General features: G+C 44.0%; 54 protein-coding genes (2 of these 54 running past the window's edge). 16 read left to right on the forward strand and 38 right to left on the reverse strand.

The features are described 5' to 3' along the window. Together RS891_RS18375 and RS891_RS18380 are read right to left on the reverse strand one after the other, a co-directional pair. Positions 1 to 160: the 5' end (the start) of a HAMP domain-containing sensor histidine kinase gene (locus RS891_RS18375; RefSeq protein ID WP_315792804.1), read on the reverse strand. The gene continues 1,580 nt to the left of window position 1, outside the view; only the first 160 of its 1,740 coding nucleotides appear in the window; the start codon lies at positions 158 to 160; the stop codon falls past the left edge of the window. Beyond that, entirely contained in the window at positions 157 to 891 is a 735-nt protein-coding gene (locus RS891_RS18380; RefSeq protein ID WP_315792805.1) for a response regulator transcription factor, read from the reverse strand. The genes RS891_RS18375 and RS891_RS18380 overlap by 4 nt, the downstream gene beginning before the upstream one ends. Positions 892 to 1,062: 171 nt before the next feature. Between RS891_RS18380 and RS891_RS18385 the strand changes: the two genes are divergently transcribed. Beyond that, on the forward strand, positions 1,063 to 1,374 hold the full coding sequence (locus tag RS891_RS18385; RefSeq protein WP_113054418.1) for a YbjQ family protein: 312 nt from the start codon (positions 1,063 to 1,065) through the stop codon (positions 1,372 to 1,374). Between the two features lie 9 nt (positions 1,375 to 1,383). Here the strand turns inward: RS891_RS18385 and RS891_RS18390 are convergent, their stop codons facing one another. Then, positions 1,384 to 1,773 (reverse strand): MepB family protein, encoded by a 390-nt coding sequence (locus tag RS891_RS18390; RefSeq protein ID WP_315792806.1) that lies wholly within the window; start codon positions 1,771 to 1,773, stop codon positions 1,384 to 1,386. A gap of 266 nt (positions 1,774 to 2,039) precedes the next feature. Here RS891_RS18390 and RS891_RS18395 point away from each other — a divergent pair, with 266 nt between their 5' ends. Further along, on the forward strand, positions 2,040 to 2,984 hold the full coding sequence (locus RS891_RS18395) for a DMT family transporter (protein ID WP_258530716.1): 945 nt from the start codon (positions 2,040 to 2,042) through the stop codon (positions 2,982 to 2,984). Positions 2,985 to 3,108: 124 nt separating this feature from the next. On the opposite strand, the gene RS891_RS18400 is transcribed toward RS891_RS18395, so the two are convergent. The 4 genes from RS891_RS18400 to RS891_RS18415 form a co-directional block, all read right to left on the reverse strand. Continuing rightward, positions 3,109 to 4,242 (reverse strand): serine hydrolase domain-containing protein, encoded by a 1,134-nt coding sequence (locus RS891_RS18400; protein WP_113054420.1) that lies wholly within the window; start codon positions 4,240 to 4,242, stop codon positions 3,109 to 3,111. A 164-nt stretch (positions 4,243 to 4,406) separates the two neighbouring features. Continuing rightward, a complete protein-coding gene (locus RS891_RS18405) occupies positions 4,407 to 4,925 on the reverse strand; it encodes a spermidine/spermine N(1)-acetyltransferase (protein WP_315792807.1) in 519 nt (172 codons plus the stop codon). Positions 4,926 to 5,121: 196 nt separating this feature from the next. Next, complete coding sequence (locus tag RS891_RS18410) at positions 5,122 to 6,630, reverse strand: response regulator transcription factor (protein WP_315792808.1); 1,509 nt, start codon at positions 6,628 to 6,630, stop codon at positions 5,122 to 5,124. A gap of 18 nt (positions 6,631 to 6,648) precedes the next feature. After that, positions 6,649 to 8,412, reverse strand: a complete 1,764-nt coding sequence (locus RS891_RS18415) for a cache domain-containing sensor histidine kinase (RefSeq protein ID WP_315792809.1) — start codon at positions 8,410 to 8,412, stop codon at positions 6,649 to 6,651. A 212-nt stretch (positions 8,413 to 8,624) separates the two neighbouring features. Here RS891_RS18415 and RS891_RS18420 point away from each other — a divergent pair, with 212 nt between their 5' ends. The 7 genes from RS891_RS18420 (at position 8,625) to RS891_RS18450 (ending at position 14,285) form a co-directional block, all read left to right on the forward strand. Beyond that, the gene (locus RS891_RS18420; RefSeq protein WP_315792810.1) at positions 8,625 to 9,932 is read left to right on the forward strand and encodes an ABC transporter substrate-binding protein; all 1,308 of its coding nucleotides are present in this window, start codon (positions 8,625 to 8,627) and stop codon (positions 9,930 to 9,932) included. A 68-nt stretch (positions 9,933 to 10,000) separates the two neighbouring features. After that, positions 10,001 to 10,873, forward strand: coding sequence for a carbohydrate ABC transporter permease (locus RS891_RS18425; RefSeq protein WP_024633185.1), 873 nt, complete (start codon positions 10,001 to 10,003; stop codon positions 10,871 to 10,873). Position 10,874: 1 nt separating this feature from the next. Next, entirely contained in the window at positions 10,875 to 11,705 is an 831-nt protein-coding gene (locus RS891_RS18430; RefSeq protein ID WP_113054424.1) for a carbohydrate ABC transporter permease, read from the forward strand. Between the two features lie 284 nt (positions 11,706 to 11,989). Further along, the gene (locus tag RS891_RS18435; protein WP_315792811.1) at positions 11,990 to 12,721 is read left to right on the forward strand and encodes a dihydrofolate reductase family protein; all 732 of its coding nucleotides are present in this window, start codon (positions 11,990 to 11,992) and stop codon (positions 12,719 to 12,721) included. A gap of 36 nt (positions 12,722 to 12,757) precedes the next feature. Next, on the forward strand, positions 12,758 to 13,075 hold the full coding sequence (locus RS891_RS18440) for a carboxymuconolactone decarboxylase family protein (RefSeq protein ID WP_113054426.1): 318 nt from the start codon (positions 12,758 to 12,760) through the stop codon (positions 13,073 to 13,075). A gap of 25 nt (positions 13,076 to 13,100) precedes the next feature. Then, positions 13,101 to 13,496 (forward strand): cupin domain-containing protein, encoded by a 396-nt coding sequence (locus RS891_RS18445; protein WP_315792812.1) that lies wholly within the window; start codon positions 13,101 to 13,103, stop codon positions 13,494 to 13,496. A 42-nt stretch (positions 13,497 to 13,538) separates the two neighbouring features. Further along, positions 13,539 to 14,285 carry an SDR family oxidoreductase gene (locus tag RS891_RS18450; protein ID WP_113054428.1) on the forward strand — a complete coding sequence of 249 codons (747 nt, stop codon included), beginning with the start codon at positions 13,539 to 13,541 and terminating at the stop codon, positions 14,283 to 14,285. Between the two features lie 147 nt (positions 14,286 to 14,432). On the opposite strand, the gene RS891_RS18455 is transcribed toward RS891_RS18450, so the two are convergent. Next, positions 14,433 to 15,473, reverse strand: a complete 1,041-nt coding sequence (locus RS891_RS18455) for an NAD(P)-dependent alcohol dehydrogenase (protein ID WP_315796367.1) — start codon at positions 15,471 to 15,473, stop codon at positions 14,433 to 14,435. Between the two features lie 182 nt (positions 15,474 to 15,655). On the opposite strand from RS891_RS18455, the gene RS891_RS18460 reads away from it, so the two are divergent. Further along, positions 15,656 to 16,069, forward strand: coding sequence for a MerR family transcriptional regulator (locus tag RS891_RS18460; RefSeq protein ID WP_076289189.1), 414 nt, complete (start codon positions 15,656 to 15,658; stop codon positions 16,067 to 16,069). A gap of 92 nt (positions 16,070 to 16,161) precedes the next feature. Here RS891_RS18460 and RS891_RS18465 read toward each other — a convergent pair whose 3' ends face one another. From RS891_RS18465 to RS891_RS18495, 7 genes are all read right to left on the reverse strand, one after another. After that, positions 16,162 to 16,641, reverse strand: a complete 480-nt coding sequence (locus tag RS891_RS18465; RefSeq protein ID WP_113054430.1) for a DUF6530 family protein — start codon at positions 16,639 to 16,641, stop codon at positions 16,162 to 16,164. Positions 16,642 to 16,744: 103 nt separating this feature from the next. Next, entirely contained in the window at positions 16,745 to 17,104 is a 360-nt protein-coding gene (locus tag RS891_RS18470; RefSeq protein ID WP_113054431.1) for a GIY-YIG nuclease family protein, read from the reverse strand. Between the two features lie 40 nt (positions 17,105 to 17,144). Next, a complete protein-coding gene (locus tag RS891_RS18475; RefSeq protein ID WP_315792813.1) occupies positions 17,145 to 18,068 on the reverse strand; it encodes a vWA domain-containing protein in 924 nt (307 codons plus the stop codon). A gap of 170 nt (positions 18,069 to 18,238) precedes the next feature. Further along, complete coding sequence (locus RS891_RS18480; RefSeq protein ID WP_113054556.1) at positions 18,239 to 19,369, reverse strand: AAA family ATPase; 1,131 nt, start codon at positions 19,367 to 19,369, stop codon at positions 18,239 to 18,241. A 20-nt stretch (positions 19,370 to 19,389) separates the two neighbouring features. Further along, positions 19,390 to 20,595 (reverse strand): MFS transporter, encoded by a 1,206-nt coding sequence (locus tag RS891_RS18485; RefSeq protein ID WP_315792814.1) that lies wholly within the window; start codon positions 20,593 to 20,595, stop codon positions 19,390 to 19,392. Between the two features lies 1 nt (position 20,596). Further along, positions 20,597 to 21,076: a DUF6530 family protein gene (locus RS891_RS18490; RefSeq protein ID WP_315792815.1), complete on the reverse strand. Its 480-nt coding sequence runs from the start codon at positions 21,074 to 21,076 to the stop codon at positions 20,597 to 20,599. A gap of 350 nt (positions 21,077 to 21,426) precedes the next feature. After that, a complete protein-coding gene (locus tag RS891_RS18495; protein ID WP_113054435.1) occupies positions 21,427 to 22,647 on the reverse strand; it encodes an MFS transporter in 1,221 nt (406 codons plus the stop codon). A 233-nt stretch (positions 22,648 to 22,880) separates the two neighbouring features. Between RS891_RS18495 and RS891_RS18500 the strand changes: the two genes are divergently transcribed. Further along, complete coding sequence (locus RS891_RS18500) at positions 22,881 to 23,744, forward strand: AraC family transcriptional regulator (protein WP_315792816.1); 864 nt, start codon at positions 22,881 to 22,883, stop codon at positions 23,742 to 23,744. Positions 23,745 to 23,842: 98 nt separating this feature from the next. Here RS891_RS18500 and RS891_RS18505 read toward each other — a convergent pair whose 3' ends face one another. Continuing rightward, positions 23,843 to 24,739 (reverse strand): cation diffusion facilitator family transporter, encoded by an 897-nt coding sequence (locus RS891_RS18505; RefSeq protein ID WP_113054437.1) that lies wholly within the window; start codon positions 24,737 to 24,739, stop codon positions 23,843 to 23,845. A 313-nt stretch (positions 24,740 to 25,052) separates the two neighbouring features. On the opposite strand from RS891_RS18505, the gene RS891_RS18510 reads away from it, so the two are divergent. Together RS891_RS18510 and RS891_RS18515 are read left to right on the forward strand one after the other, a co-directional pair. Beyond that, entirely contained in the window at positions 25,053 to 25,592 is a 540-nt protein-coding gene (locus RS891_RS18510; RefSeq protein WP_113054438.1) for a GNAT family N-acetyltransferase, read from the forward strand. A 22-nt stretch (positions 25,593 to 25,614) separates the two neighbouring features. Beyond that, a complete protein-coding gene (locus RS891_RS18515) occupies positions 25,615 to 26,433 on the forward strand; it encodes a MerR family transcriptional regulator (RefSeq protein WP_315792817.1) in 819 nt (272 codons plus the stop codon). Between the two features lie 143 nt (positions 26,434 to 26,576). Here the strand turns inward: RS891_RS18515 and RS891_RS18520 are convergent, their stop codons facing one another. From RS891_RS18520 to RS891_RS18570, 11 genes are all read right to left on the reverse strand, one after another. After that, complete coding sequence (locus RS891_RS18520) at positions 26,577 to 27,449, reverse strand: YitT family protein (protein WP_076289180.1); 873 nt, start codon at positions 27,447 to 27,449, stop codon at positions 26,577 to 26,579. A gap of 199 nt (positions 27,450 to 27,648) precedes the next feature. Next, the gene (locus RS891_RS18525) at positions 27,649 to 28,563 is read right to left on the reverse strand and encodes an ROK family protein (protein WP_113054440.1); all 915 of its coding nucleotides are present in this window, start codon (positions 28,561 to 28,563) and stop codon (positions 27,649 to 27,651) included. After that, positions 28,563 to 29,282: an N-acetylmannosamine-6-phosphate 2-epimerase gene (locus RS891_RS18530; RefSeq protein ID WP_113054441.1), complete on the reverse strand. Its 720-nt coding sequence runs from the start codon at positions 29,280 to 29,282 to the stop codon at positions 28,563 to 28,565. Before RS891_RS18530 ends, RS891_RS18525 begins: the two co-directional genes overlap by 1 nt. 17 nt (positions 29,283 to 29,299) lie before the next feature. Next, a complete protein-coding gene (locus RS891_RS18535) occupies positions 29,300 to 30,142 on the reverse strand; it encodes a carbohydrate ABC transporter permease (protein WP_315792818.1) in 843 nt (280 codons plus the stop codon). Positions 30,143 to 30,152: 10 nt separating this feature from the next. Beyond that, positions 30,153 to 31,025 (reverse strand): carbohydrate ABC transporter permease, encoded by an 873-nt coding sequence (locus tag RS891_RS18540; RefSeq protein ID WP_315792819.1) that lies wholly within the window; start codon positions 31,023 to 31,025, stop codon positions 30,153 to 30,155. Positions 31,026 to 31,119: 94 nt separating this feature from the next. Then, positions 31,120 to 32,529, reverse strand: coding sequence for an ABC transporter substrate-binding protein (locus RS891_RS18545; protein ID WP_315792820.1), 1,410 nt, complete (start codon positions 32,527 to 32,529; stop codon positions 31,120 to 31,122). Positions 32,530 to 32,541: 12 nt separating this feature from the next. Beyond that, a complete protein-coding gene (locus RS891_RS18550; protein ID WP_315792821.1) occupies positions 32,542 to 33,480 on the reverse strand; it encodes a dihydrodipicolinate synthase family protein in 939 nt (312 codons plus the stop codon). Between the two features lie 81 nt (positions 33,481 to 33,561). Further along, positions 33,562 to 35,763: a LamG-like jellyroll fold domain-containing protein gene (locus RS891_RS18555; RefSeq protein WP_315792822.1), complete on the reverse strand. Its 2,202-nt coding sequence runs from the start codon at positions 35,761 to 35,763 to the stop codon at positions 33,562 to 33,564. A 189-nt stretch (positions 35,764 to 35,952) separates the two neighbouring features. Continuing rightward, the gene (locus tag RS891_RS18560) at positions 35,953 to 36,843 is read right to left on the reverse strand and encodes a carbohydrate ABC transporter permease (RefSeq protein ID WP_315792823.1); all 891 of its coding nucleotides are present in this window, start codon (positions 36,841 to 36,843) and stop codon (positions 35,953 to 35,955) included. Positions 36,844 to 36,855: 12 nt separating this feature from the next. After that, positions 36,856 to 37,752 (reverse strand): carbohydrate ABC transporter permease, encoded by an 897-nt coding sequence (locus tag RS891_RS18565; RefSeq protein ID WP_113054447.1) that lies wholly within the window; start codon positions 37,750 to 37,752, stop codon positions 36,856 to 36,858. Positions 37,753 to 37,829: 77 nt separating this feature from the next. After that, complete coding sequence (locus RS891_RS18570; protein ID WP_315792824.1) at positions 37,830 to 39,227, reverse strand: ABC transporter substrate-binding protein; 1,398 nt, start codon at positions 39,225 to 39,227, stop codon at positions 37,830 to 37,832. A gap of 233 nt (positions 39,228 to 39,460) precedes the next feature. On the opposite strand from RS891_RS18570, the gene RS891_RS18575 reads away from it, so the two are divergent. Next, positions 39,461 to 41,092, forward strand: coding sequence for a response regulator transcription factor (locus tag RS891_RS18575; RefSeq protein WP_315792825.1), 1,632 nt, complete (start codon positions 39,461 to 39,463; stop codon positions 41,090 to 41,092). Positions 41,093 to 41,097: 5 nt separating this feature from the next. Then, positions 41,098 to 42,906 carry a cache domain-containing sensor histidine kinase gene (locus tag RS891_RS18580; protein WP_315792826.1) on the forward strand — a complete coding sequence of 603 codons (1,809 nt, stop codon included), beginning with the start codon at positions 41,098 to 41,100 and terminating at the stop codon, positions 42,904 to 42,906. A gap of 122 nt (positions 42,907 to 43,028) precedes the next feature. On the opposite strand, the gene RS891_RS18585 is transcribed toward RS891_RS18580, so the two are convergent. The 10 genes from RS891_RS18585 to RS891_RS18630 all read right to left on the reverse strand — a co-directional run bounded on the left by RS891_RS18585 (position 43,029) and on the right by RS891_RS18630 (position 54,701). Beyond that, a complete protein-coding gene (locus tag RS891_RS18585; RefSeq protein ID WP_315792827.1) occupies positions 43,029 to 44,381 on the reverse strand; it encodes an aminotransferase in 1,353 nt (450 codons plus the stop codon). 23 nt (positions 44,382 to 44,404) lie between these two features. Further along, entirely contained in the window at positions 44,405 to 45,541 is a 1,137-nt protein-coding gene (ald, locus tag RS891_RS18590; RefSeq protein WP_315792828.1) for an alanine dehydrogenase, read from the reverse strand. A 29-nt stretch (positions 45,542 to 45,570) separates the two neighbouring features. Further along, entirely contained in the window at positions 45,571 to 46,332 is a 762-nt protein-coding gene (locus RS891_RS18595; protein WP_315792829.1) for a sulfite exporter TauE/SafE family protein, read from the reverse strand. Positions 46,333 to 46,363: 31 nt separating this feature from the next. After that, positions 46,364 to 47,782 carry an aldehyde dehydrogenase family protein gene (locus tag RS891_RS18600; protein WP_315792830.1) on the reverse strand — a complete coding sequence of 473 codons (1,419 nt, stop codon included), beginning with the start codon at positions 47,780 to 47,782 and terminating at the stop codon, positions 46,364 to 46,366. A gap of 157 nt (positions 47,783 to 47,939) precedes the next feature. Further along, positions 47,940 to 48,719: a GntR family transcriptional regulator gene (locus tag RS891_RS18605; protein WP_315792831.1), complete on the reverse strand. Its 780-nt coding sequence runs from the start codon at positions 48,717 to 48,719 to the stop codon at positions 47,940 to 47,942. Then, a complete protein-coding gene (locus tag RS891_RS18610) occupies positions 48,716 to 49,978 on the reverse strand; it encodes an MFS transporter (protein ID WP_315792832.1) in 1,263 nt (420 codons plus the stop codon). The genes RS891_RS18605 and RS891_RS18610 overlap by 4 nt, the downstream gene beginning before the upstream one ends. Positions 49,979 to 50,025: 47 nt before the next feature. Further along, on the reverse strand, positions 50,026 to 51,675 hold the full coding sequence (locus tag RS891_RS18615; RefSeq protein ID WP_315792833.1) for an amidohydrolase: 1,650 nt from the start codon (positions 51,673 to 51,675) through the stop codon (positions 50,026 to 50,028). Positions 51,676 to 51,784: 109 nt separating this feature from the next. Beyond that, a complete protein-coding gene (locus RS891_RS18620; protein ID WP_315792834.1) occupies positions 51,785 to 52,084 on the reverse strand; it encodes a MerR family transcriptional regulator in 300 nt (99 codons plus the stop codon). Between the two features lie 249 nt (positions 52,085 to 52,333). Beyond that, positions 52,334 to 53,461 (reverse strand): carboxynorspermidine decarboxylase, encoded by a 1,128-nt coding sequence (nspC, locus tag RS891_RS18625; RefSeq protein ID WP_315792835.1) that lies wholly within the window; start codon positions 53,459 to 53,461, stop codon positions 52,334 to 52,336. A 1-nt stretch (position 53,462) separates the two neighbouring features. Continuing rightward, positions 53,463 to 54,701 carry a saccharopine dehydrogenase family protein gene (locus tag RS891_RS18630; protein ID WP_091001908.1) on the reverse strand — a complete coding sequence of 413 codons (1,239 nt, stop codon included), beginning with the start codon at positions 54,699 to 54,701 and terminating at the stop codon, positions 53,463 to 53,465. An 891-nt stretch (positions 54,702 to 55,592) separates the two neighbouring features. Here RS891_RS18630 and RS891_RS18635 point away from each other — a divergent pair. After that, positions 55,593 to 56,072, forward strand: coding sequence for an immunoglobulin domain-containing protein (locus RS891_RS18635; protein WP_113054460.1), 480 nt, complete (start codon positions 55,593 to 55,595; stop codon positions 56,070 to 56,072). A 192-nt stretch (positions 56,073 to 56,264) separates the two neighbouring features. Here RS891_RS18635 and cydC read toward each other — a convergent pair whose 3' ends face one another. Continuing rightward, positions 56,265 to 57,671: the 3' portion of a thiol reductant ABC exporter subunit CydC gene (gene cydC, locus RS891_RS18640; RefSeq protein WP_315792836.1), read on the reverse strand. Its footprint extends 327 nt past the window's final position; the window shows 1,407 of its 1,734 coding nt (coding positions 328-1,734); the start codon falls outside the window, past its right edge; the stop codon is at positions 56,265 to 56,267.

The raw sequence follows: 57,671 nt of genomic DNA on the forward strand, positions 1-57,671 counted from the left end.
TCAGTTGTAAGGCACCTACTGGAAAGTTCCGGCGCAACTCACTATTGGTCGTGTTTTGAAAGTATATAATGCAAGCAATGAGAGTAATGGCCAGAATGATCAGGGCATAAAAGATCAATTGATACGTGAAGTGGAATGTCATGCGCTGTTGTATCTTCATTGCTCCTGAAGCTCCTTCGACAGCTTGTAGCCGAGCCCGCGTACAGTGAGCAGCAATCTTGGATTTCCTGGATCGCTCTCGATCTTCTCTCGTATGCGCCGAATATGTACCATTACCGTGGAGTCATCTCCCTGTCCGTTGATCCCCCACACCTGATCGTAGAGCTGTGTTTTGGAAAATACGACCCCTGGAAACTTGCAGAAATGCAGCAGTAGATGGAAAACCTGTGCAGGACAAGGGACAGGCTGTCCCTCCACGATTAACTCACCTTCCGCCTCATTCACGGTGAAGCGGCCGAATCGGTAAACCCCTGGTTCAGGACGCTTCACCTGACTCACAGTTGGAGTTTCAGGCTCCAAACGGCGTATGCGCGCCTGAATTCTTGCAGCTACCTCCAAAGGATTGAAGGGCTTGGTAATATAATCGTCCCCGCCCATGGCGAATCCCCTCAGCACATCGAGATCGGATGCCTTAGCCGTCAGAAATAAAATATGCGGATTTCCGTATTCACGAAGCTTGGAGCAGAGCTCCAGACCACTCCCGTCCGGGAGCGTGATGTCGAGCAGGACGATATCCGGGGAAACCCGCTTCACCAGATCGAGAGCTTCCGCACAGGTGGAGGCATCGTACAGCTGATGAAACCCTGCCCTGCGAAGCACCATTTGCAGCATGGTGACTATCGAGGGTTCGTCGTCGACAATTGCGATTTTAATATCCGTTTGATTAGTCATCGTTTTCACCCATTTCATAGTAGCATACTCACATTAACAGAACCTAAACGGCTTGGGCAAACTTAAACGATTGTTCAGCAACTCGTTTAGGCTCTGTTTCAATAACGCTGTTAGCATAGGAAATGAGATTCTGATTCGCAACAAATCTACTTTATTTTAGGAGGAAAACATTTGCTAATTACAACAACACCAATAATTGAAGGTTCCCCAGTCAGACAGTATATCGGCGTTGCAACAGGTGAAGTCATCATCGCTGCCAATGTCGGTAGAGACTTTCTCGCTTCATTTAGAGATCTTGTAGGCGGCCGTTCTCGTACCTATGAGAACAAGCTAAGGGAAGCAAGAGACGCTGCCTTTGAAGAAATAACCGAGCAAGCCGCACAGATGGGAGCCAATGCCGTAATCGGTGTGGATCTGAATTACGAGGTTGTCCGTCAAGGTATGCTCATGGTTGCTGTAAGCGGAACGGCAGTTATTATTTAGGCATTCAAACTAACCAAAATATAAGTCTATTAATTTTTGGTCATCTATTTCATCCGATAAATCAATAAAGTATTGTTGTTGCCACTTTTGTGTTTGCACAGCTGATTTATTTAACTCTTTTTCCCAAGAAGGGTAAACTCTAATAGCCATCTTCCCTTTAGTGTCATTGTTTTTCAAAATTCCTTTTTCGAGTAATTTAGATTTTGGAAAAACGAACTGTCCCTTCATATTTCCATTTATAATTGAGATTATTAGTTTGTCTGGACTTTCGAAAAAGGAGTACGGTTGATTTTGATTGTTTTCGTCTTTTTCCCAAAATACAACAAAAAAACCTTTTTTCTTTGGAGTTAATTTGGCGAGGCGACTTCGATATTTATAATCTCCAATATAGATAATCATTCCTTCATATTCTCTATTATGTTTTCTTCAATAATGCAGGTAATCTCTATATTTTCAAAGTTAGCAAGTATGCTATCTATTAGCTCTTTAGATTTAAACATGCTATCATCCCCTCAATCATTTTTCACAACGTTAATTATAGCCTCTTAGCTTTGTATGAAACGGAAATTCATTTTTTTGTTACAGCTACTCGCAGTTTGTGATATGGTCAGTGAGGTGCGATCAGACCGTACACATTTACATATCATGCGAGGAGAAGATTGAAAGTGAATGAAATAAAAGCAATGGAGAACCCGAATAAGTTTAGCGATCCTCTATTTGTAACGTTAGTTGCAAGTATTTGCTGCTTGTTATGGGGAAGTGCCTACCCGTTTATTAAGCTTGGATATAGTGCTTTTGACATCCTGGCAGAAGATATTCCATCCAAATTTGTATTTGCGGGTTATCGATTTATTTTGGCAGGATTACTGCTTCTTTTCCTGTTTCGTGTCATTAGTAAACGGAAATTTGAACTGTCTGGACGGCAATTTTCAAGCTTAATATTGCTTGGCTTGTTCCAAACAGGTCTGCAGTATCTGTTTTTTTATGTGGGTGTAGCCAATACGACAGGAGTCAAAGGTTCGATTATGAATGCGACAACGACCTTTTTCAGTGTTGTTCTAGCTCACTTTTTATATAAAAATGATAAACTGAGCAAAAATAAAATAGCCGGCTGTCTGCTTGGATTTATTGGCGTAATCATTGTTAATTTCCACTCCAACCTGCTGGAATTCTCCTTCTCTCTCACAGGTGAAGGTTTCGTTATTATTGCGGCTCTTATTTTTTCTATTACGGCCATCTATGCAAAGCACTTAACTGGCTCCATCGACGTCCTCGTTATTACCGGAGTTAGCCTGTTTGTCGGCGGACTGGGACTCACCATACTGGGATTACTGCTTGGCGGCCGGGTTACCCATTTTACACTTGAATCAACGGGTATCTTGATTTACTTAGTTTTACTTTCATCAGCTGCATTTTGCTTGTGGAATCTACTTCTGAAATACAACAAAGTGGGGAAAGTATCAGTGTATAACTTCCTTATCCCTGTCTTTGGTGCATTGCTATCGGCGTTGTTTTTGGGAGAAACGATTTTGGAATTCAAGAACCTAGTCGCATTGCTCTTTGTATCCATCGGTATTTATATGGTCAATAGAGTCACCTCATCAAAATAATATTTTTCTTTCCAAACGAATGGGGACCACCCACCTAAGACTTGGTACAAGAACGAAATCTTTAAATACAAAAAGGTCGCTAATTAGCGACCTTTTCTTGTATTTAAAGCCTCACCTTTTCGCATTACAAACAGGAATAAACAACATTACGCAAGCGCCGATGAACATAAGGCTCCTGATTGTTCAGCAGATGCTGCGCATACATGACCGTAAGTTCAGAGTCTGGATCAATGATGGCCATACAGCCCGCAGCACCACTCCATCCAAATTCACCTAGTGGACTTAACGAACCGCTGCCAGCTTTGGAGATATGCGTACGTACACCCAGCCCATAACCATACCCTCCCATATGATCCCAGGAGTAATCACCACGGGTCAGATCGTTCAGATGGTCTGTGCGCATCAGCTCAATTGAAGCCTGTGACAGAATGCGAACGCCTTTCGGACTTGTTCCTTTTCCCGTCAGCGCGCTAAGAAACAGTGCATAGTCGCTAACGGTGGACAATAGTCCGGCACCACCGCTCTCCAAATCCGTGCCTACCCGGAATCCGTTTCCGTCCATTCGGATGGCTTTTTCAAGCTCATCATTGTAAGCATACTGCGGAATCAGGCGGGTCTTTTGTTCATCGTTCAGATCGAACGCCGTATCGTTCATACCCAGCGGCCCGATAATTTCTTCTTGCAGATACATACCAAAACGTCTGCCACTTACAACCTCGACCAAGGCTCCCAGCACGTCGTGACACATACTATAGTTCCAATGCGTACCTGGCTCAAACAGAAGCGGTTCCTTGGCGAGCGCTTTCGCGAAGTCTCTTGTCGATAATGTTCCGTTGGTGTTCTGCACAGCTTCCTGAATGCTTGGCGAGCCAACATCATAGGAGAACCCGGCAGTCATCGTAAACAAGTCGCGTACTGTAATTGCCTTTGTCGCTTTTTCCAATCTGACCTCGCCGCTCGATAATGTTTTCTTCACCGTCATCTCGGCGTATTCCGGCAGATAGTCGGATACCGGATCGCTCAGCAGCATCTGCCCTCTCTCGACAAGTTGAAGCGCTGCCACACAGGTCATAATTTTCGTCATGGAGTAAAGATTAAAGATCGCCCCATCGCCGATGGGCGTTTGCTCCTCCAGATTGGCGTAACCATTCCGGTAACGGAAAACGGTATCATTTTGATGCATCACAAGGACCTCTGCCCACGGAATTCTCCATGATGTGATGCGATCAATAAATGACGCTAGCGGTTTAAAGTCCATATTTCCCCGTCCTTCTATGTAGAATCGTTTATCAATGCACATCGTGGATCTATGTTCATACACATGACCCACATAGTATTAATATACGACCATTCACATGCATTGACCATATCTAATGAAAAGCAACTTTAAACATTCTGCACCACTTTTTAGGATCGGTACAATTACTGGAGTGTCTTGACCATGATAAAATCGATTTGTTCCTCATCCCCCATATAAAAAGAGTGTGAGCTGGTTTGGACAAACCCCCTCTTCTTGTAAAAAGCAATGGCATTGCCATTCTTTTCCCATACACCAAGCCAGATTTCTTTCTTTTTGTATTTCACTGCGGTCTCCAGAGATTTATTTAGCAGATATTTACCTAGTCCATGCTTTTGATATTTTTTCCTAATATATATTCTCTCGATTTCAAGTGAATCATCACTCATTTGTTCAGACTGGCCACTATCTCTGTTCAATTTTAGATATCCGGCAAGTTCATCATTGTAGTAAACGAAAAAGATGTCTGAACAGCTATTGGATAATTCGGCTTCCAACTGTTTAGCGTTAAATGCTCTCTCCAGATAGGCTCTCATATTGTCAGGGGAATTCTGATCTTTAAATGTATCGTTGAATGTTTCTATACTTATTTCTTGTAGTTTTAGTAAATCCTCGTGACTGCATGCTCTTATTTCTACTGTCATTGTGATGTATCGCTCCTTCTATGAATCAATTATCTATTTAAAAACAGGTCGGTTTTTTTGTTGTAAATACAACATTATTTATATTCTTAATTTACTTCTAATTTGTATAGTTTGCAACATAAATTAGCAAGAAGAAGCAAAATTGATATACTTAGCAAACGTTTTCGGAATTTTTAATAAGGTTTCCCCGATCAGATTATTTAAGTAGTTTTTCTTTATATTCTGTGGGACTTAGTCCTGTGTATTCCTTAAACACCTTGGAGAAATAATGCTGATCACTGAACGATAACAGATCCGATAACTCCTTAAATTTCATCTCCGGTTGACATTCCATGAGTCTGCATGCTTCCTTCATTCGAAGCTTTGTATAATACTGAACAAACGTGACTTGTGTTACGCTTTTAATCACTCTGCTAACATAAGAGGGGCTGACGTGAAACTTCATTGCAATGTCATTGATGGATATTTGGGTATACTTGTTCCGTTTGATGTACTCATCCATTTGCACAAACAGATCTTCTCTGCTTTTGCGTCCATGGGATTGAAGCATATCAAAACATTGTCCAATCCATTCCGTTAACTCAACGCAGAAATCACCATATGCTTCTTCATCAAATAACTTTTTTGCTCTAAGTTCCAAACCAAGCCTAATTCCCGTACCTTGCTCTTCAACCAAATGTGCGAATGTATCCACCACTAAGTTGATAAAACGTTCCAATTCTTTTACATGTACGTTTTCTTCTGTCCATCGATTCATTAACTCGGATAGCTTAAGGGCAAACTGTTCCTTTTGACGAGCTTGTATCATCTGGACAAACGAAAATTCCAGTGTGGAATCCAGACAACCTGCTTCAGTTCTTACTATGGAGACGGGATTCCCGCTATCCAGCACCAATCCATTGTTCAATCGCTGATGCATTGATAAAATGGACGATATTTGGTGATAAAGTTCAGACAAAATAACGGATTCCGACCATAGCAGCTGCCCACCGATTGTTGTGTCCATACCTTGCGAAACCAAATGGCGGCGCAGCGATTCCAGACATTCATGTACAGAGGAATACAAATCAAGAATTCCTTTATTTACAAAAACGATGAATTGCTGCGGAGTTTGACTTAGAAACACTTTACATGGACGAGGAGCAAAAAAATCTTCTAAAGAAGCCTGTAACGTCTTTTGTCCCCATCGTTCCCGTTCCGGGGTGAAAGGCTGCCTACGTAGAACAATCATTATTTGGGACAAAAAAACAGCATGTTCCCCCGGCTTAAGTTCAGCATAACTATGGGGATCAACGATCTCCTGCAGCTCATGAAAGTTCCTGGATCTCGATTGATCGAGCTGTTTAATAACTCTGCGCATGACTTCCTCCAGCGCCTCAGGCTCGACGGGCTTCAGCAAATAGTCGAACACCTGTAAATTCAATGCTTTTCGTGTATATTCAAAATCGCTATACCCGCTAATTAGAATAACCTTTAACTCAGGCTGAGCAAGCTTGGCGTGCTCAATTAGTGATAAGCCATCCATCTTGGGCATCCGTATGTCTGTCAACAGAAGATCGATTGGCTGCTTCTGAAGTGCTGCCAGCGCCTCTTCCCCATTCGTGGCCGTAACTGCCACGTGAATGGGAAAATCCAGCGTGTCCAGCAGCATTTTAATATTGCGCAATATAGGTTTGCTATCCTCAACGATCATGATATTGTACATTGTCTATGCCTCCTGTGCTCAGTAAAAATCCCTCGTCATCGAGCCGATGATTTGAATAGTTGCTCCTTTTCCCTCGTCAGAATGATTGTTGTAGATGTTAAAAAACAGCCGATTGCTATACATCAGTTTCAGCCGATTGACACTATTGACGATTCCCATGTTGCCAAGAGCTGTCTGACGATCAGGGTTTTGACTCATTCCGGAGCCAGACTTCTGAATATTGGACAAAATCTCTTCTATTTTGTTTGGCGGGAAGCCCTCTCCGTTGTCTTTAATCTCCAATGCCCATAATCCGTTATACTGCTTCACGGTAATTTGGATACACCAGGGAGGTGTGGTATTGAAGAAAGCATGCTCAATACAGTTTTCAACGAAAGGCTGAATGACCAGCCGCGGCAGGCGAATTTCACTCGTCAGTTCATCAGCATCAATGTTCCACTCTAGATCTTCTTCATACTTTTGCTGTACCAACGACAAATAATGTCTCGTATGCTCAAGCTCTTCCGTCATCGTCACATGTGCATAAGGGGATGAAACTATATATCGTAAACTGTCTGACAGATGTTTGCACATATCGGACACGACCCGGGTTCTTCCCTCTTGAGCAGCAATGCTGATCAAATAAAGGACGTTATGAAGGAAATGGGGAGCGATCTGAGCTTGCAATGCGGAATTCCGCGCGGTGACTTCTTCATGTAACGCCTTCTTCTCACGGTCAATAGACTCCTGTAATCTCTCCATCAAGTCCTGAAAAGCTTCATTCAACAGCAAGAGATCATTATTTTTAGGCCGATCATCGACTTTCAGCTTCATATTGCTGTAGTTGATGCGCCAAATCTGGCTGCGAAGCTTGCGAATGGGAAGCAACAGATTGCGTGTGGAGAAGAAAATGTATACGAAAGAAATGAGCATTAAGGCTGTAATCAGCAAAATGGACATGCTTTGCACGGAGCGGATTGAGCCTAAAACCGAGTCTTTCGGCGTTGTTATAAAAGTAATCCAACCCGTCTGGTGAGATGTAGAATGCGTAACGTAATTATTTTGTTCATCAACTGCCAGTCCTTCGTCGGATAGTGGCTCTTTCCACACCAATGCGTTCTTTCTCACTTCCGAGCCAGTCATTTGCTCACCTTGCTTGTTCATAATGAATACATCTCCTGCTGTAATTCCTTCCGTAAGGTTTTGAATGTAAGCTTGATCCATTTGAATACTAAGATATCCGTATAGCCTGCCATTCTGATCGTTGACCGTACGGACAAAGGAAATCGTGTCTGCATCTCGAAGCAGAATAAATCCGTTCCCTGTCCACTCTCGTCCACTTCTACTTTTTTCCGTTAAGGCACTTAGGATTGTTGGAGGATGTCCTGAACCCAGATACGATGTGAGCAGCACACCCTGTTTATCATAAATGGACATGTCCTTGATGTTCATACTGGGGCCAATCGCCTGAAACATGATATCTTTCAGTTTCCGAATCTGCTTCAGTCTTTCATAATTGCTTGGGGCTGAAGAACTCTTGTCCATCGTTGCGAAGATGTCCTTATTCGACAATATGCGCTGGGACATCTGGTTTTGCTGCTCTACGTATAGGTCAACCTGTTCTCGTACCTTAGTGGCAGTGACTAGCATATCCTCCTCCGTTTTTTGTGTAAGCGGGCGGATAACGACAAGGTTCACATAAACGATAAAACATCCCAGCACGAACAAAAGAAGCGCCAGAAATGTCAAAAATACTTTTGTCTGCAAGCTGAATTGTGTGGCTCTATGTAGAAGTTTAGCCATGCTTCGCGAAGCCTCCTGTCCTATCATGCTGTGAAATTCGTCTGGATCATGTCTTAATGTAGCATGGGTTTGAATGAAATGATAGCGATTTCAAGTTCAGTATTTTACACATAAATATTCAAGCACAGACATGTACCGAAGTAAGAGAGGATTCTATAATTGGATTTGTAAACGGATTCATCACATGTTTCAGAGGGGGATTTACGTTGAACATGCATAAAAGAAAAAAAGCAGCATCCATTGTATTGGCAAGCTTGTTGTCCATTTCACTGACCGCTTGCGGATCAGGTGACACTGATTCTGGCACATCTGCAAGCAATGGCAATAAAAACAGCAAGGTCACACTGGAACTGGCCATTTCCAAGAGCTCACAGGATTCCGCCTTTATCCAGCAGGATATTCTCGATGAGTTTGAAAAACAGACCCATATCTCTGTAAATTTGCAGCTCATCCCGGCTGAGCAAACAACAACCGTACTGCAAACCAAGCTGGCTGTAGACGAAACGCCCGACATCATCCAGTACAATTTGGCCAGCGCCATTACGGATTTGAATCTTGAACGCAATTTCGAAATTCTGGATAACGAGTCCTGGGCCAACAGAATTGTAAACAAAGATGTACTCTCTGCTGCCGGCCATATCTACAGCTTCCATGTCAGTCAGGACACGGGCATGCAAGGCGTCGTGTACAACAAACAGATTTTTGCTGACCTGGGTCTGTCCATCCCTACAAGTTACGAACAATTTTTGGCGATCTGTGAAAAAATTAAAGCTAGCGGTATTACTCCAGTATTCATGCCCTATAAAGATGCATGGGCTGCGAACATTTGGCCTGCGGCAGCATTTGCCGATTTTGTAGCCAAAAATGACCCTACTTTTTTCGATGAACTCAATAGCAACAAGAAAAAATGGTCCGATATTCCCGAGTTTAAAACGTTTTTGGAGCAGCAATACGAAGTGTACACCAAGGGGTATACCAATACGGATGTGCTGAGCGACAGCTATGACATGGCGGTTGGCAAATTCCTGAACAAGGAAGTCGCCATGATGTTTATGGGAGATTGGTTAATCGAAGGCGTAGCAGAGCAGGATCCAAGCATGGAACTCGGTGTATTCCCAATTCCTTCTTCTGATGATGCCAAATTGGGTGCAAGTCCGCTTGGAGGACAGCTGTTCATTCCGAAAAAGGCTAAGCATTTGGACGAAGCCAAACAGTTCCTGGACTTTATCGCCTCCAAGGAAATTGCCCAACAGATCGTCGACTCCAAAGGCTATGTATCCAATTTTAGCGATGTTACTACGCCAGAGTTGCCTGCTTACAAACAGGATATCGTTGACAATTACATCCTGCCCAAGAAAACTGTGTTGACCACGGATGCTTACATGCTGGTAGATCGCAGTGAGTTATACAGACTGTTACAAGATCAATTCGCTGGCGGTTTGACACCGGAGGAAGTATTGAAATCCTGGGATGAGAAGTTCAGTCAACTAATGCAGGATAAAGGCGTTTCCGGTTTCTAAGAATTGAAATACAGGGCAGCATGTCATTCCTGAATGATGTGCTGCCTAGCTATAACGGAGTGTGAGACATGAAAAGGGCGAAAAATTTATATTCGTATTACATGGTATTTCCGGCACTACTCATCTACTCTATCTTTTTTGTTATTCCAGCTATTGCTGCTTTCTATTACTCTTTTACGGATTGGCGGCTGGATCGAATTGATCTGAAGTTTATCGGATGGGACAATTTCGAGAAAATTTTCTCAGACAAAACACTTATTTTGGCGCTTAAAAATACGGCGATTTTTGCCGTTGTTACGGTTGCTGGCAAAAATATTATTGGTCTGCTATTAGCCGTGGCCCTAAATATGAGATTAAAAACGAAGAACCTGCTGCGCGCAATATTCTACTCACCTTCCATACTGAGCATTCTGGTCATCAGCATCTTGTTCACACCAATGCTGCGTACAGAAGGTACGATCAATCGTGTATTGGAAGCAGTCGGATTACATTCATTGAGCCAGGCTTGGTTGACCAATCCTTCCCTTGTCATCTGGACGATTGCCATCGTATCCATCTGGCAAAGCGCCGGATTCCAAATGGCCATCTATCTGGCTGGTTTACAATCCATTTCTCAAGAATATTATGAAGCCGCTACGATTGACGGAGCAAGCTCATGGAAAAGTTTTTTCAAAATTACTCTGCCACTTTTGCTGCCAGCCATCAATATTAATCTGATGTTGACACTGATTGGCGGGCTTAAAGTATTCTCGGAAGTGTATGTCATGACTGGCGGAGGTCCAGGCAACGCTTCACAAGTTGTGGGAACAATCATTCTCCGCTCCTTCGGCGAAGGAAACTGGGGACTTGGTACCGCAGTCAACACACTTCTGTTTGTGGTGGTCACGATTATTGCTATACCGCTGTTGATTTTCATGCGGCGCAAGGAGGTTACGGAATAACATGGGATATACACGCAAACTCGCTATTCGCAACTATGTTGTTGAAGGATTTCTGCTCCTCGCCTCTCTGCTCATTCTGTTGCCTCTGGTGGTTCTAATTCTGGGTTCGTTCAAAACGAGCGCTGAAGTGCTCAGCTTTTCCTTAAGTCTGCCGGATCAATGGCAATTTTCAAACTATGTCCGGGTATTTGAAGAAGGCGGTCTGTCCCGAGCATTCCTGAACAGCATCTGGATTACGGGGATATCGTCCATCATCAACATTGTGGCTTCCTCAGCGGCTTCCTTCATTCTGGCACGCCGGGACACCAAACTTTCAAACACAATATATATGTATTTTTTCATGGGACTGATTGCACCGATGTCGATTATTACGACGATCCGGGTCGTGCAAGGTTTGGGGTTTTATGGAAGTATATCAAGCGTCATCCTGATCTATGCAGCGCTTAATACCGCCTTTAGCGTATTTTTGTACAGCGGATTTATCAAAACCATTCCGAAAGCACTGGACGAGGTTGCGTTTTTGGAAGGTGCCAGCGTGTTCGGCGTGTTTTTCCGTATCGTTACACCACTCATCCTGCCCGTCAACGCAACGGTAGCGATCATGGTTTTTATGTCGGTATGGAATGATATTACGATTCCGGTGTACTTCCTTACGAATAGTTCAACGTGGACGATGCCGCTCTCGATCTATAATTTTTACGGCAAATACAGCCGTGACTGGAACTTGATTTTTGCTAATCTTGTACTGACTTCACTTCCTGTGTTTATCCTCTACTTGTTTGGACAGAAATATATCGTTAGCGGACTTACTGCGGGAGCGGTCAAAGGGTGATCATTGGTATTTATATAGACATAAACTTAGGACGCTTTTGGGAAATCAACTCCCAAAAGCGTTTTTTTGTTCATGCTATCCTGACGTTTATTTACAATATACACTTCTATGTTTATTTCTGAACAAATTCAATGAATCCAACAATTGATTATACAATTCTCCCTTATATAATAATAGATAGATGTTCATTATTGTATGAATGTAAATTCAAATCACACATCAGTGTTACTACAGTAATGGATGACATTCACTTTATCCCATTCATGTCGAAAGGAGATGCTGCGATGGACAGACCCTATATGATTTGTCATATGCTTAGTTCGTTGGATGGCAAAATTATCGGCGATTTTCTGGAAGATGATCGGTCAGCCTACTTCATTCATGAGTATGAACGTATCCATGACCGCTACGAGTGTAATGCCTGGATGTGCGGACGAATCACGATGCAAGAGCATTTTGCACATGAATATATTCCTCCATTCAATCAAGACAAGCTGTCCCCCATTCCTCGAACGGACTATATTGCGCAGCGAGACATTGAAACTTATGCCATCGCTGTAGATCCACACGGCAAATTGGCTTGGAACCACAACTATATACCCGAAGAGAATGGCAACAGAACAACGGATCACATCATTGAAGTCCTGACTGAAGAAGTTCCCGATGCTTATCTCGCATATCTGCAAGAATTGGGCATCTCTTATATCTTTGGTGGAACGAAAGAGCTGAACGTTGTGACGGTTGTAAAAAAATTGAAAGCATTGTTCTCCATTGATCGAGTACTGCTTGAAGGCGGCGGTGTCTTAAATGGTTCTTTTCTGAATGAAGGTTTGATTGATGAGTTGAGTCTCGTATTCGTTCCTTTTGCAGAGGCAAGCTCTCCGGCTTTGACCATGTTTGAGAAGGGTTCGAGTTGCAAAGAAACCTCCCCCGTTCATTTTGAATTGATAAGAGTTGAACAAATGGAACATAACGGATTGTGGATGACTTATCGAGTAGAAGGAAATTCTAAATAATTCTTAAATGTACAAGGAATGGAGGATCACTTAGCCATGGAAAAAAAACAAACGGCTGGACGAGATATATTGGGTGAGTTCGCCCCCAAATTTGCAGAATTGAATGACGATATTCTGTTTGGCGAGGTATGGTCAAGAGTAGAAGAATTATCCAGTCATGATCGCAGTATGATAACAGTCTCTGCACTTATTGCCGGTGGGAATTTCGAACAATTAACCCCACACCTTCATAAAGCAAAGGAAAATGGAGTAACTCGTAATGAAGTGTCTGAAATCATTACTCACCTTTCCTTCTATGTGGGCTGGCCTAAGGCATGGTCTGCGTTCAATATTGCAAAAGATATTTATAAATAGAATAGAAAGAAAGCAGGGAATCATCATGACAAACGAGCATTTGAGTAACAGCATCATCTTCCCACTGGGAAACAAAGTAGAAGCCAATTTTATTGGAGATGCTTATCTGGAGATGGTCTTTACAGATGAAACTCCACTTAACACTAGCATTGGAAATGTTACTTTCGCGCCAGGAGCACGCAATAATTGGCATTCGCACGCTGTAGGTCAAGTTTTACTCGTTACAGGTGGTGAAGGCTGGTACCAGGAAGAAGGTAAACCCGCACAATTGCTTAAAACCGGTGATGTTATTAATATTGCTCCCAACGTTAAGCACTGGCATGGGGCAACAGCCGATAGTTGGTTTGTGCATCTGGCCATGACTCCTGGACAAACCGAATGGTTAGAACCTGTGAATGATCAGTGTTACAACGCGCTCTAAGGCGAAAGAATCTGTATCTATATGAAAGGAATGAAATCGAATATGTCTAATATTGCGGGTAAAGTTGTAATTCTTACGGGAGCATCCAGTGGGATTGGAGAAGCTACCGCGAAAGTTCTTGCTTCGAAAGGAGCCAAGCTGGTATTGGCAGCTCGTCGGGAAGAACGTTTAGTACAATTGCAAAGAGAAATTCAGAACAATGGCGGTCACGCTATTATCAAACCAACAGATGTGACTTCGCATACTCAAATGGAAGATTTGGCTGAATATGCACTAAGCGAATTTGGGAAAATTGATGTTCTAATCAACAATGCAGGCATCATGCCTCAAGCCTTTCTTTTCAAGAAAAAAGTTGATGAATGGGACAATATGATCGATGTAAACATTAAGGGTGTCCTTTATGCTATTGCAGCAGTTCTTCCGTCCATGAGAGAACAGAAATCAGGTCATATTTTGAACCTTTCCTCTGTTGCCGGACATAACATATATCCAGGTGGAACCGTATACTGTGGAACGAAGCATGCCGTTACAGCCATCTCCGAAGGTCTGCGCCAGGAAGAAGCTATGAGTGGAACCAATATCAGAGTCACCAATATTTCTCCAGGTGCTGTCAGCAGCGAGTTACTGGAAACGACAAGTGATCCTGAGTCCAAAGCAGGCCTAGATGAGTTCTACAAATCCGCTATTGATGCAGATCACATCGCACGTGCCATCGCATTTGCAATTGAGCAACCATCGGATGTAGCGATTAACGAAATGATTATTCGTCCCACAGTTCAAGTGGGTTAATGGTATGATTCTCGAAATTTTGATGAATTCGTCGTATCAGATTAATACAACAGAAAATCCAATCGCAATGTTATGAGCGATTGGATTTTCTGTTTTTATAGTTGCAGTTCAAATGGTAAAGGCCCATACAATCTATTATAAAACAACTTAAATTGTGCTAGTGTCAATTACGAATCTGTACTTCACATCTGAAGCTAATACACGTTGGTAGGCCTCGTCAATTTGGTCAGCTGAAATAACTTCGATCATAGGGACGATACTATGTTCTGCACAGAAATCAAGCATTTCCTGAGTCTCACGAATGCCACCGATCATTGAACCTGCAAATGAACGACGGTGACCGATGAGGGACATCACGTTTACTGCCAAAGGCTCCCCAGGAGCACCCACATTAACCAATGTGCCATCCAGAGTGAGCAGTGAGAAGTAAGCATTAATGTCGATATTCGCACTTACCGTGTTAATAATCAGATCAAACGACCCGGCGAGTTTTGCGAACGTATCTGGTTCACTTGTGGCATAGTAATGATCTGCCCCGAATTGCAAACCATCCTCTTTTTTCTTCAATGATTGTGACAGAACAGTTACTTCTGCGCCCATGGCATGTGCAATTTTGACAGCCATATGACCCAGTCCACCCAGACCTACAACCGCTACTTTTTTACCTGGTCCAGCTCCCCAATGATTTAGCGGCGAGTATGTTGTAATACCTGCACAAAGTAAAGGTGCAGCGACATCCAGCTCGATGTTGTCTGGAATCCGAACGATGAACTCCTCGGTTACGACGATGTGAGTGGAGTATCCACCTAGTGTAGGCTCGCCGTATTTATCAACACCTGCGTAGGTGGGAACATTTCCTTTGAGACAGTACTGCTCTTCTCCTTGGCGGCAGTTCTCACATTCGCCACAGGAGTCAACCATACATCCAACCCCCACTCGGTCACCAACTTTGTACCTTGAAACCTCGGCTCCTACATCGGTGACAATTCCTGCGATCTCATGTCCAGGTACGAGCGGGTAGTTTACGGGACCCCATTCACCGTGAGCAGTGTGGATATCAGAGTGGCATATGCCAGCATATTTAATTTCGATCAGGACATCGTGCAAGTCCAGATCGCGTCGTTTAATCTCGGCTGCCCGGAACGATTGGTCCGGACCATCAACAGCTCGTGCTTTAGCAGTTATCATCATAAAACCTCCTAAGATTGTCATTCTTCCTTTTCTCTTGCAAAACGATCTTAATCCCTCTAGTTAACTCTAGGTCAACTCTCTTTAGAAACTTTGACATCTTGCAACCTGCGTGGTAGAATCCCAAAAGACAATCCTAGAGTTAGCTCGAAGTCTATATGAGTAAGAAAAGAGGAAAATAAATGACGTATTCAATTAGCGAGGTCGCTAAAGAATTGAATCTAACCGTATATACTTTGCGTTACTACGATAAGGAAGGACTCATGCCTTTTGTTGAACGTACCCCTGGCGGAGCACGAAATTTTAAAGAATCAGACATCGATTTTTTAAAGATCATTCAATGTCTGAAATCTACCGGGATGCCGATCAAGGATATCAAAGATTTTATTGCATGGTGTTCCGAGGGGGACTCCACCTTGCAAGAGCGATATGACATGTTCACGGAACGCAAGGCGAGTGTAGAGGCGCAAATGGAAGAACTTAGAAAGACTATGGAAGTTATTGAACATAAACGTGCTTATTACAGGACTGCTCTCGATGCTGGAACGGAAGAGATTCATAAAAGCAATCGAATGGGGAATTTCATTGCTAACTAAGTATGTTATATTCAACTCACATCAAAGAGCCTAAACATCTATAGATGTTTAGGCTCTTTTTGCTCAATCCCTTTATAAATGACGTTTTCCTGTTAATAACCCATATCCTTTAATATTTTGGACAATGTACGCAAACGCTCGCCGATCATTTCATCGTCATCACTCAGAGCTTGGCTGAACAGCTTAATATCTTCATTTATTCTCTCATTGTCCGTACAAATCTCCACGGACATTGCATCCCCTTGCAGTCCAACACGATCGATGACAGGCTGCTCCGGGTCATATAAATGCTCATATCTATAGGCCTCGCGAAAATGTTCCAAAGACCGACAGATCAGAATGGACAAATCCAACACGCGATGGAGAGGCAGTTCTTCGGATTGTCTGGACCACTTTTCTCCGGTATATCTCCATACTTTGGCTGAAATATCAACCTTTCCTCTATCGTTCCACTGGGCCAATCCCAGGGAAAGACCTTTTGCGTCCGTGTTCCCGGCCATTCGGCCATCAACCTTTTCATAATTATCCGATACGACAACAGGTTTATGTTTTAACGTTGTAGGTATTTTCAATTTCATTCCCTCATTCCGTTTACCTTTTTACTAATTTACTAAACGACGGTTTCATCTTATCTTGATTTTAACCGTTAGTCAAATCAGTCTCCTGTTACAAGATCTAATTCTTTGGAGGTCTATTATAGCCTTTTTCTCCATAGGGCTGTAACTTCTGAAGCCACGGCTTCAGGATTTGTTTTTGTTCCCAACGCACATCCGTCACCTTATCGATGTCCTTCTGTTCCAGTACCTCATAAGTGAATGCCTCTTCTCCGAATTCTTTCCATTCTTTTTGTAACTCGGCATTCGCAAATCTTCCTTGATCCAGTTGCATCTGTAGAGTAAACCATTTGTTTTTCAAGTTGGGATAGCTGTCGATATAGATTTTTCCGTTAACTTTGTTTTTAATTTGGGCTACACCCATATACGTCTTGATCTGCTTATATTCCTCCAGCAGCTCCCTGCGCTTATTCATATCCATCTCTCTCTCTCCTTATCTTAGTTAATATACATTGGTAAAATTATAAATACCGAGCGATAATCCGAACTAATTTTGCAGGAAATTCACGTAAATTGGTAATATCCAAAAATCGTTCATGACCATAAATCTCGCTAATGACATCTTTGTCTTGACCAATTGCAGATGCAAGGAAAGTAACTCCTTTCCGTTCATATGCCTCTATGGTTTGCTGCATGTCTCTGATGGCATAGCTTCCAGTGTAATTTTCCATTGCTTTGGGCTGTCCATCACTGATACTAATTAGCAACTTGGTCTGCTGCGGTGCAAGCACTAATCGTTCTGCCATAATTCTAAGAGCCATTCCATCACGATTGTTACTTCTGGCCTGAATTCCCATGAGTCTGAATCGATCGTTAATATTCGGTTGATCGAGATCAGTATAAGCAAAGATCGACATCTGCTCCATTCTGGAAACATCCGCGGTATCACCGTAGATTAATACTGGAATATTGCTGATTTGACAAAATTCATATACCGCGATGACTGCACGCTTAGCTGCTTCTAATCTCCCAAACGCTGACATCGATGCTGATTCATCCACTCTTAGACCTACTACAAGGGATGGCAATTCCGTCGGAGGGCTTTTTTTTGCAAAATGCCTGTAATCCTTATATACGACGCTGTCTGCATGAAACTTGCTGCCATAGTACTTATTCTTCTCAAATTCAGATGAAGACTCATGTTCCAACAGCGGGAGTGTCTTTCTCGCAATCTCCTGTACTACGGGTATAAGCTTTCTGCTTAGATTGTAATATTCCTCTTGGAAGTCATAATCGTAAGCCGGGCGGTGAACGATGAGTTTTACTTTTTCATGAATCGAATCCGCCACGCTCTCTCTTGTGACTTGATTAAGCTTTTTACGGAAATCGCGCTCTTTTTGTTTTTCTTCCTCTGACTTGGATTCGGGATTGGTCTGATGATACATTGGAGAAGCGTCTTCTCCCGTATCCTCCCTTCCCATATCCGCAGAGTTAACGGATACACAAGCAGCAGACTCTTCACTATCCGCAGATTTCTTTAGTGTGATCCCCTCTTCATCTTCAATACTCTCATGCTCAACGGCAATGTCATCACTGTCTCCCCATATCTTGATCTCTATGGCAGAGTCATCGTTGGATTCCCGTTTTTTTTTACTTCATTCGTGATGCTCTCTACATGGGTAATCAGATCATGCTTGTGGAGTGCTTCTTCCAGGATTTTAATTTCCTCTGAATCGGTCGTTATTTTGTAGATAACCTTGTGATAAAGAGATTCTTTAGCCGAGGCTCCTCCCGCAACTGCATCAGTCCAATAGAAAAAAGAACGCATTCCAGCCACACCTTTGATGGCATTGGCTCGGGCTGTAGTGTCCAAAATCATAATCGTATCCGCTAACACACTTAATACCTGCTCATCCTCATAACCAGTTTTGACTTTGGCACGTTCCATCATGATTTCTTTGCTCGGAAGATCCATCTTCTCCGAGTGTTGAACCCTGTCCCGAAGCGCTTCATTTAAATGCCTCGACCCTACATAACTGCGATTGGTTGTAATGACCGCAATGAAGTCCGGATGTCTGTGTATGATTTCAGTAGGTAGATTAATACTACCGTCCAGTTCCAAAGCAGAATTTAACGCCATCAACACTGCTGCATCCCGAATGACATTCGGCTCCTGTATTTCCAGAAGATAACCCTTTTGATAGGCTCTAACGATCTCCGAGGGATAAAATCTGTACTCAACGGCTTCTCCGTCCGTCTGATCTACAACCAGCTTCAGCAATTGTTTCATCTTGTTCGCTGCTTGTTCTTTTGAAATATCCAATGCACTCATTATTATTTGCGTTGTGCTTTGAAAATGATCGCTTTCATACAATGCTTTCAAAGCGGTTTGCTCCGAGGGTTCCAATGTCTCTAATCGTTCAGGAGAAATCACCGGCAAAATAGCACCAATAATATCCGATTTGTCCATATCTGCAAAACAGGTCACTTTCGTATAAGGCAATCCGAAATTAGCGGATAATGCTTTTGCCAATTGTGTTTTGCCAGAACCGGCATCTCCTTCTAGGAGAATATTGGAAATCTTCATTTCCCCACGATGCCAGTTTCGTTTTACTTCTTTAGTAATACGTCGTTCTTCTTCGCTCGACATATGAGACAATGGCTTCTTCCACACCAGCTTTTCTTCTGCATCTGTTAATGCTCTCTGAGGTGATAAGAAATATTCTTCATGTTGATGTTCCTGCATTGTTTTCTCCTCCCTGTCCGTCATGATGTAGTTTCCTCGGCTTTATTTCTTCTTTCAATGACGATAGGAAGCAATAATAACGCACCGATTATCACAAAAACACCACTCCCTATAAATACACTAAGCAGGGAAAACGTATCTTTGAGATATCCAGAGGTAAGCATGCCAATCACCATCATTCCCATAAAAATCGGCATAATTGCTCCGGATACCCGGCCAATAAATGCTCCTTCCGTATTCCGCACAAGAAGCGTCTGAATTCCACCTTGAATACACGGGAAGAACAAACCACTAATTACGAGCAGAATAATGGTTAACCAAATTTGTGTTGATGCGCCCATGCCAACCGTACAGATTGCATTAACAAGTAAACCAACTAGAAGCAATAACTGTGGCTTCACCTTTTTAGCGATTGCGATGATCACTGCACCTCCGACCAACATGGCCGCCCCATTCGCCATCACCAGCCATTGCAAGAACTCTTTATCCTGACCCAAATTTTCAATGACAAGAAAGAGCTGAAGCGGCTGAGTCAGTCCTGATGCCAAACCAACTGCCGAGAATGTTAATCCAAGTGTTCTCAAGGATTTATTCGCCCCGATATACCGCAGGCCATCTGTCAGCTCTCTAACGAAGCCGCCAGTATTCCCTGAGTTCTCCTCCTCTACATCCTGAGGAAGTAATGATAATACAAGCGAAGAACCCACAAACATAGCCGCAGTCAGGATGAGGGATACGCTAATGCCAAACTTTATGAAAATAAAAGTGCCAATGACCGGCCCCAAAACCATAAAGACAGCAACAAGCGTTTGGGACATAGCCATTACGCCCTGCAATTGTTCGGCTGGTACATGCCTTTTGTACAGTTTCATCGCTGAAGGCTGAGAAAACTGTGACAAACTGGCAGAAACGAAAGATCCAATTAGAAGTGCAATCCATCCACCGTTCATGACCGTAAGCAATACAACACCAACGGCCAAACCTGATAATAAATCACTCCATACCATTGTTTTTTTCGGTCGCCAGCGATCGGCAAAAGTACCACCAATCAGACCAAATATAAAGATTGGTGAAAATTCCGCTACCGAAATCAGTGATATATCAACCGGATTATTATGCGTCAATTCGGAGACATAAAGAAGAACGGCATAATTTCTGATCCAAATTCCGAGCTGCAAGAGCACCCGGGAAAAAATAATAGTTCGAACATATGGATTGGCAAACATTTCAATACCCCATATCCTTTAAGATTTTTGCTAACGCGCGCAGCCGTTCACTATTCATTTCATCATTATCTTGAAGAGCCTGGCTGAATAACTGAATGTTCTCATTGATGCTCTCATCGTCTATACAAACTCCCACTGTCATGGCACTACCTTGAAGAGCAATGCGATCGATGACAGGCTCCTGTGGATCATAAAGATGTTCATGTCGATAGGCCTCTTGAAAATACTCGAGGGATCTACAGATCAGAATCGACAAATCAAGTACGCGATGGAGAGGCAGCTCTTCTGATTGCATTGAGCATTTTTCTCCCGTATTTTCCCACGCCTTAGCCGATATATTAACCTTTCCCCAATCGCCCCACTGGGTCAAGCCCAGTGAAAGGCCTTTTGCGTCCAGGTTGCTGGCCAGTCGTCCATCCACCTTTTCATAGTGCTCCGCTACGACAACAGGTTTGTGCTCTGGAGCAACTGCTTCTTTCATTTTTATTCCTCCTATTCTCTAAATTTTTTTATTCAGTAATTTAGTAAATTACTAATTTACTAAATTACTGAATTACGGCTTCATTCTATACAGGATATCTTCCTTCGTCAACCGTTTTTTTGAATGCTTCCTTTCCACTTTTGTTTTGAACAAAAAAGTGATCCATGGGAAAAAGATGCTGTTCAGCTTAATTTCACAATAATTTTTTTCTAGAAATGTATCCGAAAAAACAAAAAAAGCCGCTAAATTAGCGGCTTTCCGTGCTCGTACATGTATGGAAATTTCGTTTCAATTTGCTTGCTCAATGAAACGTCACAATTGTGGACTAGAGAAGCAGACTTCAGGAGCCACTAATTGGTACTTGGAATCGAGTAGTCTACTTTTGGAGCAGTGACACCTTCCGGCTTCAATTGAATGGAACGCTGGCAGATCGCTGTGATCACAAAAGCCATCAAAGCTAATATCACAGCTACTGGTGGCACCCACTTCACACCACCTAAATTGACAGCAAGCCCGCCAACTCCGGAGCCGAGGGCTATCCCCACGTTTGCCGCCACGGGCAGCAACGTGGATGCGAACGGTCTGGAATTCGGCGCGATTGCTCCAGAGACGTCGAACAGATAGAGCTGGGAGGCGGCGCTCATGGATGATGACAGGCAACCGATCAGGAACAAAAACGCCAAGCCCAGCCACAGGTGAGACACAGTGAAGCTGAGTCCCATAAAGATGGCAGCTTGAATGACGAAAAGCCATTTAAGCTTAGGTAAGAAATCTCCTTTAGCTATTTTGGCACCGATCCAGTTGCTCAGTATGCTGCAGGCACCGTAGATGAGGAGTACAGCGCTAATCCAACGCGCAGGTACACCCATGGAATTCCCCAGCAAAGGAGTAATATAAGTGAAAACCACAAAAATACAACTGTTTCCAAGAACCGGAATCAAGCAGGCCAGCAATATGCGCGGCTTCATAAATAGCGTCATCTGATCGCTGAATGAACCGGCAATGGTCGTTGTTTGTCGCGGAAGAATTCGGAACATGAATATGAATGGCACGACCCCGATGCATGCTGTAACAACAAACGTCATGGACCAGTTCAGATGCTGTCCGATGAACGTGCCGAGAGGAACGCCTAGCACATTGGCTATGGAAAATCCGCCCAGTATCCAGGCGATTGCTTCCCCTCTACGCTCCGGGTTAACAGCGTCGCTTGCAATCGAGATCGAAAGCGATATCGTAAGTCCGCATGCTACTGCTGAAACGATCCGAATAACCATCAAGGAATAGAACGTCGTTGAGAAAATGGTAAGTACGTTCAAGGCAAGCACGACTGCAAACCCGATTAAAATGGAGTTTCTTCGGGGAATTTTGGCTAAGAAAGCAACGGCAAACGGTGTTCCGATTGCATAGGCAATGGCGAAGCCGGATACGAGCGCGCCTGCGGCAGCCAGCGATACTTTCATATAGGTTTCGATTTCCTTCAATACGCCCACAATTACGTATTCGGTTGTTCCCAATACAAAGCTAACCAATGTAAGTGTTAAAATAAGTAAATTTTCTCTTTTTCTAGTCAATAATAAGCCCTCACAATTCTCTCTAATGTTGCAAGCGTTTCATTTTCTTAAATGAATTCCATTCTTAACAAATTATGCTTTCACATCCCTTCCATTCGATATATAGTACATATTATTGAATAGTGAAATTGTACTGTCAGACATGCTAAGCGACAATCAAGGTTGTTGTGATCTTCATCCAAAACATTATGTATGTTGTCATTTCACCACAGAATCTTGAAGGGAAGACATTAATGAATACACGCCATGAACCCGACCGACTACATGAAGATCAAGATTGCATTATTATTTATGTAGGGAAGTTGGCAGATAATCCTCATTGGAGTTTTCCCACCCACAAGCATGACGATTTGCATGAGATTATTTATGTTAATGAGGGTCAGGGCTCGTTCACGATTGATGGGACAAAGCACTCGGCTCAAAAGGGAGATGTTCTTGTATATAACAAAGGCACGCTTCACGAGGAAAGATCGGACCCGGAATTCCCTTTATCCACCTTTTATTGCGGCTTTCGTTTCAAAGCGGGCACCCGCACCAACAATGATTGGGTTATTCCTCCTGGCAGCGATCCAGTCGTTCGTGCCAATCGTTATTCGGAAGAGATTCGGTCATTAATGCAGACCATGTTTAATGAATTTTCGATCCGGGAAGAAGGTTATAACTCTATTTCCCATCATCTGCTGAATGCCGTGCTGCTGATTATCGATCGCATGTCTCACCATCAGCTCACAGCAAATGAGATCGTTCAAAGCAATACCCTCGCTGAAAGTATCAAAGATTATCTGGACACGAACTATCGTCAAAATATTAAGCTGAAAGACTTGGCTGATCAATTCCATATCGACTTCTATTACTTGATTCATATGTATAAAAATTGCTACGGTACCTCCCCTTATCATTACCTCATTCAACGAAGAATGGGCGAAGCGACCCGATTGTTGGTTTCAACCAAGAAAAAAGTATGGGAAATCTCCAAGTTGGTTGGGTACGAGAACCCAAACTACTTTACGATTCTATTTACCAAAACAGTCGGTGAATCTCCGAGAAGTTTCCGCAAAAGAAACCAAAAAGACATGTTCGGTGACCCTTCCAACTAAAAAACAGGTAGCCTGAGGGCTACCTGTTTCGTCATAAGTCAATAGAGTATGTCCATGTTTATTGGCAAGTCCTTATATTTGCCTCTCATGATTTATAATTAAAGTGCTTCGTTAGGGGCTTCATCCGAATCTGGTTCGACATGAACATGAACAGTGTATACCTCATGTTCCTTTAACAATTCGTCTTCTACATTTGTTGAAATATCATGAGCTTTCTGAAGATCCAAATCCGATCGTACAAGGATTACCACATCGACAACGGCATTATTACCGTAATTCCGGGCTCTTAAATCTTTAACCGCCTCTACGCCATCTACATTGGCAATTGTGCTCCTGTATTCCTTGATTAGCTCTTCGTCAAATCCATCTGTAAGATGGTGTGTTGCTTCACGAAAAATGTCCCAAGCGGTTTTACATATTAGAAAGCCCACCGCTACAGCTGTTAATGGGTCGAGCCATGGTAGGCCGAATTGTGAACCAATAATTCCTATAACTGTTCCTATACTAACCCAGGCATCAGAGATATTGTCTTTTGCAGCTGCCATAACCGCTTGGCTCTTGATCTTCAAAGCAAGTTTTTTGTTATATCTGTATACCAGATACATCACAGCGGCACATAATATGCCTGTCCAGGCTGCAATGATATCCGGAGATTCGCTTTTTCCCTGGAATACGGATGTAATCGCTCCGTAAAGCACTTGCAGCCCAACTACCATCATTATGAAAGACGCAACCAGTGAGGCAACGGTCTCTGCTTTCCAATGTCCGTATGTATGATCTTTATCAGCAGGTCGTTGAGCAAGTCTCAGACCGATAAGAACCGCGATCGAAGCAATAATATCGGTAGCATTGTTTAAACCATCGGCTTTTAAAGCCTCAGAATTAGACATATAACCAATAATCATTTTGATTGCAGTCAAACAAATATAAGCAATAATACTGATGATTGCTCCCTTTTCACCCAATTTTAAGTTGTCATACTTTATTTGCTCCACTAACGTAATCCCCCTGATTCCAACTGTTTTCTAGCACTTTACGATGGTATCATCACGATGTTGTGTGGGTCTAGAGAAACGTTTTGAACCAAGTAAAACAATGTCTGTACAACGAAAGAGTTTGACCTCGTCCAAAAAAAGTTGCGATAAGTAAACTTTTAAATATTGTGAATCGCCCTCCTTTATCCACTCACAATGCTTTTATCACTTCGGTCTGCCCAACTTTTCCGCCATATTGCTTGACTCTGGTATCGTACCAGGGTTTAACGTGGTTTATAACAAATATGGCTTTACGAATCAGGAGTGGATTAAGATGATGTTGCAAAAACAGTTTGACCAAGCGTTTGAAATTATGAAGAAATCGTTTCCCGAAGCCGAATATCGGGAATATTCAGAACAGAAGAAGTTGCTGTCCCATTCAAGTTATCGCCTTCTTACAGAGGTTAATGAGCAGAATGAAGTGATTGGATTTCTCGCAGGATGGGAGTTCGATTCGTTCAGATATGTTGAGCATTTGGCTGTTTCCCCGAACATTCGTGGGGGCGGCATAGGCAAGCGGTTAATGGAGCGTTTCATGAATCATTCCGCCAAGCCGGTAATATTGGAAGTCGAATTGCCGGAAGATGAGCTTAAGCGGAGAAGGATTGGATTTTATGAGCGCCTGGGATTCTGCCTGGGAGATCATTCTTATGTTCAGCCACCCCTTCGTGCTGTAAGTCAGCAAACCTTACCTTTACAGATCATGAGTTATCCGGCAAAGTTGACCCCGACACAATTTGAAATGGTGAGAAAATTACTGTATAAGGAAGTGTATGGCGCGACTTCAGCATACGCGCACGCATATAATAGCTAAATGCAAACGAGGAAGAAAACCGATGAAAAACGATTATAAAATCAATGAAATCTCGAAGCTTTACGGAATAGGTGTTGACGCGCTGCGTTATTACGAAAAATTAGGATTGCTCGTGCCTCGGCGAGACGGAAACGGATATCGTCTGTACAGCCTTCAAGATATGTATAAGCTGAACATCATCCGGGACCTGCGCCAGTTGGATTTTACCATGCAACAGATCAAAGCGTATTTAGATCAGCAAAGTGTCGAAAACACACTTGAATTGTTATTGACTGAACAGGAACTGATTAAGGAACAAATAGCCAAGCTCAAAACTACGCAGCGTATTATTCAGGGCAGAATCAAGGTATTGACTGACGCAAGCAAAATACAGACAGGAGTTTTCTCCATTAAAACGTATCCCGACCGGCCGTGTCTTCAGCTCAATACACGCATAACTAGGGATGAGGAGATGGATTATGCCATTAAGAAGCTGCATCAAAAACATAAAAGTCTCATTCCAGACTTCGGCAACCAATTATATGGTGCATCCGTGTCCCTTGAGGAACTAAAACATGGCGTGAGGGATGTTTTTAACTCCGTGTTCTTTATTTTTAATCCTGGTGATGCTGCAAGGATTGATTATGATTACATCCTGCCAGCTGGTGAGTATCTTTCCCTTTTTTATAGGGGTAACTACCTTCAAAGTTATGAAAAAATGCTTGAAGTCGTTGCTTATGCGGAGGAAAAAGGGCTCTGTGTAATGGATAATCCTTTTGAAATCTATGAAATTGATAATCGTGATACGATCATCACTGATCAATTTCTGACCGAAATACAGTTGCGGATTGCCAAAGAATGATGAGCTCCTAAAGGTAGAAGTTATTGGATACGACTTGATACCATAACTTCTACCCTAATAACAAAAAAAGCCGCTAAATTAGCGACTTTTTTGTATGATAAATTCTTTTTCTTCGCCACAGTAACTCCAGCTCATTGCAGTGATTAGTGAATATCTTTCTTTTTGAAATTGCCACCCTTAACTTCAGCTACATCATAAACAACTATAAAAGCATTGGGATCAATTTCGTGTATGATATCCTTGATTTTGCTTTCTTCCATACGGTTGATTACACAGGTAATCTCTTTGAATTGTTCATTGGAATAACCACCGTAAGCATCGGTATAGGTTGCTCCACGACCCAATCGGTCACGAATGGTTTCGACCATGATCTCCGGTTGATTGGTAATAATTTTAAAGGTTTTGGAGCCGCTCAAACCTTCTTCAACGATATGTATCACTTTGGAAGCGATGTAATAAGCAAGTGCAGACAAGATCGCCCCTTGCAGACCAAATACAGTTGAAACGACAATAAAGACAAACATGTTCAAGAATAAGATTAGATCACTGGTTCCAAAAGGTAATTTGCGTGAAAGCAGGACAGCCAACATATCGATTCCATCCAATGCCCCACCATTACGCAGCGCCAAACCCATACCAAAACCGATGATAATCCCGCCCACAACGGTAATTAACAGTGTATCCCCTTGAATAATCGTTGGTACATGGTGCATAAGGCTTGTACCAACAGCTAGCGAGGCAATACCGATAATGGAGTAAATAGCAAAGCTCTTACCTATTTGTTTGTAACCTAACCATACAAATGGAATGTTGATGATACCAATCAGCATCCCTAACGGTAAACCAAACAGTTGTGAGCCAACGATACTAAGACCTGTCACACCACCGTCTGATACATTGTTTGGAATTAATACAGCTTCCAGACCATATGAGGTGATGAAAGCCCCGATCATAATCAATAATACTTTGGAGATGATTTTCAGTTTGTTAGACTTCTGCACGTTCCTTTGATTCATTCCTTTTCCCCCTTGGACAATTAACCGATAAAAAATAGTCTATAATAATTATCACTATTTTGGCAAATTAATATGCTCTGGGTTAAAGAACATTTATTATCAATTCAACAATGGAATCGAATTAACCTGTTAACCTTCAAAGCAAAAAAAGCCGCTTTGCAGCGACTTTTAACAGGACAATGAACTTCTTCCCAATGTATCATTTTTTTGCTACATTTTTCTTCACATGATCCTGATGAAACAAAAACAAAGAGGCAGCTCCAATTAATCCTGCTTTATTGCCGAGCCTGGCTGGAATGATCTCTGTATGCTTGAAGCTGTCCAGCAGAAGTTCCCGTGTACAATCGGAAATACGTGAGACAAGCCACTCTTGCTCCATGATTCCCCCTCCAACGATGACTGCGGGAGGATTGAAAATATGGATCAGTGTTGCAATTCCTCTTGAAACCTCACACACCCAGCTGTGCAATAATGTTTCAAGTGCTGCACCTCCCACATCAATCTTTGCGAAAAAATCTTTCCCACTTGTAATGTGAGAATCAATTTCTTGGGCCTTTTTAACGAGTGCTGTCGTGGATGCAAGGTTTTCGTACATGCTATCCCACATGGTATCGGTTGAACGTATGACTGGATGCATAAGCATATGCCCAAACTCCCCTGCAGATCCTTTGAATCCCTTATAGATCTTTCTTTCAATTACAATGGCGCCCCCGATACCCGTCCCGAACGTTAAGCAGATAAAATCATTAAAAGAATGTCCTGCACCTACCCATGCTTCTCCCAGAGCAGCCGCATTCACATCATTTTCCACCATTACGGGTTTATGAAAACGTTCTTCCAGAATACTCTTCACCTGAACGCCTGTATAATTCGGAATATTGGGATTGGCATAACGAATAGATCCATCAACAGGATGAACTTGTCCGGCGGTACTGACCGCAATAGCTTCATATTTACTGTACACCGACATCAATTCCATTACTCGTTCAATAAGTTGAACACCGCCTCGGATGGCATTTGTTGCGTACTCCTGATATTCTGTAATGTCACCCGCAGTATTGCACAGGCCGAGCTTGATTCTCGTACCGCCAATATCACATGCCAGTATGTTCATTACTCATTCCCTGCAATGGGAGCTTTGCTCTTATGAATGGCATGCACAAATCTTTTAGTGATCTCATAAGGTCTGGTTATTGCAGAACCCACTACTGCTGTATGAACACCGAGTTCGAATAAAAGGGCGAGTTCTTCAGGTGTGGAAATACCTCCTTCGGCGATCAGCGGAACCTTAAGGTTGTTGACCAGCCTTTCGGCCATCTCAAAATCGGGAAGTTGTCTTCCTTTTGTTGCATTCGTATATCCGCTGAGAGTCGTTCCGACACAATCAAAACCAAGGATTTCTGCTTGAATACCTTCATTGTAGGTTGAACAATCGGCCATAAATAACTGATCCGGGTACGTTTCCCGAAGCATCGGAAAAATTTCTGTGATCGTTGTATGATCAGGTCTTATTCGATCTGTGGCGTCAAGTGCAATGATGTCAACCCCTGCGCGCACCAATGCGTCTACTTCTCGCTGTGTTGGCGTAATGAAAACATCGGAGTCAGGATGTACTTTCTTGATGATTCCTATGATCGGCAATGAGACATGTTTTCTGATTTCTTCTATATCCTCTATGCTGTTGGCACGAATCCCTGCTGCCCCTCCCAAATAAGCTGCATATGCCATTCTTCCCATAATATAAGAACTATGCAATGGTTCCTCAGGTAGCGCCTGACAGGAAACAATGAGCTTTCCTTTTAAGTTTTGCAGTACATTACGATCTTTGGACATCTTCTCTCTCCTCCATCCTATTCTTTAACCGCTCCAGCTGTAATTCCTTGGGTAAAATATCTCTGGAACAAGATAAATATGAGTAGCATCGGCAGTGCTGCGACAAATGCGCCAGCCATTTTGTAAGCAAAATTCGGATTCATGTCCTGCATTAAGGTCGCCGTTCCCACCATGAGGGTCTTCATGTTCTTCTCTTGTCCCACAATCATTTGCCAAAGGTAATCATTCCACACCTGAACAAAGTTCAGGATGAATAAGGCACCGATCCCCGGCTTTATAATCGGCAGCATAATCTGCAAAAAGGTTCTCCACTCTCCTGCCCCGTCGATTCTCGAAGCTTCACGGAGTGCGCTTGGGGTCTGATCAAAAAATCCTTTTAACATAAACACCCCGAAGGCCGTTGCCACGTTTGGCCAAATCATGCCGCCATAGGAATTAATCAAGCCAAAATCTTGCGTAATTTGAAACAGGGGAACGATCATAATTTCTTTCGGAATCATCAGGCTTGAGATGAAAATAATAAAGATCACATTCTGACCTGGAAACGTCAATTTGGAAAAAGCGTAAGCCGCCATAGCTCCTATAATGACCACCAGAACGGTACTGACGAATGAGACATACAGACTGTTGAAGGTCCAGCGCAGCGCCGGTTGATTCTGAAAAATGTCCACATAATTGGAGAAGGTGATATCTTTCGGGAACCAGTCCGGGGGCATTTTCACAACGTCGGCACTGTTTTTCAGGGAACTGGTCCATAACCAGTACAACGGAAACAAATTGAGAATGGCAAAGAAAGTAACAATCACATTGGTAACCATGTCGTAAGGTTCTCGTCCAGGTCTAATTCTGTTACGCATCATGATCCTCTCCTCATTTCACCCTGAGCACTGTGCGTAGCTGGGGAATCGACAACAGGAGCGTAATCACAAACATGATGACACCTACCGCGGATGCTACGCCGAGCTGATTGAATTTAAAAGCATTATTGTAAAGGTAGTACATCAGCGTTACAGATGCATTGTTCGGACCTCCACCGGTCAGGAGCTGAATGACGACAAAGATCTTAAGTACGGCGATAATGTTAATAATCGTAATATATACCGTCGTTGATTGAACGGAGGGAATCAGGATATGACGAATCATTTGCACCCGACTAACTCCGTCTACTTCAGCGGCTTCCATCAGATCTTTCGGAATTCCAATCATGGCAGCAATGTATAAAATAATGGCCTGTCCGACATTGGTAGCGAAGGTTACGAAAATAATGACCGGCATCACGGTAATTTTGTTTCCCAGCAGATTGATATTGCCTATTCCCTGCTCACGGGCCAGATAGGAAATCAACCCACTGGAAGGGTTCAGCAGAAAACTCCAAATCATGCTCATGACGACCATCGAAACCATGACCGGTATATAGTAGCTCCCTCGAATAAAGGAGACATACTTTGCATTTTTGTCAAAAACGCTGGAGGCTACGAAAAGAGCAAAGCCTACCGTAAGCACGACAATACAAACAACAAATACGAGGGTGTTGAAGAATGCCTGAAGGAAAACAGGGTCGTTCAACAACGAGATATAGTTATCAAAGCCAATAAACTTTTCGCTGGAGTACTGAATTTGGTACAGACTCATTCGAAAACCTTCCATGATGGGATAGACGAGAAACAACAGGAAAACAATCATTTGCGGTGTGATGAACAGATATCCTGTCAAATGCTCCTTCAGGATGCGGGGTGATTTCATCTCAACATCGTACCTTTCTTATTGAAGCTCATAGAGATGCGAGGTTAGCAATCAAGTAACAGCTTCTAAAGTGTGGTGCGCGCTTCTTTCTTGCCTATTTATTCGAAAAAATGACGGAACTATTTCGATTCGTGTCAATGACCTGATTACCATGATCCTGGTAATCTTTCACGGCTTGTTCCGGGGTTTTGACTCCCGTATACAGGGCTTGCAACTCCGGATAAAGCTGCTCTCTCAGCTGGCTATAGCCTGGAACGTTTCCTGTGAAATTAAATACATATTTCGCATTTTCGTTATATGCTTTGAACAGTGGATACTGCTTTTCGTATTCCGAGATGACGGAGCTTCGAACCGGAATTCCGTTTTTTGAAGATTTCACAAGTTCCGCATCCGTGGAGAAAAACCGCACAAAATCCTTGGCTGCTTCCACACGCTTGGGGTCATTAGACTGAAATACACTGGCTCCTACCACATAAGTAAATGTAAGCGGGTCCCCGCTTTCGGAGGGAATATTGGCAAGCCGCATATCAAACTTGGTCTGTTTACCGCTATCCATATCCGCTCTGGCATTATTATAAAGAACCGGATTGGTGAAGCTGATGGCTAACTGCTGATTCAGGAACATGCCGTTTGCATCGTTGGAAGTCACCGATTCCGGTCCCGGATTCGTGTACCCGGCATCCACTATTTTTTTGAGCCAGGACGCTGCCTTCACACCCTTCTCATCATTTAAGATAATGTGGCCCGTTTCATCAAAAAACGGATTGCCAAACATCCGCAAATAAGCCAGGTTCCAGGTATCTCCCTGATTGTTCATGCCATACAGAGCCATGGGATAGGCATTGGCATACCCGCTGCCAGAAAGATTGTTCTTCAGCTTGCTCAGAATTTCCTCATAATCAGCAAGAGTCCATGTTTTTATTTCCTGCTCCCCGCCGATATAAGCGTCAAGCCCCGCTGCTTTGAACATATTTGCGTTATAGACGAGTGTGCCCGGATTGTTCTGAAATGGGTAGAAGTATACATCCTTATTAAAGGTGACTGCATCCCAATACCCTGAAGCGATATCACTGCGATCCTGATCGTCCACAAGGTCCGTCAGCGGCACAAGTGCTCCTCTGTGAACATAGTCACCCATGGCGAACACACTTTCAAAAAACACATCCGGCGGTGTTCCGCTGCTCAAATTGACATTCAGCATTTGATCGCGTTGATCTCCAGCAATGACCTGAGTATTAATTTTTACATTATATTTGGAATACTGGGCGGCAAATTTCTCCGCTGCTTTTAGAATGAAGCTGTCATAATCAGCACCTTCTTCCGTTGCATCCAGAACTCCTTTCCATTGCGGGGTAAGCCATACGCTCAGCTCCACTGTTTCTTTTCCATTCGCTGCTTCGTTCCCTCCGTCTGATGAGCTTGAATTACTGGAGGAACAGCCTGTGCCTATGATGGATAGCAGTAGCAGTGTGAGCAGTACGGAATAGAATGTGTTGTTTCTCATTAAGTCTCCTCCTTAGCTGGAATGCGTTGAAGTAATGTATCTGCTTTCCACTTGCTCAAGCAGGGAAATGACATTATCCATTCTTGCCGAATCCTGCTCGGTGATGGCTGCCAATGGAAGTCTGACCCCTCCAATAGATACGCCTCTTCGGCGCAACACTTCTTTGATACCCGCATACATGGAGCCATCCAGCGAACACAAGGCTACGATAATCTCGTTAATATCGCTCTGAATATGACGTGCTTCCGTAAATTTTCCTTGCTGGATATACTGGTTTGCCAACAAAAACAGTTCAGGCATGGCTCCGTACGTTCCTCCGATGCCTCCATCTGCGCCCATGATCCTGCCAGCCACAAATTGTTCATCCGGACCATTAAATACAATCGAATTTGGACCACCGGATCGCTTGAACCGTTCAATATCAAATGTAGGCATGGAGGAATTTTTGATACCGATGACCTTTTCATTTTGGAGCAGCTGTTCGTACAGAGGCGTACGCAGCGTGTAACCCGTTGTTTGGGGGATGTTATAAATGAGAAAAGGGAGCGGTGTCGCTTCCATAATATCGTTCCAGTAGCGGGATACGGCATGATCCGGCAGCGTGAAATAGATGGGCGGAATGGCAGATAGCGCATCATATCCAAGTGAGGCCGCGTGTTCGGCAAGCGCGATACTGTCTCTTGTGGAAGGTGCGCCCACATGGGCAATTAACGTCATATGCCCTTTCAGCCGGGAAGCCACATAGCTTAGAACCGCCTTGCGTTCGTCGAGGTTATGATAGATGCACTCTCCTGAACTGCCACCTACGTATACGCCATGTACTTTCTTCTGAACATAGTAATCGCAAAGAGCATAAGTGCGCTCCTCCGATATCTGTCCATCATCCTCATAGCAGGCATAGAACGCCGGAATAACTCCTTTAAATTTCGTCAAATCAAACGCTGTTGTCATATAAAAGTCCTCTCTTCACAGAAGACATGGGGGCTCAATGATTAATCCATTCAGCTCCCCCTGCCTCCTTATTTGGGTTGGTTAAGGTGCTTCAATCCACGACCTGTTCAGACGCACAAGACTGATTTTGGAAGACGCAGGTTTTTCATAAAAAACAAAGATGGATTGATCAGGGCCTACAGCAATATCCGAATAGCCATTTTCCCCCGGATAGATTTCTTTCGACTTATACCACGTTGCGGCATCATCACTGGATATGCGAATCGTCATATTGGTTCTGGCCGTCGTGCTTGCAGGATTCGTAAATAGAATATGACTGGCATCGTACCGTTCGATGCTTGCCTGTACGACAGGATCGATCAGTGTGGTATCCGAGACAGGTGTGCTCCACGCACTGGTTACTTGATCCGTTGTCGAGATGGCTCTATAGCTGCTGCCTGGGTTTCGCATGTTCGTCATCAGTTTGCCGTTTGATAATTGAACCATCATGTTCTCATGGATCTTCGAAAATCCGGATGGATTGGGTACAAGTGAACCTGCTTTCCACGATGCACCTCCATCGGTACTGTAGATCGTACCAACGGTGCTGTTCGTCCATCCGCTGGTTGTCAGGTAGATGGGAATCACCAGCGTTCCGTTCGCGAGCTGAATGCCGTGACCCGGTCCCATTCCTGCACCGGACAGATTGGCAAAATAGTACGGATGATTTGGATTCTGATAGTCGGCCAGCACGGAAGTAATTTCTCGGGTTGCCCCCCAGGTTAGTCCCTGATCGGTACTTGTGCGAATGAAATACTGACATGCCCCCCATTTCCAGCGGCTCCATAAAATGTGAACAACGTTGCTGTTCTTCTCCGCAAGCAGCATTGGATTCATCTCCGCCACTCCTTGAGACTTGCCGGGTGAAATCAAGATCTGATCCGAAAATGTATCCCCCCCGTCGGTGCTTCGTCTCAGCACAATATCGGTTGGTGTCTGGTCACCGCCAGTTCGTGCTTCCGCAGCAACAAGAACCGTGTTGTTGCTCGTGACAACAATGCTTGGAATACGGTACTGCCCGTATCCTTTGCCATCCGTGATATCAAAGAGCAGCTTTTCTTCCAGTACAGCGCTAAGCTGTTTAATTTGGGATAAAGACAGTACGCTATCGTAGACGGTGACATGATCGATGGAACCGGAAAAGTACCACTGTGATCCGCCGTTATCCACGTTTTTGCCGACCCACATCCCGTTCAGACCTGTCACATTGGAAAAAAAAGCTTGAGAAGAAGTCGAAGCCTTCTCCTCCCCGTCGACATAAATTTTGCTGCTGCCAGCTCCAATCGTAAGAATGGCGGTATGCCATTTTCCATCATTGTACTTTCCGCTGGCACTTAATTTGGTCGCGTAGGCTCCATTATTGCGATTCTCAAAATAAACCGTGCCGTTATTGATCGTAAAGGAAATATTGCTTGAGGGGTTCGTCGTATCGGATGCGCTGAGGAACGTTCCTGCTGCAGCCGAGCTTGAGGTTTTGAATTTTACGGCGACAGAGCCTTGCTTAAGATTGGCTACACGTCCGATATCCGCAGTCTGATCGCGAGCATCTGAGGTGCCATTAAACGCCTGATTAACGGGATAGGTTGCGACAGATGGTGACACAGCTCCACCGAGCTCCAGCACCTCTGATGAGGCCAACGCACGGTTATACACCTTGACGTAGTCGATCTCTCCATTGAAATACCATTGTCCCCCGCCATTATCCACGTTTCGTCCAATCCACATGCCATTTAAGCTGGTAACCTGAGTAAAAAATGCAGTACTCGTGCTGTTACCTCTCAAGCTTCCGTCAATGTAAATATTCGTTCCCTTGCCATTAACCGTGAGCATTGCGGTATGCCACACCCCGTCGTTAACCTTGCCGGATGTCGTAATCTGGGTTGCATAGACGCCGTTTTCCCGGTTTTCGTAATACACATTTCCTCCGTTTAATGTCAGTGAGAGATTACTGGATGGATCTGCGGTGTGGGATGTACTGAACAGCGTGAGTGCATTAGCCGCGCTTGTTGTTCTGAAGCGGACAGCAATGCTGCCTTGTTGAAGAGCGGCGACCGAACTTACATCTGCCGTCTTGTCGACATAGTCGCTGCTTCCGTTAAACGAACGTGCCACCGAATAATCAAGCGATACAGCATCCTGGGAAATGGCTGCCTCGGTTTGACCCGGCTGACTGGTGAGACTGGTTAACAGCATGACAGCACATAATGCAATTCTTAGCGTTTTTGGCAAGCGACGATTCATCATGCAACATTTCCTCCTTTGATAAGGTTGAAAAAAATGGTTCCCATCCTTTCATTGAACGAACAGGAAAAAGCGGATGATGCGTAATGCTTGCATTTACTATATAGCAGCCATGGATGCGCCCCAATACCCGGATATTGACATCCAGGGTGCTTTTTTTACCTCTTCCTGCTCTGCAGGTTCTCACTTCGTTCACCCTTTTACGGCTCCCATGGTAATGCCTTGGGTAAATGCTTTTTGGAACAACAGAAATATGAGAATCATCGGAAGCGAGGCCAGTGCAGCACCTGCCATTAACACGCCGTAAGGGGTCGTATATTCCCCTTGCAGCGTCGCGAGTCCCAAAGGCAGTGTCATCATCGGCGTGGAACGGGTGATAATCAACTGACTGAAATAATCGTTCCAGGCGTTAATAAAGGTGAAAATAGCCAACGCACCGAGTGCAGGTTTCAGCAGTGGCAGGATAATCGTTCCGAATAATCGAACCTCGGAGCATCCATCCATTTTGGCTGCTTCCATCAGCTCGGAAGGAATGGTCTGTGCGAATTGCTTCATCAGAAATACGCCAAACGGCCAGCCAATCGCAGGCAGAACAAGGCCTTTGTACGTGTCAATCCAATTGAGATCAGCAAGCATGGTGAAGAGTGGTACCAGTATCACCTGTTTTGGCAATGCCATCGCAGAGACAAACAGAATGAAAATGAATTTGCGTCCGGGAAAAAACTTCTTGGCAAGCACATAGCCCGCCATTGAAGCGGTTAAACATACCCCGATCATCTCGGATGCAGCTACAAAAAAGCTGTTAAACCCCCAGCGCCACACGGGATTTTTAAACAGCACCCTGAAGTTGTCCAGGGTCGGGTCCGTTGGAAACCATTGCGGAGGAATGGCAACGGCCACGTTCTGGACCTTAAATGCTCCGGTAACGATCCAGTAGAATGGAAAGAGAAACAACAGTCCAAGCAAAACGAGTAGTAAGTTCGCAATAATGGTTGAAAAACCAGGCGCTTTTTTTCTCAGGTCCGCTCTGCTGGCCAGAGGACGCGGGCGTTGATTGGTCTTGACATTCGAAGAAAACATCATGCCTTGTACCTCCTAGTACTCAACATCACTGCCGAGATATTTAAACTGAATAAAGGAAATGACGCCAATGACCAGAGCCAGAATAACACCCATGGCTGAAGCAATGCCGAAATTCCCCAGCATAAACGCCTGCTCATATACCCCGTACATGACAGTCGATGTGGAATACATTGGTCCCCCTGAAGTGAGGAGCTGGATGATGGCGAATACCTGGAAGGTATTAATCGTCGTGATGACGATAATGTACAGGTTGGTTGGCATCAGCATAGGCCACAAAATATTTTTGAAAATCTGCCAGCTGTTGGCCCGGTCCATTTGGGCGGCTTCAATATATGATTTGGGGATATTGCCAAGAGAAGCCACATATAGAATAATCGGCTGTCCCACTGACGTTGTTATAAGAACTACAATGATAGAAAGCAGCGCTGTTCGTGTATCACCGAGCCAACTGATCGGCTCCATGCCGAACAAACTGGTGATGTAGTTGAGAATTCCATAATTCGAATGGTAGATGGATGCCCAGACAACGGTAATGCTGACCACGGAAGATACGGCAGGGAGATAAAATACACCTCGAAACAAGGAGCGTAATCCTTCAGATTTTTTATAAATCATCATCGCAACGAAAAGCGAAAAGATCACCACAACGGGAACCGCGATCAGAACAATGAGCAACGTATTCCACATCGATTTACCGAAAGTCGCATCCTGGAAAAGAGTCTGGTAATTCTCCAAACCTATAAAGTCAAAGTCGCGAAGCGTGTATGAGAAAAAGCTGATATAGATGCCCTTCAGCATGGGATAGGCAACGAATACACTAAAGAAGGCCAGTGCCGGAAGCAAGAACAAGTAACTTGCAATCCAGTCACGCCAGATATGCTGCTTCTTTTGAAAGAATGTAAAATCCATTATGTCCCTTCTTTCTTCACTTCTTGACTGAGGAGAAGCGTGTATAGAATCACACGCTGTCTCCATATCTCAGTCTCCTATTTTGCTGCTGTGTTCGCTGTTTTTGCTTTGGCAATGGCATCATTGGCTTTGGTAGCAAATGCGTTCAAAGCTTCTTCTCCTGTAGCAGATCCCAATAAGGCGCGCTGCAATTCAGGGAACCAGAACGTACGAACTTCTGCATATCCATCCGCAATGGTTGGCGGATCCGTTACGAATTTGCGGGCAAGCTCGGAGTACGTGTATTCAGGGTCGTCATACAGTCCGGTCACTGAGTTGCGAACGGATAATCCGCCCGTCTGAATCAGGCTTTTTTTGCCCCACTCCGGATCATTGGCTACAAAATCAATAAATGTTTTGGAAGCTGCAATTTTGGCTTCATCGTCATTATTAAAGATCGCCATCCCGCCAAGATAGGGTTCCAGCTTCGGTTCACTTCCATCCAGTGTCGGATACGGCAGAAGAACATCTTCAAACTCCGCTTGTTTGAGAGGTGCATTTTGTGCGCGGAGTACGGCTGAGTAGTTAATGCTGAACGCCAGCTTCCCCTGAAGGAACAAATCATTGACATCTGCCGCAGCCAGAGAAGCAGAGCCGGATACAACAAGACCATCTTTTTGCGCCTGTACGAGCCAGTCCAGCGCTGCCCCCGTCTCTTTTGTATTGATCGCAACGGAGGTTCCTTCTTCATTCAGGAATCTGGATACGCCCAGATTGGCGAGGTAAGCACGCGTCCCTTGGTCCCCTGCCTGGCTTTTCGCGTAGAACCCGGAAGGAATGACGTCGGGTGCTTTTTCTTTTACCGCTTCTAACGCTTTCTTGTATTCATCAAACGTCCAGGTACGATCAGGTTTATCCAGCGGAAGAAGGTCCAGAGCTCCGATCTTTTCAAAAACGGTCTTGTTGACTGCCATCATAAAAGGAGCGGTGTTAATCGGATACATATAAATTTTTTCATTCGCCATGGATTGCTTCCAAAATGCGGGGGCAATATCATTTTTGTCCTCGTCGGTAAACATGTCATCCAACGGAGCCAGCAGGTCTTTTTTGGCCCAATCAATAATCCGCCCTGGAGCATCATAGATTACATCCGGAGCAGAGTTCGTCGCAATGGCTACGTTCAGTTTTTGAGGTCCCCCGTCAAATGTAATCATCTCAAGGTTTACCTTGATGTCCGGATGCTTCTGATTGAACGCTTCGATTAACTGTTTCTCGTACTTGCCCACCTCTCCATCCAAGGCTTGATATGTAGGAAAGTTCCACCACGTGATTTCAACCGGCTTGCTCGTATCCTCCTGTTTTGAAGAAGTATCCTCTTTTCCCCCGCTGTTTTCGTTTGCCCCTCCGCTCTCCTGATTGGAACTGCACGCTGCGATCATTGAAACCATCAGAAGCAGGGAAACAAAACCGGTTATCCGTTTCTTCACAGCTATCATAGGAATTCCTCCTCGTTTGTAAATACACGAAAAACGTTCTTTTCGTTATCTATCCTCAGAATAATTTAAAATTATGGCATCGCAAATCCCTGGATTTTGATATCAGGGGTTCATTTCTTACTTCTTGACTAAAAATTCGTTTTACATTTCTGTTCTTTTTGTATAATGAATGTAAACGGACTGCTTGTTTCTCTCTTTTGTTTACAAAATCCTTCAGATGCGAGGTGGTACTCATGTGCAAGCTGCTGATCGTAGAAGATGAACTACTCATTCGCACGGGATTAAAGCACTATTTCCCCTGGCATGAACTGAACGTACACGAAATTTATGAAGCAGAGAACGGTGCAGATGGGCTCAAGCTTGCCATTGAAGTCGAACCCGATTTCATTATCAGTGACATCCGTATGCCGGAAATGAACGGACTGGAGATGATCGAACGTCTAAGGCCGCTACTTCCTGACACGGTTTATCTGATCCTGACCGGTTACAACGATTTCGAGTATGCGAGACAAGCGATTCAACTTGGAAATGTTCATGATTATTTGAACAAACCACTTGTATATGAGGAAAGCATCCAATCCGTTCAATCGGTACTGGAGCTAGTTCAACTGAAGAAAAAGGAGCGAGAAAGACGTACATTTCTGGAGAAGGAACATCGAAAATGGAAGGAAAGCCTGTTTATGAAGCAATTATTCGATTCGATGGACGATAACGAATTTCCTGCCGAGATTACGGTTCTTTCCGACCAGAATCACCAAGACGTTATGTATCTCCCCATGGTAATGACGAATATTGCTGTCTATGGCAAGTCTCCTCTGCCTGTTCAGGAATGGACAAACGAGGTACTTGGCCTCATTGAAAAACATATCGAGACAATACCCATAACAATGGAAGGGGTTTCCACACCAATCCTTTCCTATCTGAATGAAAATAAAATGTATGTTATTGTGGCATGTGAATTGGAAAACTTAAATGTAAAACCGATCCGTGAGCATTTGCAATACATGAATCTTAATCAGACACACAAAACCTATTTTGCCATCGGTTTCCCCTCTCCTTCATTTCAAAAGATGGGGCAGCAACTCAAGCAGACTGAAGAATTACTGTTATCCCGATTTTGCCTACCCGAATGCTACTACTTCTCACCTGAACCCGATCGAGTACCCCTTTCTGTCACGACGACGGGTAGCAAACTTGATGGAATGGAAAAAGCAAACCTCTTGACCGCCTTTGAGAATAAAGACATCCAGAGCATCCGTCAGCTCATTACCGGTTTCTCAAATCATGCTAAAAATCTTCAAGTCATAGTTGACAGTCCGCACCAATGGCTCGCCTTTCTTCAGGAACTTGTCAGTGTTATTCTTCGTTATGCTAGTCGGCATCACATCCCTGCCGCTCAAATCTACAGTGAAGATATTGTAAAACTAAGCTTCATCAACAAATTCCAAAACGCCGAACAGCTGTTCACCTGGCTTGCGGATTGGTCAGTGCAGTTGATTTCCTATACCAATGAAGACGTGAATCTTATGGAAAACGCCAAAGACTCGTACGTTTTTTCGGAAATCGAGAACTTCATGAAGCAGCATCTGGATCATGATTTATCTTTACAGATGGTAGCCGAACGTTTTTTCTATAACCCCTCTTACCTGAGCCGTTTGTTTAAAACAAAATTAAATAAAAATTACATGACCTACGTTACAGAACTGCGAATTCGTCATGCACAGGAATGTCTCAAGGATCCTGGCTTGTTAGTCAGTGACGTGAGTCATATGTGCGGGTACAAAAGCTACAAACATTTTGTAAAAACATTCCGCAGTGTTACCCATATGACGCCCACACATTATCGCAAACGAATAGGGATGTGAATGTTTTGAACCAGCAGCGGTGGTATCAGCGAATGCATTTCAAGCGTGTAAATCATCAAATCTTTGTACTCATGATTTTAATTATCACCATTCCACTTGCCATCATGTCCTGGTTTATTTACCTTTTCTCCGTGCAATCCATCAAAAATGAGTACCAAAATAGCGCCAACCTCATCCTGAACAATTTGTCTTTCAATATTGATCAATATCTGCAGAGCATTGAAAAAGGCACGCTCACCGCTCAACTGGACAGCAGTCTTCAGGATTCTCTTTACCGCTGGCTGCAGCATCCGGAAGAGGATCAAAACTATCAATACCGAAATGTCATTGAGCAATTCGTCAGTACCATTGAGATTACGATTAAAAATGTGGATAGCGTCCAGATATATGCAGGCAATCGGGTGTTCTACTCCGCCGATTTTAATCGTTACAGCTATGTGGAAACAGACTTTCTGAGCAAACCCTGGTATCAGGAGATCCTAAAAGCAAAAGGGAAAATTGTTCTTTTTGGCACACATAAACCTTTTCATCGTATTGGGGGAGATCAGGATCAGTCGGTCATTTCCATCGGCAGAGTCATTAATGTGACCGGAAGCAAACGTCCGCTAGGTGTCATACTTGTCGATCTGCGCCCGGACTCTCTTAAGGAAATTCTCAAGCTTTCCGAAAATAGCAATCAAAGCTTCATCATTGTTGATGAAAACGGAAATACCGTATATGCATCTGCGAGAAATGATTCAATGAATGTTGCTGATGGCAAGGAAATCATGCTGGAGAAGTCCGTATTGGAACAGGTTAGAAGGGATACATCGGGCAATTTTTACGCAACAATTCAGGGCACCCCCTCGTATCTTAATTTTGTTACTTCCGATTATTCCGGTTGGAAAGTCATTCAGTATGTGGATGAAAAACAAATGACCAAAAACGCGGATCTTCTTCGCTTCATTTTGCTTGGTTTTGCCGTATGCTCGTTACTTGTTGCCTTGTTATTTTTGGTGATTCTGTCTGCCAGAGTTACCAAACCGATTATTTGGCTAAGCAGACAAGTACGCACCGTTGGATCGGGCAACCTGGATATCCAGCTCAATACAAATCGTAAAGATGAGTTCGGGATCTTGTATCAAGGGATAAGCAAAATGGCTGAAGATTTGAAGGACCATATTGAAAAGTCATCACATATGATAGCCCAGCAAAAAATAGCACAATACGGCGCATTAAAGAGTCAGATTAATCCTCATTTTCTGGCGAATGCGCTGGAATCCATCCAAATGAAAGCCGTAATCTCAGGTCAACGTGATATCGGTGAGATGATCGGACTGCTGGGCAGAATGTTCAGGGTCCATATTCAAACCGGCAAGGAATTAGTCCCGTTGGAAGAGGAACTTGCCCATACGCGTCTGTATGTGCAAATCCAGCAAATGCGTTTTGGAGATAAACTGATTTATCGTGAAACATGTGATCCTCAAGCACTCAAATTACCTGTTGTACATTTTTCATTGCAACCACTTATTGAGAATGCCATTGTCCATGGACTTGAGCATAAAAAAGGAATTGGCCATCTGGAGATCACTGCTGAAATCACAGGCCAAACGATGCGAATTGAAATCAGGGATGATGGGGTTGGCATCCAGGAAGAGCAACTGCTCGAAATGAGGAATACGTTGCAAGATCCGGCAAGCAGCCTGGATATGGAGCATATTGGCATCAAAAATGTTCATGACCGAATCCAATATCATTTTGGTGAAATCTACGGCCTTGAGATTGAAAGTGATCCGGCTGTCGGTACCACGATTACGATCATGTACCCCGCGTAAGAAAGTCGCAGAATGGAGGAACACTTGTTCAGTAGACCTCTTTCTCCCTCCCCTATCACATCAAACAAAGGCAGCCATCCAAATGGATTAGGCTGCCATAACGTTTTATTTATTTCATGCTGTTACATCCCAAACGCTGCTTTCACCGTATCCACCAAAAACGTCAGGTCATCCTCTGTTGAGGAAAGTGGCGGAGCGATAATCAGGACATTGCTGAAGCCAGGAATAGTGTCTCCATTTTTACCGATGATGACCCCTTTTTGCTTGCAAGCTGCGATGATTGAACCGACAAAGGCGTCGGACGCCGGTACTTTTGTTTCTTTATCTTCAACGAGTTCGATACCATACAAAAAGCCTACCCCGCGAACTTCACCTACATTGGCGTGAGCCACAAGTGAATGCAATCCACTTAAAAATGTATTGCTCTGAGATTCAACTTTAGCTACGATATTGTCCCGTTCAATAATTTCTATGTTTTTGAGCGCTACTGCACAGGAAGCCGGATGTCCGCCATAGGTGGAAACGTGCCTGAACTGATTGTTATGCCCCGCGCCTTTGAAACTCTCGTAGATCTCCGCTTTCACTGCTGTTGCCCCAAGCGGCAAATAACCACTCGTCAGCCCTTTCGCCATCGTGATGATGTCTGGCTGAACGCCCTCGTAATGCATGAAGCCGAACATTTTGCCCGTGCGACCATATCCCGAAACCACTTCATCCATGATGAGCAGCACATCGTATTTCTCACAAATCTCGGCGACACGTTGCAAATAACCGTCAGATGGAATAATGACCCCGCCACCGGAAATGAAGGGTTCCATGATGACACCTGCGACGCTATCCGCTCCTTCCCACACAATCATTTCCTCCAGCATATGGGCAGCGATGATATCCGCTTCCGGTGTATCCCCGAATGGCGACCGGTAACGATATGGAGGCTGTACATGCAGGAATCCTGGTGCAGGAGGGTCGTACCGATGCCGACGATTGGCTTGAGCGGTTGCGCTTAATGCCCCTAACGTATTGCCATGGTAAGCCCGATATCTGGAGATGAATTTATACTTCCCGGGATTGCCGTTTTGCGCATGGTATTGACGTGCAATTTTGAACGCGGTCTCATTCGCCTCTGATCCACTGTTGGAGAAAAAGGTCTTATAATCTCCCCCTCCCAACAATTCACTGATTTTTGCCGCAAGCTCGATGGCAGGCTCGTGACTTATGGTTAAGGGAGAATAGGACAATTTCATCATTTGCGCTGCTGCGGCATCCGCGATTTCCTTGCGTCCATGCCCCAGATTTAAGCACCATAATCCCGAAACACCATCGAAATAGCGATTGCCGTCTATATCCGTGAACCAGGAACCTTCGCCGGATGCCGCAATGACAGGATTGGCTCCCTCTATGTCTTTATAGAGTGCATGCCATAAATGCTGCTGATCTTTTTCAATCAATGTACGTGTCTCTTCTTTTGTTTTCAAGTCATTTCCTCCCCCGGAATGAATTAAGATACTGCAATGACTTCTTTCGTGATCATCGTCTCAAGAGGCGTAAATGGCAAATTCATGGCTTGTGCTACAGCATGGAATGTGACCTCGCCCTTATACGTATTAACCCCTTTGGCTACCGCCGGATTGTTCAACACGGCTTGTTCAAATCCCTGGCTCGCAATAAACAGCCCATATTGACTTGTTGCATTCGTTAAAGCGTAGGTCGCGGTTCTGGCGACAGCTCCCGGCATGTTGGCCACGGAATAATGAATCACGCCATGCTTTACGTAAGTAGGCTGATCGTGGGTGGTTGTATGGTCAACGGTTTCAATGGAACCTCCCTGATCAATGGCAACATCGACGACGACAGAGCCGGGCTCCATCTGCTTAATCATGCTTTCAGTGACAAGTTGCGGAGCTCTGGCACCCGGGATCAGTACTGCACCGATGAGCAGATCCGCTTTCTTTACTTCCTCCGCAATGTGGAAACGATTCGATATAACGGTTTGCACACGCCCTTCGAACAGATCGTCGAGCTGTCTGAGCCGCTCCGGATTGACGTCGAGAATCGTCACGTTAGCGCCCAGTCCAACCGCCATCTTCGCTGCGTTTGTTCCGACAACGCCGCCACCAATAATGACCACATTGGCCGGTTTTACTCCAGGAACACCACTAATCAGCACACCTTTTCCGCCTTGGAATTTTTCAAGGGAATGCACGCCCACTTGAACAGACATTCTTCCAGCCACTTCACTCATCGGTGTCAAAAGTGGCAAGGAGCCATTGCCAAGCTGAATGGTTTCATAAGCGATAGCTGTTACTTTATTCTCCATAAGTTTATGGGTTAATTCCGGTTCCGCCGCAAGATGCAAATACGTGAATAAAATCAAATTTTCACGAAAATAAATGAATTCGTCCTGTTGAGGCTCCTTCACCTTCATAACCATCTCCGCTGACCAGGCTTCCCGGGCTGTAGAAACGATTGTCGCACCAGCCTGAATATATGCGTCATTGCTAATGCCGCTACCCAACCCCGCACCATCTTCAATCTGTACCGCATGTCCCGCATTCACAAACGACAAAACACCTGCCGGGGTAATTGCTACCCGGTTTTCATTGTTTTTGATTTCTTTAGGTACACCTATAATCATGTCTCACACACTCCCGATTCGATTTGTATTTAATACAATAACAGAATACCTGTAACAAAAATGATAGAATGCACGACGATCAAAAATGATGTCTCCGATATTTTTTCATTCAGCCACTTGCCAGCAAAACCGCCTGCATAAATAAAAGGAATAAACAGTAGCACCAGCAGCAGATTTTGAATGGAGAGCGTTCCAAGAACCAAATAAGATACAATTTTAATGGAATCCATAACAGCCAGCAGCATCGCAATGTTTGCCGTAAACTGTTTCTTGGAGAAGGATGAATCATGGAGAAACAATACAATCAGGGGCAGACCGCCTGAGTTCGCGGCTGCGCCCACAAATCCGGATGCAAAGGCGCCCAGTTGATAAAGAATTCGTTTTTGGGTGGTCATGCTGTTACTCACCGGTTCACCCGTTGTGACCTTATTTTTCCTTTTACGACTGGCAATGAGCATGACGCCCATTATAATTGCACTAATACCAATGGCTGGTTTCAGAATGTGATCATCTACGTAGGCCAGGATGACACTTCCGAAGAGTGTACCTATTAAAGCCATCGGCAGCATTCTGGCAATTAACCTCCACTGAATCGATGCGCGATGCACTCTTGCACCTGTAAAATTGCTAAACCACAGAATGGGAGCCAACAGCGTCGTCGCTGTGGCAGAAGAAACGAACAACGTAAGAATTGGATTTAATATCATGCCGGCCCCAAAACCAAACCCTACTTTGGCAAGACCGCTAAGTACCGCGAAGAGAATGAGAATTCCTACTAAACCTGCGCCCATTCCTTCTCAGCTCCTTATACGTTCCTTCGATTCAAGTACGTACATAGACGGTTTTCCATTCCGTAAAGAATTTGATAGCATGACTTCCCTGTTCACGGAAACCGCCAATGCCTGTTGCTTTGATCCCACCGAATGGCATATGGGGTTCGCTATAAGTCGAGGGCATATTAATATGAACCAATCCAGACTCAATCTCATCTGTATACTTCATGGCCGCAGCAATGTCTCTTGTGTAAATTGTTGAAGATAATCCGTATTCAATGGCATTGGACTGTTTCAGGCATTCCTCAAAATCGGAGAATTGAATTAGCGCCAATACGGGGCCGAAGATTTCTTCATTCGCAATCGTCATCTGCTGTGTAACATGATCAAACAGCTTGGGTTTGATGAAAAAGCCGCCTTGCGCCCATTCTTCTACTGGTTCATCCTCACCATATATGAGAGTTGCACCTTCTGATTTTGCTATCTCAACATACGAGCGGATGGTATCGTATTGCCGTTGATCCACTACCGGGCCAATTAATGATGCTTCATCTGTCGGCAGACCCAAAGTGACATTATTTAATGTTGCAATCATGTGATCGCGGAACGTTTCATATATCGAATCATGGACAAAAATACGACTTGTTGCAGTGCAACGCTGTCCCGCGTCCAATAAACCACCTGACACAATATCCTGACAAGCCTGTTCGATATCCGCATCCGGCATAATGATAAATGGATTTTTACCGCCCATCTCCGCCTGAAAACGAACACCTCGCGGCGCCAATACCTGATGAATCGTTTGTCCGGTCTTCGTCGAGCCTGTAAACGTAACCGCCTTGATCTGTTCATTGGCTGCAAATGCTTCACTGACCAGAGGACCATCGGCAATCAGCATGGTGACTATATTTTTCGGCAAACCTGCTTCTTCCAGCAAAGACATAAATTTTTGGGAGATCATTAGAGACTGCGGTGCAGGCTTCCACACAATGCTATTGCCTGCGACCAATGCGGGCGCCATTTTCCAAATCGGAATCGCTAGAGGAACATTCCATGGTGTGATGACACCTACAGTCCCCAGAGGTTGTTGTTTGGTATAAGCGAACACGCCGGCTTGTCTGGAAGGGATGGTCTCGCCAGTCATGCGGTAACCTTCTCCTGCGAAGAAACGGAGAAACGAAACACTGCGATGAATCTCAGCTACACCATCCCGCAGGCATTTCCCCACTTCTGTCGTTACCAGAAGACCCCATTCTTCTGCTCGGTCCTCAAGCAATTGAGCAATCTTGAGCAACAGTTCTCCTCTCACGGGTGCAGGTACTTTACTCCAAATTTTTTGAGCTGCTGCAGTTGCGGCAATGGATTCCTCAATTTCAACCTTGTTCATCAATGGAAATTCAGCTAGCACTTGCTTGGTGGATGGATTAATTGAAACCAGTTTTTCCTGTTGCATGAATGTACTTGTCATGTCATCTCTCCCACTTGTAAGGATGTATTTACAACTGCTTGATGAATTCATCATAAGATATAACGAATTGATTTTGTTTAATTACGTTAGATTTTCTGACATGTTTTTTAAGAGAAATAAAAAAAGTGAAGAGCATCTGCGCTCCTCACTTTTCCTACTAAAAGTGGATCGGTCCAATAGGCATCAATTCCTCATGCATTGACCCAGCTTGGTTTTTCCCAACTTGCTCAATCGTAAAGCGGAATCTTGAACCCAAATACAAGGCTTTATACTTCTCAATTGGCACATTTCTCTCGTTATGCGCTACACCATTCCATAAAATCATTGGCGTTCCTGTGTCCACTTGCAAAAGCTCAGCTTCCTCGGCTAATGCCCCAACAGCCTGAAAGGATTGAGACGAGCCCAAGGCAACATGCCCTTTACGCTGTAATAAATCATATAAAGGCACCCCTTCGAGATCTTCCTCCAATAAGCCCGGATAGAGCTGGCAAGGGATAAATGAAGTTCGAATAGCCAGCGGTTCATCATTAGCCAGACGAAGGCGCACGATTTTAAACACATTGCTTCCTGGAGTTATCGAGAGTTCTTCCGCAAGTTTGTCAGATGCCTGAATAATCTGGCCCTGAATCAGCTTTGCCTGATCCGTCAAACCACTTGCACGCATTCCCTCGGCAAATGTCGTAAATACATTGGCATTTCCCGTAATAATTGGTGAAGAAACGAACGTTCCCAAACCTCTCTTCTTGATTAGATAACCTTCCTGGACAAGTTCTCCTATGGCTTGCCGCACGGTGGGCCGACTAATGCCATGCTGCTGAGCCAAATCCATTTCGGAGGGGATTTTCTCCCCTTTTAACAGAATTTCAGTATCGATCTGCTGCAAAATCCATTCCTTCAATTGCGTATAATAAGGGAGTTTACTTTTATTATCTATCAATGTTCACTTACTCCTTTCGCCAGTTCTGGAATGATCAATCGTTTCTGGCTGGATTGTAGGCCCAGGAAAGCCAGGAAAACAAGGATACCAAATGCACTTAATAACCATACGGCACCATCATATGACCCGTTAAATAGGTCAATGATCAGTCCCATTCCTACAGGTGCGGCAAATCCCGCGATTTGTGCCCCAATATTAACGAGCCCAACAGCGGACCCACTCGTCTCTTCTGGTAATCGCTTAATGGGAAGGCTATAGATAATGACCGAAAGGAAGGCAGAGAAGATAGGCATAATGGATTGGTATATGATCACTCCTGTAACGGATGCAGCATGAAACATTAAATATACCGTTATGGCAAGCGCAACACCGCTAAATGCACCAAACCACTTCTCTTGACCACTTTTCACCTTATCCATAACGGCTCCGGCAATCAGGAAAAACAGGATGCCTGAAACAGCGGGTATCATTTGCAAAATGCCCAGTGAAGATAAACTGATGCCGCGTTCATTCACCAAATATGTTGGCATCCACGAAGATGTGCCCCAACTGATAAAGCCGTAACCGAAAGACGCGAACATCAAGCTCCAAATCATTGGTGTTCGCAACAAAGCCTTAATATTTCCCTTGGCATTAGGTGCTCCATGTGATGTAGAATAGCCATTGTTCGTGACTTGTTGCTTCAAGACGCTTGGTTTCAAGAAAATCCAATATAATAAGGCAATGCATAGACCGCATATCCCGATAATTAAAAACATAGTCCGCCAGCCAAATTGCACAAGCATCGTTGTTGTGAGAATAGGTGCGATGACACCTGCCACGGTTAGCGCGGAAAGGAAAACCGACATGGCACGAGAACGTTTATTTTCCTCAATACTGGTAGAGATCAATTTGGAACCTGCCGGGAAGAAACTACCCTCTGCCAAGCCAAAAAGAAAACGGATAACTAGGAGTGAGGCAAAAGACCAGGCTATGGCTGTTAAACCCGTAAATATGGAAAAACCAATAATTGAAATGAATAAAATAATTTTTTCTCCAAATCGGTCCGAAAGCCAGCCACCCGGAATCTGCATGAGAGCATATCCCAAGAAAAAGATACTTAACATCAAACCGCTCGCTGAAGCGCTCAGCTGAAATTCATCAGAAATTTGCACAACCCCGAAGTTGATGACAAACCGATCAAATGCAGAAAATAAATTCCCGATAAACAGCAGAAAAATGATCATTTTGGTATGTTTCAACGCTCCAGCTCTGCTCAAAGCATGTTCCTCCTTCTATTATAGACGTTTCGTTTACACTGTCACTTCTAAACCCTTACACTCTTGTTTTCGTATTCCACTACGCCATCAATGATGGTATACATAATTTCTATATCTTTGATCTCCAGTGGATTAACCATGGTCAGGTCCTTATCCAATACTGCGAAGTCGGCAAACTTTCCTACCTCAATGCTTCCGCAATCCTTCTCCTGAAAATTCAGTACGGCTCCGTCGATTGTCATTGCTCTCAAGGCCGTATTCACATCGATTCTTTGCTCATGTCCCAATATGTCGCCTTCTCTGGTATGACGGTTAACAGCAGCCCAGATTAAAAAAAGAGGGGAAATCGGCGTTACAGGACAATCCGAATGAAGGGTGAACAACAGGTTACGATCTACCGCATCTTTCAAAGGACTTATTCTTTTCGCGCGTTCCGGGCCCAGAAAAATCTGCTCATGACGCTGTCCCCAATAATAGACATGATTGATGAAAAATGAACCCGCTACGTTCAACTCGGCCATTTTGTCCAAATCTTCTCTCGTCGCCGTTTGTACATGCTCAATCCGGTGGCGGTGGTCCACTCGTGGCGTTGCATGCAATGCATATTCAAAACCTTCCAGGATCGACCCAATAGCCCGGTCACCATTACCGTGAATAGCAATTCGAAATCCTCGTTGGTGCAAGCCGGAGATGATCTCGTTCAGAGCAGCCTGCTCATAAAATAGTTCGCCATTTACTTCCTCGTTGCAGTAATACGGATCTCGTAAAGCACCTGTTAGTCCCTGAATTGAACCATCCTGAAATAATTTGGCACTGTCCAGACGGGCTCTTCCATTCGAGCGTTCATATATTTCCTGTTCCAGCTCGCTTGCAGTGTAATTTGAAAACTGGCCCTGCTCTGTTAACAACGAGTGCATAATCATCAGCTGTGATCGCATGGGCGTAATGCCACTTTTCGCAGCTTCAAGCATAATGGCCAGACTGTCTTGATCCCATACCCCTGCATCCGTGTTCATGGTAATGCCTTGCGCAACGTAATCTTGAGATGCTTCCCCCACTCGTTCCAGAAAAGTGGACTTATCCATTACCGGAAGTACCGATTGAAAAGCATTCATCGCAGGAGCTTCATACAGGACCCCGTTTAATCTGCCCGAAATATCTCTGCCAAAATGGGGATTATCACCAATCTGTTCAGCATCAATGCCTGCTAGCTCAAACGCCCTGGAATTGGCAACGGCAATATGACCGCTAATATGTGTAATGTAGACGGGGTGATTCGGAGCAACCTGATCCAGATCCATACGGGTTGGATGACGGTTGTCAGCCAGGGATGTATCATCGTAACTATGGCCCTGTATCCACTCTCCAGCAGACGTGCTGCCTACTTTCTCTTCGATCGCATGTAAAATATCCTGAATCGTGGCATTTAGGGGACTACTGCAATCCACGTTCCCCTTTAAGTAGGCACATGCCAGGATATGATTATGCGTTTCGATAAACCCCGGAATGACCGTTGCGCCTCTTAAATTCATCACTCTGGTTTGTGCTGTCATGTTCAACTCATCTAAAGGCGGCTCCGGCTGGCTCCAAATACCGCTGATTCTGCCCTTGCTTACAGCGACCGACCCTGCAATTTGATTTTTACTGTCCAACGTGATGATATTTGCATTGGTGATTAGTAAATCCACGTTTTTCATTTTGACTGCCCCCTTGCGAATGAATGATGTACTCTCTTCTCCCTAGCTTTTTCAGTAACTTCTCTTGTCATCATGTAGTGATGTCATTACAACTGATACTACAGTTATCTTAAAAAAATTCATTCTTGTTGTCCGCATATGTGTTATATAATCTAACATTATTTTTCTTTTTCTGATCTTGCTTGATATCGAACGTTCTAAATCCATCCTCTAAATGATTTGCTATTTCCATAAGCATCTCAATATCCTTGAACGAATATTTTCGATTTCCTGTAGTTGATCTTTCGGGAAAGATCAACCCCCGTTCCTCATAATATCGAATTTTTCTGGCTGATAAACCTGTCAAATCGCAAACGGTTCCGATGGTAATCACCTTTCTCTCTTTATAATTGTCCTTGTCTTCTACCATTAATATCTCACCTCACTTGTAATATGTGTAAGTTTAACTAACATAAATTTGTTATTCATTATTACATCTCGGTGAGCATGTTGTACATAGTCTGATTTAGAAAACAATAAAAACTTAAAATTATTGCCTTCATAGAGGATTTTGAGCCTTGGATTTTGTTAGGAGGATTGGATGATGGAAATTGGCGGAAATTAAAAAACCGGATTCCTCTTAATGAGGAATCCGGTTGTGTATTCAACTGTATACTGTTTAAGCCAATCTCATTTTGAAGTCCTGATAGTCGAACTCGCGAACCACTTCGCAATCGCCATCTTTTCTTTTCACTGCGATGGCTGGCAACGGCATGCCATTAAATGTATTGGTTTTGACCATGGAGTAGATCGCCATGTCCTCAAATACTAATCTGTCCCCCGTTTTGAGCGGTTGGTCAAACGAATAATCGCCGATCACATCACCCGACAGGCAAGTTTGTCCACCCAGACGATACAGGTGAGGTTTTTCTCCCGCTTCGCCCGAACCGATAAGCGGCGGGCGATACGGCATTTCAAGCACGTCCGGCATATGACATGTTGCCGAGGTATCAAGAATAGCAATGTCCATACCGTTCTTGTGGAAATCGAGCACAGAAGTCACCAGGAAGCCCGCGTTCAGCGCAACCGCTTCGCCCGGCTCCAGATATACTTCCAGGCCATATTTCTCCTGCATACGTTTGATGCAGGCTTCCAATCTTGCAATGTCGTAATCCTCGCGTGTGATGTGGTGTCCACCGCCGAAGTTGATCCATTCCATTTGTGGCAGCCATTGACCAAACTTCTCTTCTACCGCATTCAGCGTTGTTTCCAGATCGTCTGAATTTTGCTGGCACAAGGTATGGAAATGCAGTCCGGAAACGCCTTCCAACAGCTCCGCGCGGAAATCTTCATGCTTAGCACCGAACCTCGAACCAGGAGAGCATGGATCGTAAATCTCATGCCCCTCCTGAGTCGAGCATTCAGGGTTAATACGCAGGCCTACTTTTCGACCAGCCTGAAGCGCTTTGCCCTTGAATTTCTCCAGTTGGGAGAATGAATTGAAAATAATATGATCGGTAATCGAAAGAATTTCATCGATCTCATCTTCGCGATAAGCTGGGGCAAAGACGTGGTTCTCTTTGCCCATCTCCTCATGACCGAGGCGGGCTTCATACAGCCCGCTTGCCGTTGCACCGCTCAGATATTCTCCAATAAGCGGATACATGGTGGTCATGGAAAATGCTTTCTGAGCCAGCACGATTTTGGCTCCTGTACGTTGCATGACACCGTTCAGAATTTTGAGATTTCTTTCGATAAGTCCTTCGTCAACAACAAAACATGGCGTCGGTAATTGCTCAAACCGCATCTTAACGAACAAGCTCCGATTCTTTGACTTCTTCTGGCAATTCGTCAACGAGTACCGGATTGAAATCTTCAACCCATGGGAGACCCCATTTGTTCAACTCTTCCATGAATGGATCTGGGTTGAACTCTTCAACGTTGTATACGCCTGGTTTGTTCCATTTGCCTGTCATCACCATTGCTGCACCAATCATAGCTGGAACACCTGTTGTGTAAGAGATGGCTTGGGAACCCACTTCTTTGTAGCATTCTTGGTGATCACAAATGTTGTACACGTAGTACGTTTTGTCTTTGCCGTCTTTTTTACCTTTGAAAATGCAGCCGATGTTCGTTTTGCCCACAGTACGTGGTCCAAGGGACGCCGGATCTGGCAGTACCGCCTTCAGGAATTGCAGCGGAATGATTTGTTTGCCTTCGTATTCGATAGGTTCGATCGAAGTCATGCCAACATTTTCAAGTGCTTTCAAGTGCGTAAGGTAGCTTTGACCAAATGTCATGAAGAAACGAATGCGTTTCAGACCAGGCATGTTTTTAGCCAGGGACTCCAGCTCTTCATGATAAAGAAGATACATGTCTTTCTCGCCAACTTCTTTGAAGTCATAGACACGTTTAATTTCCATTGGTTTTGTTTCGATCCATTCACCTTTTTCCCAGTATCTACCGTTAGCCGAAACTTCGCGGATGTTGATTTCAGGGTTGAAGTTGGTTGCGAACGGATAGCCGTGATCCCCACCGTTGCAGTCCAGAATGTCAATATATTCAATTTCGTCAAAGTAATGCTTCAGGGCATAAGCAGAGAATACACCAGTAACACCTGGGTCAAATCCACTGCCAAGCAGAGCTGTAATTCCCGCTTTTTCAAAACGCTCTTTGTAATCCCATTGCCATTTGTATTCGAATTTTGCCGTATCTTCCGGCTCATAGTTCGCTGTATCCATGTAGTTCGTTTTCGTTGCAAGGCATGCATCCATGATTGTCAGGTCCTGGTAAGGCAATGCCAGGTTCATGACGATATCCGGTTTAACTTCGTTGATCAGAGCGATCAGTTCGTCAACGTTGTCGGCATCCACTTGAGCTGTCGTAATTTTTGTTTTACCGCCGTCCAGCTTGGCTTTAAGATCGTCACATTTGGATTTCGTACGACTTGCGATGCAGATTTCCTCAAATACTTCGCTGTTTTGAACGCATTTATGAACTGCTACTGAAGCTACGCCGCCGGCGCCGATGATTAGTGCTTTTCCCATTTTCCATTCTCCTAACCCAATATGAACTTTTTTAAATTAACTTCATTATTTTTCTCATTTTTCAACTTGTCGCCCGTTCTGAACCAACAAAAAAAGCAAGGTGAAAAATGCCCCAAACGCGCATCATCACACTTGCTTGTCGATATACATCATTAAAAAGACGCAAAGTTTCCATAACTAAAAAAGTTCAAAAGAACTCCTCTAGCGGAAAGCTTCTTCATGTATATCAATATCAGATCAGAGTCTATATAGCAAATAATTCGCCTTTACCACTCTTATTGACCGTTTCACAAGTTGATGTGCAGATGCACTGGTTGTAAAGTAACCAACTTATAAAATTTGAGCTTTTAACTCAATCAATAAGGCAACATAAGTTGCCAATCGGCGTTTGACCCGGCTGTCCGTATGGCCTTAACTTCCTTAAGAGAAGTGGTCAAAAATTATCTGCTGGAAAGACCTGATTCATGTTGATATATCTGCTTTCCAAAATCACAGGTCTTACAATATCAGATACATTAAAAAAAATCAAGCGATCTCTAAAAATTTTTTATTCATCATTTTGGAACACACATTTCGCTCTTAGGCATATCTGATTATAATGTCAAATCTTTAAGCATTTCTTCCTAATGTATCCAGATATTCCTCAATTTTTAAACTGACATGACAGCGATAACGATGTGTAACATGGAAGTTGGATTACCCTAAAACAAGTTGATTAGGTAGAATAATCCTTTATTTTATTATATCGAAGATAAATTGTTACACGAAGTTATGAAAAATAAAGTATGTCCGAAAATATTTTCTTTCAACTTGAAATTTTATACATTTTTGATAGAGAGATATGATATATTTGGTATGTCATTTAAAATATATCCCAGAAAAGAGGATCTTATGAAAAAAGCTGTTATGCTATTTGCTACAATTTTCATGTTTTTGCTTTCCATCGCTCCATCAGCATCTGCGGCTGGAGACCGCCTCATTTATGACATCATGTATAACAATTCGATTCCACTCGTATCCAACAACGTCAGGTTTTCACTGCAATACAGCGTCTACGGCGACCTACAGCTCTGGGATAACCGCACACGCACGATGTTATGGAACACCAAGACCAGTGACACGAGAATAAATCATTTCAAGATTGATTATTGGAGTGGAAAACTAGTGCTCCAGGATCCCCAAAACACACCTTACTGGACGTCAGACAACAAGGCATGGTCTACATCGTACTATGGTGCGGACAATCTGCCACCCAACCTCAGAGGTAACGTGCTTATCGTTCAAAACGACGGCAATTTGGTGCTGTACAATACAGAAACACCGAGTGCAGGCTGGTATCCTGTCTGGGCTTCCAATACAGGAGGTCATTAAGGTCTATTGTATTAAAGCACAAACTGTTTAATCGAAGCATAATTTAATTGAACTTCCCTCATTCTTATAGGGTCTTAAACTAAAAATACACTCCACACAGCGTAAATGTGTGCGAGTGTATTTTTAGTATGGAGAATGCTTAAACTGCAATGACGCATACTCTTTCATTCGTATCTGTGTATATCTTACTCTCTATACTCCAACTTCTCCAATCAACTGCCGCTCGATCTTCTTCATCTCATAAAAATAACCTTTTTGCTCCATTAACTCCGCAAAGGAGCCTGCTTCCACTACCCTTCCCTGTTCCATTACCACAATCCGATCCATCTCTTCCAGGCCGGTAAGCCGATGACAGATCAAAAGAAGCGTATCCTCTGCCGCTTGTGCGTAGAGATATTTCATCACACGTTCTTCTGTAACGTAATCCATTGAAGAAGTAGGTTCGTCGAGAAGCCATAACCGTCCCTTGCGAAGCATGGCCCGTGCGAGAGCCAGCCTCTGCTTCTCGCCGTCCGACAGGTTTTCCCCTTTTTCATATACTACATCGGTCAATGATGTATTGGGCAGCTGTACTTTTTCCAGGATATCTACCAGTTGTTCATCCGAATGTTCTTCATCATTAAACAAAAGGTTATCCCGGATCGTTCCCCGGAAGAAATGACTTTGCTGCAACACAACATTAGCCGTCTGCCAAATACTCACCTCATCCAGTTCCTTCACCGAAACGTCATTTAATCGGATCTCCCCTGTTGTAGGTGTACGCAGTTTTAACAGCAATTCAATAATCGTTGATTTGCCTGATCCGCTCGGTCCGACAATCGCCGTTTTGGAGCCGGGTAAAATATGGAGCGTAATGTCCTTTAACGCCGGTCTCCACTCCCCTTCATATTGAAACGTAACATCGGTGAGATCAAGAGAAACAGCCTGATTGCCAGATAACGCTCCTTCTTGCCGTGTTGACACAGACTGCCTATCGGAGGTCTGTATGGTTTCCGTTAACCGCTTGGCTGCGTGTTCGCTATCCTGCTTATACAAGGGCAATGTCGCCATTGCAGCAGCCTCTTCGAATACGGTTAGCGAGGCCATAACCAGCATTGCAAGAAACACGCCAGCAAGCGCTCCATCGATAATCAGATAAGCACCAAGTGTCAGCACGCCCCAGGAAATAAGGAATGTAACCAAAGCATGCATAGATTGCCCGCGCAGCAGGTTACCGGCAGCCCGTTGCTGGTGGACCGTTAACGCAGCAGAAGCCTGCTGCAGCTGTTGCTCCCGTTGAGTCAGTTGTCCGTACACTTTCAAATCCCGGAACCCATACAATACTTCGGTGACTTCTGTGGAAAGCAGCGCCCGCTGTTCGCGAACGTGTCCATGTATTTTCCGCTGCCCCAGCAAAACTATTCCAGGTACAACCAATGTCGTTGTGAGCATACCTACTACAAACAAAACTGCAATCCAGAATGAAAAAGAAGCAGTAAACAACACTGTCGCCAAAAAGACCATAACAACAATAATCGGTGGATAAGCGACGCGCAAAAAATAATGTTGCAGGCTCTCCACATCCCCAACAATGCGGGCTAGCAGGTCCCCGCTTCGCTT

This window comes from Paenibacillus sp. BIC5C1 (assembly GCF_032399705.1).
GTDB lineage: Bacteria > Bacillota > Bacilli > Paenibacillales > Paenibacillaceae > Paenibacillus > Paenibacillus taichungensis_A.

Coding starts and splice junctions, on each gene's coding strand:
- RS891_RS18485 (WP_315792814.1), bottom strand. CDS start 20,595: ATGTTTGCCAATCCATATGTTCGAACTATTATTTTTTCCCGGGTGCTC.
- RS891_RS18620 (WP_315792834.1), bottom strand. CDS start 52,084: ATGGTAGAAGACAAGGACAATTATAAAGAGAGAAAGGTGATTACCATC.
- RS891_RS18445 (WP_315792812.1), top strand. CDS start 13,101: ATGACAAACGAGCATTTGAGTAACAGCATCATCTTCCCACTGGGAAAC.
- RS891_RS18510 (WP_113054438.1), top strand. CDS start 25,053: ATGATGTTGCAAAAACAGTTTGACCAAGCGTTTGAAATTATGAAGAAA.
- RS891_RS18570 (WP_315792824.1), bottom strand. CDS start 39,227: ATGATAGCTGTGAAGAAACGGATAACCGGTTTTGTTTCCCTGCTTCTG.
- RS891_RS18480 (WP_113054556.1), bottom strand. CDS start 19,369: ATGCAGGAACATCAACATGAAGAATATTTCTTATCACCTCAGAGAGCA.
- RS891_RS18635 (WP_113054460.1), top strand. CDS start 55,593: ATGAAAAAAGCTGTTATGCTATTTGCTACAATTTTCATGTTTTTGCTT.
- RS891_RS18500 (WP_315792816.1), top strand. CDS start 22,881: ATGAATACACGCCATGAACCCGACCGACTACATGAAGATCAAGATTGC.
- RS891_RS18550 (WP_315792821.1), bottom strand. CDS start 33,480: ATGACAACAGCGTTTGATTTGACGAAATTTAAAGGAGTTATTCCGGCG.
- RS891_RS18545 (WP_315792820.1), bottom strand. CDS start 32,529: ATGAGAAACAACACATTCTATTCCGTACTGCTCACACTGCTACTGCTA.
- RS891_RS18425 (WP_024633185.1), top strand. CDS start 10,001: ATGAAAAGGGCGAAAAATTTATATTCGTATTACATGGTATTTCCGGCA.
- RS891_RS18450 (WP_113054428.1), top strand. CDS start 13,539: ATGTCTAATATTGCGGGTAAAGTTGTAATTCTTACGGGAGCATCCAGT.
- RS891_RS18390 (WP_315792806.1), bottom strand. CDS start 1,773: ATGATTATCTATATTGGAGATTATAAATATCGAAGTCGCCTCGCCAAA.
- RS891_RS18515 (WP_315792817.1), top strand. CDS start 25,615: ATGAAAAACGATTATAAAATCAATGAAATCTCGAAGCTTTACGGAATA.
- RS891_RS18475 (WP_315792813.1), bottom strand. CDS start 18,068: ATGTATCATCAGACCAATCCCGAATCCAAGTCAGAGGAAGAAAAACAA.
- RS891_RS18630 (WP_091001908.1), bottom strand. CDS start 54,701: ATGGGAAAAGCACTAATCATCGGCGCCGGCGGCGTAGCTTCAGTAGCA.
- RS891_RS18420 (WP_315792810.1), top strand. CDS start 8,625: ATGCATAAAAGAAAAAAAGCAGCATCCATTGTATTGGCAAGCTTGTTG.
- RS891_RS18575 (WP_315792825.1), top strand. CDS start 39,461: ATGTGCAAGCTGCTGATCGTAGAAGATGAACTACTCATTCGCACGGGA.
- RS891_RS18470 (WP_113054431.1), bottom strand. CDS start 17,104: ATGGATATGAATAAGCGCAGGGAGCTGCTGGAGGAATATAAGCAGATC.
- RS891_RS18540 (WP_315792819.1), bottom strand. CDS start 31,025: ATGAAATCACCCCGCATCCTGAAGGAGCATTTGACAGGATATCTGTTC.
- RS891_RS18460 (WP_076289189.1), top strand. CDS start 15,656: ATGACGTATTCAATTAGCGAGGTCGCTAAAGAATTGAATCTAACCGTA.
- RS891_RS18535 (WP_315792818.1), bottom strand. CDS start 30,142: ATGATGCGTAACAGAATTAGACCTGGACGAGAACCTTACGACATGGTT.
- nspC (WP_315792835.1), bottom strand. CDS start 53,461: ATGCGGTTTGAGCAATTACCGACGCCATGTTTTGTTGTTGACGAAGGA.
- RS891_RS18400 (WP_113054420.1), bottom strand. CDS start 4,242: ATGGACTTTAAACCGCTAGCGTCATTTATTGATCGCATCACATCATGG.
- RS891_RS18530 (WP_113054441.1), bottom strand. CDS start 29,282: ATGTCCAAAGATCGTAATGTACTGCAAAACTTAAAAGGAAAGCTCATT.
- RS891_RS18525 (WP_113054440.1), bottom strand. CDS start 28,563: ATGAACATACTGGCATGTGATATTGGCGGTACGAGAATCAAGCTCGGC.
- RS891_RS18600 (WP_315792830.1), bottom strand. CDS start 47,782: ATGACAAGTACATTCATGCAACAGGAAAAACTGGTTTCAATTAATCCA.
- RS891_RS18430 (WP_113054424.1), top strand. CDS start 10,875: ATGGGATATACACGCAAACTCGCTATTCGCAACTATGTTGTTGAAGGA.
- RS891_RS18405 (WP_315792807.1), bottom strand. CDS start 4,925: ATGACAGTAGAAATAAGAGCATGCAGTCACGAGGATTTACTAAAACTA.
- RS891_RS18615 (WP_315792833.1), bottom strand. CDS start 51,675: ATGAAAAACGTGGATTTACTAATCACCAATGCAAATATCATCACGTTG.
- RS891_RS18440 (WP_113054426.1), top strand. CDS start 12,758: ATGGAAAAAAAACAAACGGCTGGACGAGATATATTGGGTGAGTTCGCC.
- RS891_RS18435 (WP_315792811.1), top strand. CDS start 11,990: ATGGACAGACCCTATATGATTTGTCATATGCTTAGTTCGTTGGATGGC.
- RS891_RS18410 (WP_315792808.1), bottom strand. CDS start 6,630: ATGTACAATATCATGATCGTTGAGGATAGCAAACCTATATTGCGCAAT.
- RS891_RS18455 (WP_315796367.1), bottom strand. CDS start 15,473: ATGATAACTGCTAAAGCACGAGCTGTTGATGGTCCGGACCAATCGTTC.
- RS891_RS18565 (WP_113054447.1), bottom strand. CDS start 37,752: ATGGATTTTACATTCTTTCAAAAGAAGCAGCATATCTGGCGTGACTGG.
- RS891_RS18595 (WP_315792829.1), bottom strand. CDS start 46,332: ATGGGCGCAGGTTTAGTAGGAATTCTCATTCTCTTCGCGGTACTTAGC.
- RS891_RS18520 (WP_076289180.1), bottom strand. CDS start 27,449: ATGAATCAAAGGAACGTGCAGAAGTCTAACAAACTGAAAATCATCTCC.
- RS891_RS18415 (WP_315792809.1), bottom strand. CDS start 8,412: ATGGCTAAACTTCTACATAGAGCCACACAATTCAGCTTGCAGACAAAA.
- RS891_RS18560 (WP_315792823.1), bottom strand. CDS start 36,843: ATGATGTTTTCTTCGAATGTCAAGACCAATCAACGCCCGCGTCCTCTG.
- RS891_RS18555 (WP_315792822.1), bottom strand. CDS start 35,763: ATGATGAATCGTCGCTTGCCAAAAACGCTAAGAATTGCATTATGTGCT.
- RS891_RS18490 (WP_315792815.1), bottom strand. CDS start 21,076: ATGAAAGAAGCAGTTGCTCCAGAGCACAAACCTGTTGTCGTAGCGGAG.
- ald (WP_315792828.1), bottom strand. CDS start 45,541: ATGATTATAGGTGTACCTAAAGAAATCAAAAACAATGAAAACCGGGTA.
- RS891_RS18380 (WP_315792805.1), bottom strand. CDS start 891: ATGACTAATCAAACGGATATTAAAATCGCAATTGTCGACGACGAACCC.